The sequence below is a fragment of the Treponema sp. R8-4-B8 genome, from assembly GCF_054786175.1.
The window spans coordinates 1-52,869 of sequence record NZ_BDHE01000012.1 but is presented as its reverse complement, the minus strand read 5'-3'; the positions used below and the strand labels follow the sequence as shown (position 1 = coordinate 52,869).

The 52,869-nt window shown below is 42.4% G+C and carries 51 protein-coding genes and 1 tRNA gene; 36 read left to right on the top strand and 16 right to left on the bottom strand.

The window, feature by feature from the left end; translation table 11 throughout:
- From ACYVRA_RS03855 to ACYVRA_RS03835, 5 genes are all read right to left on the bottom strand, one after another.
- Positions 1-1,940, bottom strand: a 1,940-nt coding sequence (locus ACYVRA_RS03855; protein WP_461251431.1) for an SNF2-related protein, incomplete at its 3' end; no start/stop codon positions are given.
- Between the two features lie 314 nt (positions 1,941-2,254).
- A complete protein-coding gene (locus ACYVRA_RS03850) occupies positions 2,255-2,914 on the bottom strand; it encodes a hypothetical protein (RefSeq protein ID WP_461251430.1) in 660 nt (219 codons plus the stop codon).
- Positions 2,911-4,149: an AAA family ATPase gene (locus ACYVRA_RS03845; RefSeq protein ID WP_461251429.1), complete on the bottom strand. Its 1,239-nt coding sequence runs from the start codon at positions 4,147-4,149 to the stop codon at positions 2,911-2,913. The genes ACYVRA_RS03850 and ACYVRA_RS03845 overlap by 4 nt, the downstream gene beginning before the upstream one ends.
- 151 nt (positions 4,150-4,300) lie before the next feature.
- Positions 4,301-4,373, bottom strand: a tRNA-Met gene (locus tag ACYVRA_RS03840).
- Positions 4,374-4,386: 13 nt separating this feature from the next.
- On the bottom strand, positions 4,387-5,106 hold the full coding sequence (locus tag ACYVRA_RS03835; RefSeq protein WP_461251428.1) for a PrsW family glutamic-type intramembrane protease: 720 nt from the start codon (positions 5,104-5,106) through the stop codon (positions 4,387-4,389).
- A gap of 44 nt (positions 5,107-5,150) precedes the next feature.
- Between ACYVRA_RS03835 and ACYVRA_RS03830 the strand changes: the two genes are divergently transcribed.
- The 9 genes from ACYVRA_RS03830 (at position 5,151) to atpC (ending at position 12,004) form a co-directional block, all read left to right on the top strand.
- Positions 5,151-5,666, top strand: a complete 516-nt coding sequence (locus ACYVRA_RS03830) for a shikimate kinase (protein WP_461251427.1) — start codon at positions 5,151-5,153, stop codon at positions 5,664-5,666.
- 73 nt (positions 5,667-5,739) lie between these two features.
- Positions 5,740-6,465: a F0F1 ATP synthase subunit A gene (locus tag ACYVRA_RS03825; RefSeq protein ID WP_461251426.1), complete on the top strand. Its 726-nt coding sequence runs from the start codon at positions 5,740-5,742 to the stop codon at positions 6,463-6,465.
- A 50-nt stretch (positions 6,466-6,515) separates the two neighbouring features.
- Entirely contained in the window at positions 6,516-6,746 is a 231-nt protein-coding gene (atpE, locus tag ACYVRA_RS03820) for an ATP synthase F0 subunit C (RefSeq protein ID WP_461251425.1), read from the top strand.
- 6 nt (positions 6,747-6,752) lie between these two features.
- Positions 6,753-7,247, top strand: a complete 495-nt coding sequence (locus ACYVRA_RS03815) for an ATP synthase F0 subunit B (protein ID WP_461251424.1) — start codon at positions 6,753-6,755, stop codon at positions 7,245-7,247.
- Between the two features lies 1 nt (position 7,248).
- Complete coding sequence (gene atpH, locus ACYVRA_RS03810) at positions 7,249-7,797, top strand: ATP synthase F1 subunit delta (protein WP_461251423.1); 549 nt, start codon at positions 7,249-7,251, stop codon at positions 7,795-7,797.
- On the top strand, positions 7,790-9,292 hold the full coding sequence (gene atpA, locus ACYVRA_RS03805; protein ID WP_461251422.1) for a F0F1 ATP synthase subunit alpha: 1,503 nt from the start codon (positions 7,790-7,792) through the stop codon (positions 9,290-9,292). Before atpH ends, atpA begins: the two co-directional genes overlap by 8 nt.
- Positions 9,293-10,186 (top strand): ATP synthase F1 subunit gamma, encoded by an 894-nt coding sequence (gene atpG / locus ACYVRA_RS03800; RefSeq protein WP_461251421.1) that lies wholly within the window; start codon positions 9,293-9,295, stop codon positions 10,184-10,186.
- 13 nt (positions 10,187-10,199) lie between these two features.
- On the top strand, positions 10,200-11,594 hold the full coding sequence (gene atpD, locus ACYVRA_RS03795) for a F0F1 ATP synthase subunit beta (RefSeq protein WP_461251420.1): 1,395 nt from the start codon (positions 10,200-10,202) through the stop codon (positions 11,592-11,594).
- Positions 11,594-12,004, top strand: a complete 411-nt coding sequence (atpC, locus tag ACYVRA_RS03790) for an ATP synthase F1 subunit epsilon (RefSeq protein WP_461251419.1) — start codon at positions 11,594-11,596, stop codon at positions 12,002-12,004. The genes atpD and atpC overlap by 1 nt, the downstream gene beginning before the upstream one ends.
- A 3-nt stretch (positions 12,005-12,007) precedes the next feature.
- Here the strand turns inward: atpC and ACYVRA_RS03785 are convergent, their stop codons facing one another.
- The 4 genes from ACYVRA_RS03785 to ACYVRA_RS03770 form a co-directional block, all read right to left on the bottom strand.
- The gene (locus ACYVRA_RS03785; RefSeq protein ID WP_461251418.1) at positions 12,008-13,078 is read right to left on the bottom strand and encodes a uroporphyrinogen decarboxylase family protein; all 1,071 of its coding nucleotides are present in this window, start codon (positions 13,076-13,078) and stop codon (positions 12,008-12,010) included.
- A 160-nt stretch (positions 13,079-13,238) separates the two neighbouring features.
- Positions 13,239-13,649 (bottom strand): DUF4418 family protein, encoded by a 411-nt coding sequence (locus ACYVRA_RS03780; protein WP_461251417.1) that lies wholly within the window; start codon positions 13,647-13,649, stop codon positions 13,239-13,241.
- An 81-nt stretch (positions 13,650-13,730) separates the two neighbouring features.
- Positions 13,731-13,916, bottom strand: coding sequence for a hypothetical protein (locus ACYVRA_RS03775; RefSeq protein WP_461251416.1), 186 nt, complete (start codon positions 13,914-13,916; stop codon positions 13,731-13,733).
- Between the two features lie 93 nt (positions 13,917-14,009).
- Positions 14,010-14,168 carry a hypothetical protein gene (locus ACYVRA_RS03770; RefSeq protein ID WP_461251415.1) on the bottom strand — a complete coding sequence of 53 codons (159 nt, stop codon included), beginning with the start codon at positions 14,166-14,168 and terminating at the stop codon, positions 14,010-14,012.
- 203 nt (positions 14,169-14,371) lie between these two features.
- Between ACYVRA_RS03770 and ACYVRA_RS03765 the strand changes: the two genes are divergently transcribed.
- From ACYVRA_RS03765 to ACYVRA_RS03750, 4 genes are read left to right on the top strand one after another with little or no spacing between them, the layout of a single operon-like run.
- Entirely contained in the window at positions 14,372-14,695 is a 324-nt protein-coding gene (locus ACYVRA_RS03765; protein WP_461251414.1) for a helix-turn-helix domain-containing protein, read from the top strand.
- A 20-nt stretch (positions 14,696-14,715) separates the two neighbouring features.
- Positions 14,716-14,949 (top strand): hypothetical protein, encoded by a 234-nt coding sequence (locus tag ACYVRA_RS03760; RefSeq protein ID WP_461251413.1) that lies wholly within the window; start codon positions 14,716-14,718, stop codon positions 14,947-14,949.
- A complete protein-coding gene (locus ACYVRA_RS03755) occupies positions 14,946-15,272 on the top strand; it encodes a type II toxin-antitoxin system PemK/MazF family toxin (RefSeq protein WP_461251412.1) in 327 nt (108 codons plus the stop codon). Before ACYVRA_RS03760 ends, ACYVRA_RS03755 begins: the two co-directional genes overlap by 4 nt.
- Positions 15,273-15,332: 60 nt before the next feature.
- Positions 15,333-16,907, top strand: coding sequence for an endo-1,4-beta-xylanase (locus tag ACYVRA_RS03750; protein WP_461251411.1), 1,575 nt, complete (start codon positions 15,333-15,335; stop codon positions 16,905-16,907).
- Between the two features lie 44 nt (positions 16,908-16,951).
- Here the strand turns inward: ACYVRA_RS03750 and ACYVRA_RS03745 are convergent, their stop codons facing one another.
- Complete coding sequence (locus ACYVRA_RS03745; protein ID WP_461251410.1) at positions 16,952-18,535, bottom strand: NAD(P)H-hydrate dehydratase; 1,584 nt, start codon at positions 18,533-18,535, stop codon at positions 16,952-16,954.
- 160 nt (positions 18,536-18,695) lie between these two features.
- Here ACYVRA_RS03745 and ACYVRA_RS03740 point away from each other — a divergent pair, with 160 nt between their 5' ends.
- The 4 genes from ACYVRA_RS03740 to ACYVRA_RS03725 all read left to right on the top strand — a co-directional run bounded on the left by ACYVRA_RS03740 (position 18,696) and on the right by ACYVRA_RS03725 (position 21,950).
- Positions 18,696-20,780, top strand: a complete 2,085-nt coding sequence (locus tag ACYVRA_RS03740) for a methyl-accepting chemotaxis protein (protein ID WP_461251409.1) — start codon at positions 18,696-18,698, stop codon at positions 20,778-20,780.
- A complete protein-coding gene (locus ACYVRA_RS03735) occupies positions 20,777-20,944 on the top strand; it encodes a hypothetical protein (RefSeq protein WP_461251408.1) in 168 nt (55 codons plus the stop codon). Before ACYVRA_RS03740 ends, ACYVRA_RS03735 begins: the two co-directional genes overlap by 4 nt.
- Positions 20,945-21,414: 470 nt before the next feature.
- Complete coding sequence (locus ACYVRA_RS03730) at positions 21,415-21,717, top strand: DUF4258 domain-containing protein (protein ID WP_461251407.1); 303 nt, start codon at positions 21,415-21,417, stop codon at positions 21,715-21,717.
- Positions 21,717-21,950, top strand: coding sequence for a type II toxin-antitoxin system MqsA family antitoxin (locus ACYVRA_RS03725; protein ID WP_461251406.1), 234 nt, complete (start codon positions 21,717-21,719; stop codon positions 21,948-21,950). Before ACYVRA_RS03730 ends, ACYVRA_RS03725 begins: the two co-directional genes overlap by 1 nt.
- A 210-nt stretch (positions 21,951-22,160) precedes the next feature.
- On the opposite strand, the gene ACYVRA_RS03720 is transcribed toward ACYVRA_RS03725, so the two are convergent.
- A complete protein-coding gene (locus ACYVRA_RS03720) occupies positions 22,161-23,201 on the bottom strand; it encodes an InlB B-repeat-containing protein (RefSeq protein ID WP_461251405.1) in 1,041 nt (346 codons plus the stop codon).
- Between the two features lie 219 nt (positions 23,202-23,420).
- On the opposite strand from ACYVRA_RS03720, the gene ACYVRA_RS03715 reads away from it, so the two are divergent.
- The 9 genes from ACYVRA_RS03715 (at position 23,421) to ACYVRA_RS03675 (ending at position 36,466) form a co-directional block, all read left to right on the top strand.
- Positions 23,421-23,744, top strand: a complete 324-nt coding sequence (locus ACYVRA_RS03715; RefSeq protein ID WP_461251404.1) for a helix-turn-helix domain-containing protein — start codon at positions 23,421-23,423, stop codon at positions 23,742-23,744.
- A gap of 625 nt (positions 23,745-24,369) precedes the next feature.
- Entirely contained in the window at positions 24,370-24,624 is a 255-nt protein-coding gene (locus tag ACYVRA_RS03710) for a hypothetical protein (protein ID WP_461251403.1), read from the top strand.
- A 2-nt stretch (positions 24,625-24,626) separates the two neighbouring features.
- Complete coding sequence (locus tag ACYVRA_RS03705; RefSeq protein ID WP_461251402.1) at positions 24,627-24,860, top strand: hypothetical protein; 234 nt, start codon at positions 24,627-24,629, stop codon at positions 24,858-24,860.
- Between the two features lie 201 nt (positions 24,861-25,061).
- The gene (locus ACYVRA_RS03700) at positions 25,062-27,491 is read left to right on the top strand and encodes a [Fe-Fe] hydrogenase large subunit C-terminal domain-containing protein (RefSeq protein WP_461251401.1); all 2,430 of its coding nucleotides are present in this window, start codon (positions 25,062-25,064) and stop codon (positions 27,489-27,491) included.
- 38 nt (positions 27,492-27,529) lie between these two features.
- Positions 27,530-29,758 carry a methyl-accepting chemotaxis protein gene (locus ACYVRA_RS03695; protein WP_461251400.1) on the top strand — a complete coding sequence of 743 codons (2,229 nt, stop codon included), beginning with the start codon at positions 27,530-27,532 and terminating at the stop codon, positions 29,756-29,758.
- Positions 29,759-29,879: 121 nt separating this feature from the next.
- On the top strand, positions 29,880-30,827 hold the full coding sequence (locus ACYVRA_RS03690) for a permease (protein WP_461251399.1): 948 nt from the start codon (positions 29,880-29,882) through the stop codon (positions 30,825-30,827).
- Between the two features lie 30 nt (positions 30,828-30,857).
- A complete protein-coding gene (locus tag ACYVRA_RS03685; RefSeq protein WP_461251398.1) occupies positions 30,858-31,817 on the top strand; it encodes a sugar-binding protein in 960 nt (319 codons plus the stop codon).
- A gap of 52 nt (positions 31,818-31,869) precedes the next feature.
- Positions 31,870-33,681 (top strand): DUF362 domain-containing protein, encoded by a 1,812-nt coding sequence (locus tag ACYVRA_RS03680; protein ID WP_461251397.1) that lies wholly within the window; start codon positions 31,870-31,872, stop codon positions 33,679-33,681.
- A 253-nt stretch (positions 33,682-33,934) separates the two neighbouring features.
- On the top strand, positions 33,935-36,466 hold the full coding sequence (locus ACYVRA_RS03675; protein ID WP_461251396.1) for a methyl-accepting chemotaxis protein: 2,532 nt from the start codon (positions 33,935-33,937) through the stop codon (positions 36,464-36,466).
- Positions 36,467-36,609: 143 nt separating this feature from the next.
- Here ACYVRA_RS03675 and ACYVRA_RS03670 read toward each other — a convergent pair whose 3' ends face one another.
- On the bottom strand, positions 36,610-36,945 hold the full coding sequence (locus ACYVRA_RS03670) for a helix-turn-helix domain-containing protein (protein ID WP_461251395.1): 336 nt from the start codon (positions 36,943-36,945) through the stop codon (positions 36,610-36,612).
- 165 nt (positions 36,946-37,110) lie between these two features.
- Between ACYVRA_RS03670 and ACYVRA_RS03665 the strand changes: the two genes are divergently transcribed.
- The 7 genes from ACYVRA_RS03665 (at position 37,111) to ACYVRA_RS03635 (ending at position 46,325) form a co-directional block, all read left to right on the top strand.
- A complete protein-coding gene (locus ACYVRA_RS03665; RefSeq protein WP_461251394.1) occupies positions 37,111-38,832 on the top strand; it encodes a WD40/YVTN/BNR-like repeat-containing protein in 1,722 nt (573 codons plus the stop codon).
- A 371-nt stretch (positions 38,833-39,203) separates the two neighbouring features.
- The gene (locus tag ACYVRA_RS03660) at positions 39,204-41,291 is read left to right on the top strand and encodes a fibronectin type III domain-containing protein (RefSeq protein ID WP_461251393.1); all 2,088 of its coding nucleotides are present in this window, start codon (positions 39,204-39,206) and stop codon (positions 41,289-41,291) included.
- Between the two features lie 216 nt (positions 41,292-41,507).
- A complete protein-coding gene (gene adhE / locus ACYVRA_RS03655) occupies positions 41,508-44,102 on the top strand; it encodes a bifunctional acetaldehyde-CoA/alcohol dehydrogenase (RefSeq protein WP_461251392.1) in 2,595 nt (864 codons plus the stop codon).
- Between the two features lie 64 nt (positions 44,103-44,166).
- Positions 44,167-44,421, top strand: a complete 255-nt coding sequence (locus ACYVRA_RS03650) for a type II toxin-antitoxin system prevent-host-death family antitoxin (protein WP_461251391.1) — start codon at positions 44,167-44,169, stop codon at positions 44,419-44,421.
- A gap of 518 nt (positions 44,422-44,939) precedes the next feature.
- Positions 44,940-45,236 carry a hypothetical protein gene (locus tag ACYVRA_RS03645; RefSeq protein WP_461251390.1) on the top strand — a complete coding sequence of 99 codons (297 nt, stop codon included), beginning with the start codon at positions 44,940-44,942 and terminating at the stop codon, positions 45,234-45,236.
- Positions 45,236-45,661, top strand: a complete 426-nt coding sequence (locus tag ACYVRA_RS03640; RefSeq protein WP_461251389.1) for a PIN domain-containing protein — start codon at positions 45,236-45,238, stop codon at positions 45,659-45,661. Before ACYVRA_RS03645 ends, ACYVRA_RS03640 begins: the two co-directional genes overlap by 1 nt.
- Before the next feature lie 253 nt (positions 45,662-45,914).
- On the top strand, positions 45,915-46,325 hold the full coding sequence (locus ACYVRA_RS03635) for a hypothetical protein (protein ID WP_461251388.1): 411 nt from the start codon (positions 45,915-45,917) through the stop codon (positions 46,323-46,325).
- Between the two features lie 124 nt (positions 46,326-46,449).
- On the opposite strand, the gene ACYVRA_RS03630 is transcribed toward ACYVRA_RS03635, so the two are convergent.
- Positions 46,450-47,169 carry an SAM-dependent methyltransferase gene (locus ACYVRA_RS03630; protein WP_461251387.1) on the bottom strand — a complete coding sequence of 240 codons (720 nt, stop codon included), beginning with the start codon at positions 47,167-47,169 and terminating at the stop codon, positions 46,450-46,452.
- Between the two features lie 53 nt (positions 47,170-47,222).
- Positions 47,223-48,590, bottom strand: coding sequence for a YhjD/YihY/BrkB family envelope integrity protein (locus ACYVRA_RS03625; protein WP_461251386.1), 1,368 nt, complete (start codon positions 48,588-48,590; stop codon positions 47,223-47,225).
- Positions 48,591-49,073: 483 nt separating this feature from the next.
- Here ACYVRA_RS03625 and ACYVRA_RS03620 point away from each other — a divergent pair, with 483 nt between their 5' ends.
- Positions 49,074-49,832, top strand: a complete 759-nt coding sequence (locus ACYVRA_RS03620) for a phosphotransferase family protein (RefSeq protein WP_461251385.1) — start codon at positions 49,074-49,076, stop codon at positions 49,830-49,832.
- A 239-nt stretch (positions 49,833-50,071) separates the two neighbouring features.
- A complete protein-coding gene (gene mscL / locus ACYVRA_RS03615) occupies positions 50,072-50,482 on the top strand; it encodes a large conductance mechanosensitive channel protein MscL (RefSeq protein ID WP_461251384.1) in 411 nt (136 codons plus the stop codon).
- Positions 50,483-50,971: 489 nt separating this feature from the next.
- Here the strand turns inward: mscL and ACYVRA_RS03610 are convergent, their stop codons facing one another.
- Both ACYVRA_RS03610 and ACYVRA_RS03605 read right to left on the bottom strand, forming a co-directional pair.
- Positions 50,972-51,586, bottom strand: coding sequence for a hypothetical protein (locus tag ACYVRA_RS03610; protein WP_461251383.1), 615 nt, complete (start codon positions 51,584-51,586; stop codon positions 50,972-50,974).
- A gap of 34 nt (positions 51,587-51,620) precedes the next feature.
- Positions 51,621-51,875, bottom strand: coding sequence for a hypothetical protein (locus ACYVRA_RS03605; RefSeq protein WP_461251382.1), 255 nt, complete (start codon positions 51,873-51,875; stop codon positions 51,621-51,623).
- Between the two features lie 134 nt (positions 51,876-52,009).
- Between ACYVRA_RS03605 and ACYVRA_RS03600 the strand changes: the two genes are divergently transcribed.
- Positions 52,010-52,336 (top strand): hypothetical protein, encoded by a 327-nt coding sequence (locus ACYVRA_RS03600; protein WP_461251381.1) that lies wholly within the window; start codon positions 52,010-52,012, stop codon positions 52,334-52,336.
- Positions 52,337-52,869: the final 533 nt, after the last annotated feature.

Genomic DNA, 52,869 nt, shown 5'->3' with positions numbered 1-52,869 from the left:
GGTTCTGTATCCATATCATTAATTTCATTTAATGTTTCTTCTATTTCTGCCTCGTCCGGGTCAGGTAAATAACCTCTTTTCTTGATAGGCACATATCCTTTTTCCCACCATTTTTTCATGTTTTCATAAGATAAAAGAATATTATCAAGTGTAATCTTAAACGCCGCTTTGGAACTTTCAAAACGCATAACCAGCAATCTTTTTACGAATTTTGCAAGGTTTGCCTGAAATAGCTGAATATTTGTCTCTTCAAAAAATTCACCGTATTTGTCCATAAAAGATTTATGGTCAATCAAATATGCAGAAGGGTTATAACGTGAACAATTAAATTCCTTGCTTAATTTTTCCAATGTATCAATGTATAAATCCCTTATGTCGCCTAAATCATATTCTATAAGTTCTGGTCCTACTACTTCTGGAAATTCTATACCTTGTAATTTCAAATCCTCCGCATATTCATTAATTTCCATTAAGTCAATTCGGCTACGTCGAACAATAATAGGTTCAATTAGTTGTCTTAATTCACGGCTTAGTTTCTCCAATTCTATTTTTAACGGTTCTGTAAGATCATGTTTGCCTTCTTTTTCCAGTTTATTGTATCTGGCAATTAACTCACGGAAGCGGAAGCCTAAATTTTCAACTGTATTAATTGTTGAATGGCTTGGCGTTTGAAATAATTTTACTAGCGCGAATAAATCTTGCGGACGGTTATTATACGGCGTGGCGGTAAGCAATATAATTTTATTTTTAGCGTTAGAACGTGTTAGTTGGTGTAGATATTGGTATGTATCGGTTAACTCGTTTCTATACCTATGTGCCTCATCAATGATATACAAGATCGGATTAGGGTCGGTTGCATAATTTTTATATAATTCCTCAATTTTACCGCTACTTTCAACTTTCACGCCTCGTAGACCAAAATCCTGCTGATACCCATTCCATTGTTCTATCAAATGCGGCGGGGAAATTATTACGGTTTTTTGAATATCTAAATTGTATGCTATAGCCGAAGCAATAATTGATTTGCCAAGTCCGACTACATCGGCAATAATCACGCCGTTATTTTTATTAATACAATCAACGCCTATTTTTATTGCGTCAATTTGATATTTAAGATTAATAAACTTTCCACCTGAAATTTCACTTGGATTTTTAATCTTACTGTTATCAATCGAATCATATAACTCAAATAAGATGCGGATAAAAATATTATATGGAGAAGGCTTTGCAAAAAACCATAATTTCTTTTTTAATTCTTCTACAAACTCATTATTTCCGTTTTTTATTCTTATATCAATCGCCCTGCTGTCATTCCATAATTCTTCAAAATGGTTTTTATGTTCACCGTATTTGTCATTATCAGTTGTGCTGCCGTTCATCTCACCCTGTCCAAGAAGCCCATTATAAGTAAAATTTGACGAACCCATAAAAACAACGCCTTTTTCATTTCCAAAGTTTAATTTTTCTTGGTTGGGTTTGTTTGTAAGAATATAAACTTTTGCATGATTAGGTTCGTTTGTAAGCCTGATTTCAAGAGAGCCGTCATTCAGTTTGTCCAGAAACATTTTAAATACTATCTGGCTTTCTGTTTCATCAAATTCCTCAGCCAAAGTTGACTTGTTAAATAATCCGATAAAACTGTCTATATACAATTTCTTTTTTTGTAAGTTGCTAAGTCGTGAATATCCACGAGTGGTAAAAGGCTCTAAACTTTCATTTGGATCTTCATTAACTACATTGCATAATTCGTTTATTGTTTCCGGATCAATGGACTTGCCTACCAAAATACGAATTTTTTTATCTTTTAATTCATTTGCCAGTGCGTTAAAACCTGAGAAATAAAAAAAAGCCGTTAATATATCAACACTCTCTGCCTGTTTTAACGAATTTGTTAGGGATTCAAGCATTGTTTTGTTTCTATTGTCGATTATTGACGCCATGCTTAATTATTTACCTCAAAATTCATATAAATTCCTTTATTTTATAACATTATTATAGCATATTCATTCATTGTGGACAAGATTTGAATGATTAATTTATAAAGGGGTATCTACAAAGAATATACTATTTAGAATCCACAAATTATAAGCTACGATCTGTTGGCTTATCATTCTCTTTCTTTTTCACGTTATTTTTTATTTCAGCCTTTTTTGGAAACTTGCCGCTTTAGATAGGGAATTACGTCTGTTTCACTTGGCGGATGATTTTAAACATTACCAGAAGATTGTGCTTACTCTGATAGGGACTGCCCGAATCATGGGGGAGATTGATAAGGTGGGGATGGTGTGAGGGTGTTTGCCGTTTCAATAAAGTTTCGTATATCAGCATAAAATTGACCAAAACTAAGCGGACACCGTTGTTTCAGGACTTCGATGTTTGTATTTTCGGCAATAAGAGAATATGTATCCCGGTTATCAGACAGTTTGAATTGGGTTAATACTTTGACAAAATAGTTATACGGATGATTTGAATTTTTATCGTCTTTTTGTCCCCATATTTCTTCCGGTTTAGACGGTAATTTGGGGGTTTCAGGTATTGCCGGATAAGCGCTTTCATCAGATAAAAGCCAGCTTTCTATCATTTCTTTTGGAACTATAGCAACACATTGGAATTTTTTTAACTCATCAAATTCAGATTTTATTTCACTGTAAATTTCACTATATTTCTTATCGGCGTCATTGTGGTACGCAATAAAATGAACATTGTTTTTTTCCGCAGTTAAGGCAAGTGCTTTTATCCTTTTCCTATGGACTGATATTGAAACATTCTTTTTTCGGTGAATTATTGTTCTTTTTAAATCAGATTTTTTTATCCAATGAACATCCATTTCTACATTACCAGCCGCTTTTTTCATCAACGAAGGGATAGCCGCATAATCTGTAACGCCTTCACAACAGAGGTATATTATCATCATTGTGCCTCAGAAGGAATCCCTAATTTAGTCAATATTGCATCTTTTCCGTAATTTTCCCATATTTCTCCCGGATTAAGATAATCAAGCGAGGCACGCATTTCCTCGGTATCAAAAAATTTCCTTGAATGAACTGAACCGTTCTTATCTTTCCATAAGAAAATAATTTCTTCCTGTTTAAAGTCATTTAGTACCACCGGGCTGTGGGTAGTAACAATTACCTGTCTTTCTTGCTTTTTATTTAGCTCGCGTAATAAAGAAATTATCTTCTCAGTCAGGTATGGATTTATTCCGTCTTCAATTTCATCCAAAAGAACCATACCGTTATTAACAATATCCTTACAGGCTACTAAAAAATCACCAGATTCAGTAATTAAACGAGCACCATCTTCTGTGATTAAATAGATTACATTTTCTTTCATTGAAATAACTGCAAATGCAATAATTCGTAAAAGTCCATCGCTGATATGCAACGAATCAATAGTCATTGTATCGTCAGTGGTTTCAAAAATTATCGATAATTCTACTTTTTTACCACGATCGATTGTTTGAATAGTAATACGAGAACCCATCAAATCAGAAACTATTTTATCTAATTGTTGTCTTTCAGATTTAACCATTTTATCAATGCAATAAGCCAAGGCTTCGCCGCCCTCGCCGATATTTCGTGTGTTTGTCGGTTTATTACCACTTCGTATTTTTTCAGGGGACAATAAACCAAAACTGGAAGAGTCTGACAATAAAAAAAACAATATTTCTATCTCATCGGTGCTATTTGATGTACCAGCAACGTATTTTAAAGCAGATGACTGTATATTTAACTGGCCAAGTGAAGTGGGAATATCGCTTTGACCATCAATATGGTAAGATAAAATAGGTTTATTATTAGATAAATTTATGATTTTTTCTTTAATTAACCATCCTTTATTAACATCAATCGAAAGAGACCACTCGATTGTTTCAATGCCACCTTTCATTAACAGGTTCCATGTGGAAATAAATTCAACAGGCTTTTTAATTCCGCCATTACATTGAGATTTTATTTCTTCAAAGTTCCATTCTTTTTCCCGTAAATACTCATGTATATCGCGTGAAGAAACAGAACAAAGGAAATCCAAGGCTTGTAGGATTGTACTTTTACCGCAACTGTTTTCTCCAATCAATACGGTTAGAGGAGTAAATTCAATAGTCATGTCTTGAATTGCCTTAAAATTCCGAATAGTTAATTTTTTCAGCATTTTATTTACCTCCCTCCGTTATTTCTTTACCGACTTTTGTTTTTTTATAGATAGAAAAGGCAGACGCTTCATATCCTTAACCTTATAACATAAGGAATTAACACACTAGCAAGAGCAGAACTTGCCTTCCAACCCTCAACATCCTGTTTTTTAGCAAGGGCAGGACTCGAACCTGCGACCTCCGGGTTATGAGCCCGACGAGCTGCCAACTGCTCTACCTTGCGTCGTTCTTTAAAGTTACTGATTTTTGTCGGTCTTGTCAATACTTATGCCTACTGATTCCCAGCCGCCGCGGATGGATAGTATCGTTGTTGTTGCGGCGGAGAACGCTATTAGAATCGCCATAATTGACGGTAAGCCTGGGATTTTTACCATTAAGTCATAAACACCGTGAATTGCAACGGCGGACAAAAAACGCAAGAGCGCCTGTGCGGGATTTTTTCGGAACATTACTACGGCGCTGCCGACTCTGGAACTGCAGGCTCCATGCAATGCGGCGGTGAAAATTCGTAATAATGCAATATTGACGCTCATGTCCGAAGCGGCGTATCTTGCGCTTTCAAGGATTGCGAATCCAAGACCGGCGACAAGACCGATGGCGGTTCCTTTTTTGATAACATCGAAGGTAAGCGGTTGACTTCCATCGGTTTTCGGTCTCACGCGGAAGATGAAAAAAAATAAAATAAACAGCATAAGAAGCCGGCTTAATTCTTCGGTAAAGGCAATTCGTATGAAAAAGTTATAAAACAACGCTCCCCTGCCATGATTGAGAGAGGAAAACGTCAGCATATCTTGCAAAACAAGAGCGGGAAAAAACGCCGCAGCGCCTGCGAGAAGCGCGAATAAAAATTGAACAAGAGAGATTTGATATTTTGCGATACGAAACCAAACGTATACGGCAACCACAGGGATCGAGGAAATTAAAATTAAAACCCATAAAACCCATGAACCGGACATATATAGCATTTTATCAAATTATCAAATATTCTTGTAGAGTAAATATGAAAGATATAATTCTGATGGGGCCGAAACATTCCGGTAAAACAACGGCGGGTAAAGCGCTTGCCTCGTTGTTTTTATGCGATTTTATCGACATTGATGAGCTTATTTTGCAAAGAACTGGAAAAAGTCCCCGTCAGCTTTTTAGCGAAAACCAGGCTATTTTTCAAAAAGCCGAGGCCGAAGCACTGGCAGCTCTTGCGGACACAGGCGGGGCTAAGCGGCGCGTTATTGCCACAGGCGGAGGGTTAATTGACAATAACGAAGCTTTACTTATATTGAAGAAATCAGGCGCGGTGACGGTTTACCTCAATATTTCCGCAAAAAACGCGTGGGATAGAATCGCCGCCGGTGGGGAATTGCCGCCCTTCCTCAGAACGGAAAATCCACAGGAGACGCACCGCGCTTTACATGAACGGCGGTCGGCGGCTTATCTGCAAATTGCCAATATTGTTATTGAAGCTGGGGGGAAATCGCCGCAGGTGATAGCTGACGAGATACATACTCGTTTATTTTGACATTTTTCTTGCTTGCGTAAATTCCTCAAACTAGTGTATAATTCTATAAAATAAAGATTTCCGACTGGTATAAATGAAAGCTCTTGAGATAAAAACCGTTTTTACTCTCACTCTATTCAACACTAAAATACCCATAACTGAAACAGTTATAATTTCATGGGTAGTAATGCTCATACTAATTGCCGTATCGCTCATTCTCACGCGTAAACTCAAACAGGTTCCCACAGGGCCGCAGGCTATTTTAGAAACCGCGGTCGAGTTCCTGAACAACTTCGCGAAAAACCAATTTGGCCCATTTGCGAAATATCTTGGCCCATACATGGGTTCGCTCTTTTTGTTCCTGCTCCTTGCTAACATTCTCTCTGTTTTGTCGCCGCTTGGACTGAAAGCCTTTGGCCACGAATTTGTTCCGATGTTTGAAATCCGCCCCCCCACAAGGGACATCAATGTAACGGCGGCGCTTGCGGTCATTTCAATTTTGCTTGTTCTTGTCTGCGGATTTGCGGCGCGAGGGGTAAAAGGCTGGGTTTTAAAACTTTTTAAACCTGTTCCATTTATGTTTCCCTTCAATATTATGGAATACGGAACGAGGCTTATTTCACTTGCCCTGCGGTTATTTGGAAATATGTTAGGCGGCTATGTGCTGATGAGCATGATCGAGGGGCTGTTCCCGCTTGCGCTTCCCGTCGCTTTATCGCTCTACTTTGATTTTTTTGATGGATTGATTCAAGCGGCAATATTTGTGTTTTTGACAAGCCTGTATATCGGCGAGGCGGTAAAAATTAATGAGGAAATATAGAATTATTTTACTGATCACTTAAGGCGATCAGATATTAAAGGGGGTCAATTATGGATTTGACAGTATTGATTGCGATTGGCGCGGGTATCGCGGTAGTCACAGGACTAGGAGCCGGTATTGGCATCGGCATTGCAACATCGGGGTTTTTACAGGCGATTTCGCGCCAACCGGAGGCAACCGGAAAAATGACGCCGATGTTCTTTGTCGGCGTGGCGTTAGCTGAATCGACGGCGATTTACGGGCTGGTTATTTCGATTCTTCTGATCACAAGATTGGGATGATTAATCATGCTTGATTTTTCCGTCACATTTATAATTACCATTATCAATATCACGATTTTGTTTTTTGTACTAAAGGCGATATTGTTTAAGCCGGTAACAAAGTTCATGGCGGAGCGGGCAAAGCGTGTTCAAGACTCGATTGATCAGGCGCAGAAGGACGAAGAAGCGGCGAAGAAACTGCTTGCCGAATACGAAAGCAAACTAAAAAACGTCGAAGCGGAAGCGCATGAAATTTTAAAAATAGCGCATCAAGACGCCGAGCGTCAGTCTCAGTCGATTATTGCCGAAGGTCAGCGTTCCGTAGAGGATATGACAGCCGCCGCGCTTAAACAGATTGAGATGGAACGTCAGGCGGCGCTTACGAAGTTCAAACTTGAAGCCGCAGCTTTGATAATAGCCGTCTCCGCAAAACTTGCCGCAAAAGATTTTTCAGGCGATGATAACATGCGTTATGTGAATATGCTGCTGGACGAACTTTCGGCGCAAAAAGGAAAGGGTTAAAGTGTTTCACGCACAACGTTGGGCAAGCGCGTTTTTGACCGTTTCTGGCGCGGACGCAAACGAGGCGTTTTTATGCCTTACGGCGCTTTCCGCGCAGATTAAAACCGTACACGGCGTTTTTTTTGGGCACAACGCCTCGGCAAAACTTGAAAAAGTACTGAGAGAAAGCGCCGCGTCTATTCCACAAGTAACTCCCGCTATTGAGTACGCGATTCGCTTTCTGTGTCTGTTAGTTGAAAAAAAACGTTTCGCGCAAGTTGGTTTGGTTTTGCAAAAGATTGAACAAGGTCTGAATGAGCAAAACGGGATACTTGACGTTACTGTCGAATCCGCAACTCCCGCTGACAGCGGCTTTGAAGAAGAAATGACGCGAATGATAAAAGAGAAAACTGGCGCGTCTGGCGTTAAAATGAAAACGCGCGTCAGACCTGAGCTGCTGGGCGGTTACCTTCTGCGGATTGGCAGTCATTATATTGACGCGAGTTTAAAGGGGCAATTGGAAGATATGGCAGTTCATTTAAAAGAGAGTACAGGAGGCCGCAATGGCTAACTATGATGATTTAACTAAAGTTTTAAAAGAGCGAATTGAAAATTGGAAGGGCGTGGCTTTGTCCGGCAGTTCGGGCTTTGTTGTTCAGGTGGGCGATTCTGTCGCCACTGTCTACGGCCTTAACGACGCAGTTTACGGAGAGATGGTTGAATTTGCCTCAGGCGCTCATGGAATTGTTTTCAATCTTGAGGAAGAAAACGCGGGATGCGTAATTTTAACGGGCGAAGACTTGGTTAAAGACGGCGAAGAAGTAAAACGAACCGGCAGAGTTGTGTCTATTCCTTCAGGTAACGCTTTCTTTGGCAGGGTGATAAATCCGCTTGGCGAACCACTTGACGGCAAGGGTCCTATAACAGCCGAAGAGTTTATGCCGATGGAGGCTCCCTCCGCGCCTGTAATCGACCGGGGAAGCGTGGACACTCCGCTTCAAACAGGATGCCTTTCCATAGACGCGATGATCCCCATCGGGCGCGGACAGCGTGAGCTGATAATCGGCGACCGCCAAACGGGAAAAACCGCAATCGCTATTGATACGATAATCAATCAAAAAGGGAAAGGTGTTATTTGCGTGTATTGCGCTATCGGGCAGAAATCGTCTTCGGTAGTGGCAATTGTTGATAACCTTGAGAAACACGGCGCAATGGACTACACCTTTGTAGTGCTTGCGTCGGCTTCCGATTCGGCGGCTCTTCAATATATCGCGCCTTATTCGGCGGTCGCAATGGCGGAACATTTTTTACATCAGGGAAAAGACGTGCTTGTAATTTACGATGATCTTTCCAAACACGCCGTCGCTTACCGCGCGATCAGCCTGCTTCTGCGCCGACCCCCAGGACGCGAAGCTTTCCCTGGCGATGTATTTTATCTACATTCGCGGCTTTTGGAACGCGCCGCAAAACTGGCGCAGACAAAGGGCGGCGGCTCAATCACCGCGATGCCCATTGTCGAGACGCAGGCGGGCGACATTTCGTCTTACATTCCCACCAACGTAATTTCTATAACGGACGGGCAGATTTTTCTTGATACGGAATTGTTTAATTCGGGTTTCCGTCCTGCGATTGACGTTGGTCTTTCTGTAAGCCGTGTCGGTGGTTCGGCGCAGACAAAGACTATGCGAAAAATTTCGGGCAGACTCAGGCTCGATCTTGCCCAGTACCGTGAGATGGCGGCATTCGCGCAGTTCGGCAGCGATTTGGACAAGGCAACTCAGGACAAACTGGCGCAGGGCGAAAGGCTTATGGAAGTGCTGAAACAGCCGCAGTATTCGCCGCATCCGTTAGAAATACAGATTGTCGTTCTTTTTCTTGCGGTGGAAGGTTTTCTTCTTGATATTAAAACTGAAAATGTTGCTTCGTTTGCAAAAGATTTTTTGTTATTCCTTAAAGACCAGAAGGCGGATTTAATGAAGAGCATCGCTGAAACGGGAGTTGTTTCAGATCAGCAGGAAGAAGAATTGCGCGTAACGGTAAAATCATTTAAAGCGGAGAGAAAATAAATGGCGAGCCTAAGGGACGTGCGCCTGCGGATGCGGGCTATCGAACAGACATTAAAAGTAACCAAGGCGATGAATCTTATCTCTACCGCGAAATTGCGTAAAGGGCGAAAAATGCTCGCGGATACTATGCCGTATTTCAACAGGATTCAAAAATCCATGTACGATATTCTTTCAAGTGAGAATCATATCGAGAGCAAATTCTTTAAAAAATCGGATGATTCAAAATCCAATCGTACTGCGATAATTGTAATAACCAGCAACAAGGGGCTTGCCGGCGGTTATAACGCGAATGTTTTTCGTCTTGTAAACGAACTTTGCGCGAAAGTGCAAAATCCTGTTCTGATACTTATCGGCGGCGCGATCGCTTATCGTTATTTTTCCCATACTCATTATACAATTCTGGAAAATTTTTCTTTCCATTCGCAGTTACCTACTTTGGAACACGCCGGAGAAGTTACCGAGTATGTGATTTCGCAGTACCTTTGGGGAATGTTCGACTCGATTCATATTGTGTATACCCACATGTACAGCATGGTAAAACTTCTGCCGACAGAGCGTCAAATTATTCCTCTTGTTAAAGAAAAAATTCAACATGATATTTTTGAAATCGGCGGCGAAAAAAGAGTGGACCTAAAATTTGAATTTCTGCCGTCTACGGGAGCGGTGTTTGACACGCTGGTTCCTCAGTATATTAAGGGCGTTATTTACGGGGCGATGGTAGAGTCTCACGCGAGTGAGCAAAGCGCCCGCATGAACGCGATGGACGAGGCTTCCAAAAGCGCCGAAGACATGCTCGGTTCACTGAAAATAAGTTACAACCGGGCGCGTCAGGCGGGCATTACGCAGGAAATGGCGGAGATTACCGGCGGTTCTACGGCATTGGCGGATCATTAATAAGGAGAGAAAGATGGCTAATAAGGGTTATATTACACAGATAATAGGTCCCGTTGTGGATGTGCGTTTTGAGCAGGGGCAAGTTCCGCTTATTTTGAACGCGCTAAAAGTGAAAACCGGCGGCGAGGGGTTTAACCGAGTCGTTACTCTTGAAGTCCTTCAGCATATCGGCGATAACCGCGTGCGTTGTGTCGCGATGTCCGCCGCTGAAGGATTGTCCAGAGCGCTTGAGGTTGAGGATACAGGCCGCCCCATCAGCGTGCCGGTCGGCAAAGAAGTTTTGGGACGGATGTTCAGCGTAACAGGCGAACCAATTGACGATAAGGGCGCGTTCAGCGCGGCGCAGTACGATTCTATTCACCGAAATGCCCCTGATTTTAACGAACTGCGTCCGGCTACCGCGCTGCTTGAGACAGGAATAAAAGTAATTGATTTAATCGCGCCTTACGCTAAAGGCGGCAAAATTGGCCTGTTCGGAGGCGCGGGTGTAGGGAAAACAGTCGTTATTATGGAACTAATCCGCAATATAGCGACAGAACATTCAGGCTACTCGGTGTTTGCCGGGGTTGGCGAACGCTCAAGGGAAGGAGCCGACCTTTGGAAAGAAATGACTGAGAGCGGCGTTATTGAAAAAACAGCGCTTGTTTTCGGTCAGATGAATGAGCCGCCTGGAGCGAGAATGAGGGTCGCGCTTGCCGGTCTTACAATGGCGGAACATTTCCGCGATCAGGACAAGCAGGACGTGCTTCTCTTTGTCGATAACATTTTCCGCTTCATTCAAGCGGGCGCTGAAGTTTCCGCTCTTCTTGGACGTATCCCAAGCGCGGTCGGTTATCAGCCAACACTCGCCAACGAGATGGGCAGTCTTCAAGAGAGGATTGCAAGCACATCAAAAGGATCGATCACCAGTATTCAAGCGGTTTATGTCCCCGCTGACGATCTTACCGATCCCGCGCCTGCGACAACCTTCGCCCACCTTGACGCGACCACCACGCTGTCGCGCAAAATCGTAGAGTTGGGAATTTATCCCTCTGTCGATCCGCTCGCTTCAAGCTCTCGCATTCTCGACGCGGCAGTTGTAGGCGATGAGCACTACAAAACCGCCCGACGCACCCAACAGATTTTACAGCGTTACAAAGAGTTACAGGACATAATCGCCATTTTGGGCATGGACGAACTTTCTGAGGAAGACAAACTCACCGTCTCCAGGGCCAGAAAGATTCAGCGTTTTTTCAGCCAGCCTTTCTTTGTCGGGGAAAAATTTACCGGTATTCCGGGGCGTTATGTGCCAGTCAAGGAAACCGTCCGTGGCTTCAAAATGATACTTGACGGCGAATGTGATTCAATCCCCGAACAGTCCTTTTACATGGCAGGCGGCATAGATGACGTTATGGGAAGGCCAAAATAATGCCCGCTCTTTTTAACTTCGAGGTTCATACTCCTCGGCGGCTCTTTTATTCCGGCAAAGTGGAGGCGATCGCCCTCGGTCTTGAAGACGGCGAAATCGGAATATACGCAAACCATTCCCCCTTTACCGCGCTCTCCGTTACTGGCATACTCCGCATTAAAGACGAAAACGGCAACTGGCGCGCCGCCTTTGTCAGCGGCGGCGTTTTGGAAGTGAAAGAACACAAAAACGTTCTGATGACAGATAACGCCGAATGGCCGGAAGAAATTGACAAAGAGCGCGCCCTTGAATCAAAACAGCAGGCAGAAGAAGCGCTAAAAAACGTAAAATTAAAATTTAATGTTGGCAAAGCAAAAGCAAAATTGCGCCGTGCGGAATGTAGGTTGAAAGTCTTAGAGGAACAAAAATAGTATTTACACCGACATCAACTTATGCATTTTTTCACCTAACGCAACGGCTTCTTCCGGGGTTTTTGTTGATGTTTGAATAAATACGCCCTTGCGCCCGAAAAAGTCAATCAGTTTTTTTGAATAGGCGGCTAAATCGTCTACGCTTGAAAGTCCGTCGTCAAGATGATCCCAGTAAAAGTGACGCAAACAGAGGGGAGTTTTTCCCGATACCGCGTCGCGGACTTTTTCCCAATTTTGCACTTGCGGGATAGTGAAATCAAGGCCGCGCAGTCCGGGGATTTCCATCATCGCTTCCGCGACATTGGATACGTCGCCGCAGGAGTGTACTACAATGCCGTTAAATTCTTTCGCTATCATTGAGTTGTACTTTACTCCAAATTCACGGTACAGGTTTGGGGAAAGAAGGGCGGCAGTATCGTCGCTCACGCGGATACCCATCTCTTTTGGCACATACCAAAACTCGTGGCTCACTCCGTAGAGATTTGTTATCCGTTTAAACATTTCTTTAATATAGCCGATAGTCGCTTCCGTGATTTTATCCATAAGCGCGTGAACTTCGTCAGGATAGACAAGCGTTGCTTCTATAAAAGAAGTATATTCCCAAATGAGGGACGCTGTAACAAGCGGAGAGGGAACATTGACAACCCGCAACGGAATTTTCGACTTGCTTTGCAACGCCTCAACGTGTTTCCATGCCTGTTCAAAATAGGGATTGTTTACAGGGTCGGGGACTTTCAACTTGAAAACGTCATCGACATTTTCCTCGCGTATAATGCAGTCAACCCAGGGGTCGGCTTCATCGTTGACTTTGCAATTACAGCCAAACGCTCCCGCCACGATGTTGATCCCTTGATTGGGCTTAATGTTGGGGAAGCCGTAATCGTAAACGCCTTCCCTCTTTTTGGCGTGATCTTCCGCCCATTCAATTTCCGCGTCCGGGTTATTGTAATATTTTTTGGTTCCCATGTGCATAGGACCAACTTCGATGATATATGGCGTCTCGTTCAAGCTCTCCATGCGCCAGTTCGCTTCTATCAATTTTTTCTTTGTTTCGATATTTAGTATTTCTGACATTATTTTCTCCTATTAAGAGTATAGCATATATCTCTCACAAAGAACACTAAGGAAGAGAAGATCACGAAGAGGGAATAGAGGTTATTGTCCGAAGACTATACATGAGCTTCACGATAAGATAACGGACAAAAATTCCTGATTTCTTTGTGTTCTTTGTACCTTAGTGATCTTTGTGTGAAATCTCTCGTTCACTTAAAACTATAAGAATTATCGAATATACCAATAAAACAATACCGACGACGGTAAGTGCCGGAAAAGCAACTCTGCGGCAAGCCATCTCACTTGATTTGCATCCGCCGATAAGTGCGTGCGGCAAGCCAATAACCAATATACTTGCAAATAATATTCCTATTGTCAGTCCAATCTGCGTTTTTGAATCGGTAAAAACGATAAGACAGATGCCCAATGCGGCGATTAACATTCCCATGCCTAATTCAGCCTGCGCTGTCCAGTGGCACAATGGAAATGCGCCACCATGCGGTGTACAAACTTTGAATATGAACTGAGGGCCAATGGCAATTAGTAAGCCAAGTACAACTACAACTCCGCAGGTGAAAATGCTTTTTTTCATTTTTCCCTTATTAGGTTACATACCGCAAACTCTGTTCTGCGTTTATTACACCAAAAGTGTTGGGTATGTAACCTACATCTTTTATCCACAATCACAATTCCGCGTTGATTGCCAGCCTTTAGCCGGACAATAATCCTCTAAACTACTATCTTTTTTACAATCTCCGCCTTTATAACACTCACATGGAGAGCTACATGCTACAACAACCAATCCGCTCGCCATCAGTAAGCTCACCAGGGCTAAAACCAAAATTTTGTTTTTCTTCATACAGAAGCTCCTTCGCCTGCTCTGGAGGCGCACGGTCTTTCCCGCCGTCAAATTTATTTGTTTACCCTTTACAGGGATTAAACACTATATTTGTTATTTGCAAGTACAAGTATTTTCATCCTCGCAACATGAACCGTCCTCGGCACATTCGCTGTCCATTGAATTTGTTGGTTTTGCAGACACATTAAGAACAATCGCCGTAGTTAATAACAGGGCGGCTATCCCGGCAATAAGCCATTTGTATTTTTTCATTACGTTATTTCCTTTGCGGTTCTTTCATACCGTTTTCAACATTCTAAGAATGTCCTTATCCATTTTTAACAGGCTCAAATTTGCCTATCTTTTTGGATATTTGTTCTAAATATGCTCTACCATTCAAAATAATAGCGCAATATTGCTCTATATGTCAAGTCAAATAAGCCAAATTTGACCTTTTTTTGGAATAAAATAGCGATATGGATTTCTGGATAAGGCTAAAAAACGAGATAAGAGCTAAAAATACGACACAAGAATGGGTTGCCGGTAAAATTAGTGTCCCTTTTGGCACATTCAGAAAGTGGATGACTCGGAAAACTTATCCAAACATCAAAGAAGGAGTTGAAATAGCGAAACTGCTTGAAACATCGGCGGAATACCTTGTGACGGGAATTGAGCCGGAAGGCTTAAACGATATTGAAAGAAAACTGGTGACTATGTACCGGAAACTCAGTTCTGCGGATCAGGAAAATGTCTTGATTGCGGTAAATGCTTGGGCAGGGAAAAACTTGACATTGAAATAAAAAAGTAGTATTTTAGTAGTATGATAACAAAGGTAAAAAAATCTGTTTCGCTGTCTAATTCTCTGTTGAAGGAACTTGCCCTGTTCAACAAGGACATGAATATTTCTCAATTTATTGAAACTGCTCTTGCCTATTACATCAATGAGCTAAAAAAACATGAACGCAGACAACGGGATATTGAAATAATAAATGCTAACGCAAAACGATTTAACAAAGAAGCTGAAGAAAACTTGAAATTTCAGGCAATATTATGAAACGGGGAGAACTTTATCGAGTTTCTCTTGGTTCAAAAACAGACACCAAAAAACAAAGGGTGTATGTAATTGTTTCAAGGCAAGAACTTATCGACAGTACCTATTCTACTCTTATTTGCGCGCCAGTATACACCAATTATGAGGGGCTTAGCACTCAGGTTCAGGTCGGCGTTGAAGAAGGACTAAAACACTCTAGCGCAATACGCTGCGATGAGCTTATCAGTATCTTAAAAACACGATTAACCGATTATGTGGGAAATCTTTCTGAAGAAAAACTTATCGAATTGTGGCAAGCGTTATCCATAGCAATAGGAATTGATTAAAAACTTGACAATAAAAGCTTGATTATTTAACGAAAAAAATCGTATCTTAAAAAAGATAAAATGAAAAATTTAATTATTAGCCGCAGGGCGCGTCTATTACTGGTGTTTTTAATTCTTTTGATTTTTGGCTGTACGCATACAGATTCCGGTACAAAACAGAGACAGGATAATGTAAACGGATTTTTTGCCGATACCCGTTCTTTTGAGATTAAAAATTATGAAGGCCGAGAAAATGTTATAAAGGTTTATGGAGTTGATACCCAGTGGGCAATAGTAAAATATTCACTGTTGGATTTTATTGGGAAAGAGATAACTATTCAATTTTCGGCTTATGTAAAACGGACAGGAGCGGCAGGTGACTTGAACTGGCAGGTGAATAACGCGCCGTATTACCCTTCAGTGGCTTATATTGAAAATGCCGCGCCGGGAGTTTGGCATAACATGAAGGGGAGGCTTTTTGTAACTCCCACAAATGACGAACCTTATTTATATTTGACTAATTGGGAAAATAACGCTCAAAAAACAATTTATTATATCGCCGAGCCTGTTGTAACTATTCAGGTGGGGAACAGCGTTAATCCCGATCTTACTTTGACACCGCTTAAATCAATATATGAAAAAGATTTTTTAATTGGCAATATCACCGATGGAACATATATGTCAGGAAAACATTTTGATCTTTTAAAGCGCCATTACAACGCGGTAACTTTATTAACTACATATCCTTCTGTTCTTGCGCCCGTTAAAAATGATTATCGGTGGGAATTGGCGGATCAGCAGATTGATCTTATGTTGAATAACAATATGTATGTGCATGGCCATTGCCTTGCATGGCATGAAAGCGCTCCAAAATGGATGACAACCGGAACAAGAGCGGAAGTTGAAAAAAACTTAAATAATTATATTGCCACAGTGCTGGCGCATTTTAAAGGGAAAATAGCGTCATGGGATGTGGTAAACGAGGCGATGAGGGACGGTCTTTCCGCCGCTGATGCCGCGGGAGATTGGAAAAAATGCGTGAGGAATTCTAAAAATGAGTGGAATAGAAATCCTTGGTATGACAAATTAGGCTCAGATTATATTGAACTTGCATTTCGCGCCGCCCGCGCTGCCGATCCGAATATTACTCTCTATTACAATGATTACGGCATGGAGGATTTAAACAAGGCGGAAGCGGTAAGGAAGATGATCAAAGATATTAATGAACGTTATAAAAACGAAACAGGCGGAGAGCGAAACCTTATTGAAGGCGTAGGTTCGCAATCCCACATGTTTGAATTTAAAAAACTCAATTTGAACAATGTGCGCTCATCATTGGAAAAGCTTACAAGTCTTGGGATTGAAATTGCCATAAGCGAACTTGATTTGTCAGTTATCAGTTATGAGCGCGGCAGTGGAAGGGACACGATTATGTCACAGGCTGATGAAGTAGCGCAGGCAAAGTATTATGCGGAACTCTTTAAACTGTACAAGGAGTATTCCAAGTATATAAAACGGGTAACCATGTGGGGTATGGATGACGGAACCAGTTGGATCTCCGCCGGAAATCCCTGTCTATTTGATTGGAAGTTAAACGCCAAAAAAGCCTTTTATGCCGTCAGCGCCCCGGACGCTTTCCTTGCAACAACGCCTTGATGATGTATGGATGCTTTGGCATTACAACAATAAAATTGATTATGTTATTTGTTTATTACGCTTTTTATCACTTTTGGGATATAACGTATCAAATCACTCGCCAGTACCGAATATTCAGTAAGGGCTAAACCGGCGAACCATCCCGCTTCTCCGTGCAGATATGCGCCTAGGATTGCCGCCTCGAAGCATGTGCAGCCCTGAGCGATAAGGGAGACAATGATGCCGCTGAGCACGTCTCCTGTTCCGGCTTTCGCAAGGGAGGAATTTCCAAAAGGAAGAATGACTGCGGTTCCTTTCGCGTTGACTGCCAAAGAAGGGCTTCCTTTCAATAAAATATTTATATTGTATTGCGCCGCATATTCCCTAATCTTGTTTATTCTATCGAGCGGCTCATCAGGCAGATCGCCAAAAAGCCTTTTCCACTCTCCCATGTGCGGAGTGATGACAATCTCTCCCTTGTGTTTTGCTAACTCCGGTAAAGCCCCGACAAACGCATTCAATCCGTCCGCGTCAAGTACGGCGGGTTTATCTGTAATACCGATAAGTTCCCGCACAAGAGACGCGCTCTGCGGGTCTCTCGATAACCCGGAACCAACACAAAGAGCGTTCATACGCTCGCAGAGAGACAGAACATCATTCAGCGCTGACGCAGAGCAAGCGCCAGATGCAGTTTCAGCTAAAGGATGCAAAACCGGTTCAGTAACCTTAACGGACAATGTATCAATAAGTGATTCAGGGACAGCCAAATGAACCATTCCGCATCCGCTTCGTAACGCCGCCACAGACGCAAGCGCTGCGGAGCCGGTCATTCCGCGCGAACCGCACACAAGAAGAGCAAGCCCGTGATCAATTTTTGAGCCAGTTTCTTTACGCGCGGGTAGAATGTGATTGAAAAAATCAATATCAGGCAAAAAAATTCCTAGCGACTGCTCTTCAACAATATTTTGCGGATAACCTAAATCGGCGACATGTAATTCTCCTACATTTGCCCTGCCGGGGTAAAAAAATTGTCCCAATTTAAGAAATCCGGCGGCCATAGTATAATCGGCTTTTATGCATGAAGAAGCGCGTTTTCCGTTGTCGCAATCAAGCCCCGATGGAGTATCAACCGCCAAGACAGAAGTCTTGCAAGAGTTTACAGCCTTAATCACATCAGCGTACAATCCGCGAGGTTCTCCACTCGCTCCTATTCCAAGCATTGCGTCAATTATCAAACCGTAATTGTTAAAATCGGGTAATTTATCATTACTTGTAAGTATGCGGACGGCGCTTTTTTTAAAACTGGCGTAATCCTTAAAAGCCAATGCCGCTTCGCCGCTCAATTCTTTAGTATCGCAAACGGAAAAGCAATCAACGTTTATTCCCGCCTCTTGCAGCAGCCGCGCCGCGACATAACCGTCTCCGCCGTTATTACCCTTGCCGCATATTACGGCTATATTTTTATTTGCGTCCTTCGCGGCTGTCTTATCCAGCATAGCCAATGCTGTTTGATAAATATGCTTTCCGGCGGAGCACATATAAGAGTACCCGGTCTCGGTATTGCCGGCTATCGCCAGTTGGTCAACGAGCTTCATTTGAGCGGTGGTGAGAACATTGTTTATATTTCTAAATTGAGCCGACTCTGCCATAAAATACTCCACGTCAAGGACATTCGGATTCTTTTACTGTTTACCATAAATTTGCCTAAAATTTCAAGAAGGTGATTGCCCTTTATTCCCTATTTAATTCTTATTTCCTTTCTATTTATTACATGTTATAATATTGCTAATTCATCTAAGAGGAAATTTTATGAAATTAAGCGTCCGTGTACCACTATTAATCATGGCGGTTGTATTGATAACAGCCGCCGCCATTATTGTTACAGTTGACTTGCTCGTTACCAAAAACATGGAAGAGTCTGTTCTTGCCGCAATGATCAGTAACGGAAGGTCAAACGCCGACTTGCTCCAGGTCAAACTGGATGCCCTGCTCAACCAACTCTGGGAAATCGCCAACCGCGCCAGAACCAGGACTATGAACTGGGAAGGAGTAGTCAAGGCAAATTTCGCACCTGATGTGGATCGTATTGCCAGTCTTGACATAGGGCTGGTATTTCCAGACGGTACGACCTACTATGTTAGGGATGACGCTTCCACCAACCTTGGCGACAGGGCTTATATCAAAGAAGCCTTTACCGGAAAAAACGTGGTTTCGGATGTGCTTATCAGCCGCGCTACTGGCAAGCCGGTTGTGATGCTCGCCGCTCCTGTTTTCAGGGATGAATCCAAGGACGCTCCTGTTTTAGGCGTAGTGGTTGCCCGTAAAGACGGTCCTACCTTCCTTTCCGGTATGGTAAACGATATACGAACCGATTATAAAACCGGATATGGATTTTTAATAAATAGTGAAGGGACAATGATAGCCCACCCTGACGCTGAAATGGTAAACAAACAATTTAACCCTATTAAAGAAGCGGAAAAAGATCCTTCCCTAAAGCCATTTGCTGATGTGATAGCGCAAATTATTAAAGATAAGACCGGCGACATAGAATATGTTTATGAAGGTAAAGCAATGGCCTGCGCCTTTATGCCTCTTCCGAAACAGCCGTGGATATTCGTTCAAAATGTAGAAAGAAGCGAAGTGCTTGCCCCAGTAGTCCACATTCGCAAAAATATGTTGACCATCGGTTTTATCTGCGCGGCGTTGGGCGTTATTGTCGCCATTATCGCCGGACGTTCTATTACCGGCCCTCTTACCCAGATGACCAAAATTGTAGCACATACCGGCAGCGGCGACTTAACCATGCGCGCAAATGTCAAATCAAAAGACGAGATTGGCGAATTGGCAAAAGGCTTTAACGCCATGCTTGATAATATTAAAAACCTAATCACTACTATAAAAAAAGAATCCGAGCGCCTGTCGAATATAGGTGAAGCCCTTTCTAACAGTTCGGCAAAAACTACGGCGGCAGTCGAAAAAATAAACGACAACATTCAAACAATTCAAAAGCTGGCTGTCAATCAGTCAGCTTCTGTAACAGAGACAAACGCCACAATGGGGCAAATAAATGGCAACATTGAAAAACTCAATGATCAAGTGGAACATCAAACAGAGAGCGTTTCCCGCTCGTCTTCCGCTGTCGAAGAAATGCTGGCCAATATACAGACCGTTACTAAAACTCTTTTTAAAAACGCCGACAAGGTGAAGGAGTTGACGGAAGCCTCCGGCGTAGGCCGTGGCGGATTGCAGACTGTAGCTTCAGACGTTCAGGAAATAGCCAAAGAATCTGAAGGTCTGTTGGAGATTAACGCTGTAATGGAAAACATCGCAAGCCAGACAAATCTGCTTTCTATGAATGCGGCTATTGAAGCCGCCCATGCCGGAGAAGCGGGCAAGGGTTTTGCCGTTGTAGCGGGAGAAATCCGCAAACTGGCGGAAGGCTCCAGCGCACAGTCAAAAACTATTGTTTCAGTGCTTAAAAAAATTAAAAGCTCTATCGAAAAAATTTCCGGTTCCACCGGCAACGTACTGGAAAAATTTGAGGCTATTGAAGGCGGTATCAATACGGTATCTGGTCAGGAAGAAAATATCCGTGGTGCTATGGAAGAACAGGGCGCCGGAAGCAAGCAGATTTTGGAAGCTATCGGCCAACTCAATGAGATTACTCAGCAAGTCAAAAACAGTTCTGTAGAGATGCTTGAAGGTGCAAAGGAAATTATCGGCGAGGGCAAACATCTGGAAAAAGCCACCGGAGAAATCACAGGCGGGATGAACGAAATGGCGGCAAGCGCGGAACAGATCAATACTGCTGTGAATGATGTACACAGTATTAGTGAGCAAAATAAACAGATTATTGACAATCTCGTGGTGGCGATATCGAAGTTTAAGGTTTGATGGCTTGTGTTTGGCAAAACTCCAAGCTTTTATTTGATGTTTTGCGTTTTCAGTCAATTTCTGGTATAATAAATGGCAGGGGAATAGAGCATGAAAAAGCAGTATGCTTTACGCTCGGTATTCTGTGGACTTCAAAAAAGCCTGAAAAAAAGGGCAAGGAGTAGTTTATGTGGTTAGTTATTTTCATGGTTGCAATCGTTCTTCCTCTTATAATTTGGGGGTTTGTTGCCAGTTGGCGTGAAAAACAGTTTGACAAGAAGAACGATAAAGTAGTCTTGGCAGATTAAATCAAAATTATTTCAATATGTATGCCCTGACTGTACTCAAGGAATTTATTCGGCATACATCTTATAGGGCTAATGGGCATTTTACAGTGTGATCTATTAGCAATGAATAATTAGCAATAGACACCATCGATAGCGTATAAATGTCGCATAACGGCACTAGGAAAAAGCGGTGTCAGTCACTCCTGCGCTACCATAGCGGTAATAAGTATTTTATCAATGTGACCAACCCATTATGATGTACAATACAAAGCAGAGTACACGGATTTCGGTAGTTGCTACCATTGCGCTTGTTCAGGATATGTTTTTTGATCTATAGACATAAAAAAGTAATCTCAATATAATTAATTATGTTGCGTATTGAAGATGTCAGGGCTTGTTGTAAAGATGATGCCATTGTTTTAACTGAACATCTATTAACAAGGATGAGGCAGCGTCATATACGGCTTGATGACATCAAATACGCGATAGCAAAAGGGGAAATAATTGAACAATACCCTGCCGACTATCCATTTCCAAGTTGTTTGATTAACGCGGAAAATATACATATAGTTTGTAGTATCGGCGAAGGGCGTTTGTATATTATTACTGCTTACCGGCCATCACAGGAAAAGTGGGAAGACGGGGGCAAAAAACGGAAGGGAGGCAAATAATGAAATGCGGAATTTGCAAGGCAGAAATGGATGAAACAACCGTCACCTATACTGAAGATATTGATCAGGGGGTTGTTGTTATTCGCCATGTTCCAGCTCATGTTTGTACAGAATGTGGTAATACATGGTACAATGGAACAGTAGCCGCACAACTTGAGAATATGATTGACCGATTTGCATCATCGGCGGGAACTGAAGTCTCTGTAATAAATTTTGAAAAATCAGTGGCATAAATATCAGATTATTTCTTGCTGCTTAAACACCTCTTGAAAAAAATTACTCGTAAAGAGTTCACACCAAGATCACAAAGGTACAAAGAACACAAAGGAAGAAAGAGGAATGAGCAATTAGCAATAGACACCATTGATAGCGTTTAAATGTCGCATAACGGCACTAGGAAAAAGCGGTGTCAGTCACTCTTGTGTTACCAGTCGGCTACTCCGTTACTCTTGATTAACGTAAAGAAACCGATAATTTGATCCTTGGTAAATCCATTCAGCATAACCTTTTTGATTATTTGTCTGCAATGCTGCCGTCAAATCGGGAGTAATAGTAGCAATTAAACTACTACCCATTCCTATACTATTATACACACTGTTAAATACTGAAATTACATCTGAAAATGCCTGATTAGTATATGTGTTAGCTACGGTATGACCTCTGGAAATTACAGCGGCTCTTACAACATCCCAAGAAGTTTTACCGCCGTAAGTATTTGAAAGGTAAGTGTAAGTTGCAGAGTTGATATTATACACTTCAACTGTATAAATACCTGTACTTGTTCTATTAACGTAAAGAAACCGATAATTTGATCCTTGGTAAATCCATTCAGCATAACCGCTTCGATTATTTGTCTGCAATGCTGCCGTCAAATCGGGAGTAATAGTAGCAATTAAACTACTACCCATTCCTATACTATTATACACACTGTTAAATACTGAAATCACGTCTGAAAATGCTTGATTAGTATACGTATTAATAGGCGTAGTATGCCCTCTGGAAATTACATCGGCTTTTACGACATCTTGGTAAGTTTTATCGGCATATGTATTAGTAAGGTAAGTATTAGTTGCAGAGCTGATATTATAAACTTCCACCCGATACCTTCTATTTTCAGTAGTTCCAGTGCCTATGTCGGGGTTTGTACCGCTTGTGTTGTTGTCACTGCCGCCTGTAAAGTTTGCCGTAACGGTAACCGCATTTGCGGGCATGGTGAATGTGGTGCTTGCGCTGTTTGCGTTTGCCAATACTGCGCCGCTTGAATTGACTGTCCAGCTTGTGAACGTCTGTCCCGATGGCACTGTTGCGCTAATGCTTACGGTCGCACCTGCCGTATAACTGCCGCTTCCGCTTCCGCCGTTGACGGTTACGGGGTAGGTCGTTGTGGTAGTGGTGCTGTCGCTTCCGTCACTGCAAGCCGCCATTGAAAACCCGATTACCGCTACAAGTGCGATAATGCCGAAAAGTTTTGTTAGGTTTTTCATAAAAACACTCCTCTATTTGGGAAAAATTCTCAAAAAAATGGCATTTTTTGGGCTTTTCCCATAAAATTTATATGTCTAACTGACAAGTTTGCCTTGCCATACCATTTTTAAGCGATTTTCAATCACTAAATGGCAGTAGCATAACGCTAATTATATATTATTTTTACAGTAGCGTCTAGTTACTTTTTGGAAACAGGCAGTAGCTATTAGAGTAGGTTTATGGGTCTTAAACAGATATTTATGGCTAACATGAGACATCGGCGAAAACAATTAGGGCTTACTCAAGAGAAATTAGCGGAAATTTGCAATACTGATGCTTGCTATATAAGGCAAATAGAAATTGGAAATAGATTTCCTTCATTAGAATACATTGAAAGGATTGCAAAAGGGCTTAATATTGAACCGTACCTCCTTTTTTATAATGAAACAAATCAAGAGATAGAAAAATATTTACAACAGTCTAAAGAGCAAAAACAAAAATTTAAAAATATACTTACTGAAAATTTTAATAAATTATGCACGATAATTGATGAACAGTTATAATTATACAATTATTTTCTTCTATATATGAGAGAGAATTCGTCACGGCTTAACTGCCGAAAGCGCTTTACCGTATAAATTGCATGAGCCTCCAAAAAAGACAAAAAAGTGACTGTCACTATTGCGTTACCACTAGAAGATGTATGCCCAATAAAATCCTTGAGTACAGGCGGGCAGGCTGCGTGCGATGTAAAAACATCTTTCGGGCGTTCCCCGCCGGAGAGACTTTGGAATAAAACAAAGAAAATTCAGAGAATAAAAGTTCGGCGACATACCCTAGATAAAGCTTTCTACCCACCGTTATTTAGTCGCCGAAAGGCTCACAGCCAAATAAACGCACGGCGTAGCCGTGTGGATAATTAATGCCGCACGCTGAGAGCACCAAAAAATGCCGCAGTCCCCAATAAAAGCAAGGCCGCCTTTAGGTGGCCGCCAGTGCGAGGCGGACTCTTACGAAGTTTTTACAGCGTGCGCAGCCTGCCCGCCTGTACTGAATAAATTCTTTGGGCATACATCGTGTGAAGGAGAGGGGAGAGAGGTTTTGAACGGAAAGCGTAAAGAACATCGTTGTCAAATCTGACAATTTTTATTATAATAAATAAGTGGCATAAATGGGTATGGAGCCAGCATGATACATACTATCATTGAATTTACTCGATCAGCCTTCAAGCATAATATAAGCGAGGAAGATATACGACATGCCTTGCTTCACCCGATATATGATGAAATGCAGGATTCAGACGATGATAAACATTTGCTATTGGGATTTGACCGCAGTATGAATATGTTGGAAATAGCGTATAATGTTATTGATGAGCAGACATTTAAGGTATTTCATGCCATGAAATGTCAAAATTTTTACTATAAATTATTAAGGAGATAATAATGCCCGATATGACCGAAGAAGAATACGACGCGCTTGACGAATTGTGGACAAAAAATCCACCAAAAGTATCAGGCGATGGTAAAAGCGGCTTTTTTATGAAGCACAAAAATGAAATTGTTATTTTGGACGATGTTTCATCTACATGGCTTCGCCTAAAATCCGAAACAACCCAAAAAACAACAACAGAAATCATCGGCGAAATGGTACGTGAACGTATTGCCGCCGCAGTATAAAACTCATTCATTTTGTCCCTTTTCAATGTGTTTTAGTGATCAGAATGTATGCCGAATAAAATCCTTGAGTACTATGCAATTCGGCTGCGCCAGATTTCAGTATTGAATAAACATCATTTTATGTCGATAATTAACATAACTAGTTTTTTTGACGGGCAATTATTGTAAATCAACCAAAAACTAGTAACGGGGGTCGAAAAAATGGGAAAAACCGCACTTGCTCCGGTCATACGGATTGATGAAGAAAAGTGCATTAACTGCTATGCCTGCATTGTAATTTGCCCGGTTAAATACTGCATGGACGGTTCAGGGAAAAAACTGCTGATAAATCACGACATCTGTATCGGTTGCGGAAACTGCATTCATGCCTGTACCCATAAGGCAAGAACCTTTATAGACGACACAAGCCGTTTTATGGACGACTTAAAACAGAATAAAAAAATCATTGCCGTGGTTGCGCCGGCTGTCGCTTCGTTCTTTACCGATCAATATCTCAACTTAAACGGCTACCTTAAAACTCTGGGCGTTGAAGCTATTTTTGACGTGAGCTTGGGCGCGGAACTTACTGTCTTGTCTTATATCAACTATATCAGAGAAAAAAATCCACGCATGATTATTTCACAGCCATGCCCTGCGATTGTCACCTTTATCGAAATTTACTATCCCAAATTAATTCCCTATCTTGCTCCGGCGGACAGCCCTATTCTGCATACCATAAAAATGATCAAAGAGTATTATCCTCAATATAAAGATCATAAAATTGCGGTTATTTCCCCTTGCATTGCCAAACGGCGGGAATATGACGCGACCGGCATGGGAGACTACAATGTTACAATGCTTTCACTAAAAAAACTTCTGGAGGATGAGGGGAAAAATCTTTCCTCTTTTCCGTCGGTAGCATATACCGGATTAAGCGCGGAACGGGCTGCGGGGTTTCCAATTCCCGGTGGGTTGTTGGATACCGCGGAACGTTTTGAACCGGGGATTAGGCGGCGTACCCTCAAAATTGAGGGAGTATATTCCATCTATCCTTATTTGGAGGAACTCCCCAAAGTATTGGACACCAATGTCAAACTGCCGTTGTTGATTGACTGCCTGAATTGCGAAAAAGGCTGTAATGGCGGACCCGGTACGGGGAACGCAGAAAAACCGCTGGCTATGCTTGAAGACCCAGTGCGAAAACGCGTGGCTAAACTGGAAGAAGATCAACATTACCCACCAAAAGGAAAAGACCCATACAAAAAATACAACGATGTTTTGAACAAATACTGGAAGAAAGGCCTGTATAACCGTAGCTACGTTGATCTTTCCCAGAACAATACAATTAAGCATCCAAGCGAGGATGAAATAACTAAAATTTTCCATACCATGAAGAAATTCGACCAGAAAGATATATACAACTGTACTTGTTGCGGTTACGGAAATTGCAAATCAATGGCGACGGCAATTTACAACAAACTTAACAAACCGGAAAATTGCGCCCATTATATTCTTGCCTTGCTCACGGAAAAAACAAATACCGAAGAACTTAACCGTCAGCTTGAGGAACACATTAGAAGCGCGTCAGAGATTATTGAGGGAATAAACAGATTAATAAATAAATTGAACGCCGCTATCAGTACGCAAGCGGAAACAATCGCTGAATCTACAGTGGCAACCGAAAAAATGATCACTTCGCTCAAGGATACTTCGGAAATGTCCCGAAAAAAACAGGAGTCCATAAAAGGGTTGATAGAAGACGCTACCAAAGGCCAGGAGTCTATGCGGAGTACAATTCAATCGGTTGAGGACATTTCCAAATCGGTGGACGGCATAGCGCAGGCGATTAAAATAATCAGCGCGATAGCGGCTAACACTAACCTGCTCTCCATGAACGCGGCAATTGAATCCGCTCATGCCGGTGAAGCGGGCAGGGGCTTTGGCGTGGTTGCCGGCGAGATACGCCGCCTTTCCGACAGCACTCGGGAAAATTCGCGTAACATTTCCCAGACGCTGAAAAGCATCATTGACGGAATAGACGTTACCGAAAAACAATCCGACGACACAGGCAACAGAATTACCGGAATGGCAAAAGAAATCGGCAGTTTTGCTGAAACAATTTCCGGTTTGATCAATACCTTTGGCGAATTGTCGGCGCATAGCGGTGAAATTACAACAGCGTTGGACAGTCTTCAAAGCCAAAGCGACATGGTAAAAACCGATTATGCCGAAATACTGTCAATGACGGAAAGACTACGCACGGCAATGTATAACTTGACTATGCTGTCGAAGAAAAAGATTCTTGTAGTTGATGATGATGAAACCGTCCTTACCATGACGGAAAGCGAGCTGAAAAGTGATTACAATGTTACCGCAGTCAAATCCAGCAAGGCGGCTTTGGACTTGTTCTTACAGGGGTATATTCCTAGTTTGGTTTTATTGGATTTGGGTATGCCCGGAATGGGAGGTTGGGACGCCTTTACCAGAATACGTAACATCACCAGCTTACACCAAACCCCGATAGCGATATACACGTCATCAAGTGACCAGAAGGACAAGGACAAAGCGAATGAACTTGGCGCGGTTGATTACTTGCAAAAGCCTCTCAGCAAAGACCAACTGCTTGAAAGGGTTGCAAGATTGGTAAATTAATTTTTTGAATGGTAATACATTAAAATAAGGAGTATTTTATGAGTTTGAGAATTAGATTAACAACGATTATTTTAGCGATGATCTTAGTATCCATCGCTGTTTTGTCCGTGTTCACCCTTTCCCGGTCTGCAAGTTTGCAAGTTAGCACAATCCACCAGTACGCTGGCGGGTTGGCAAAACTCAACTCAAAGGAAATACAGCGGCAAATGGAAGTCTTTACGGATTACGGAAACGTACTCGTCCAGATATTCAACAGCTATGAAGATATGGAACCGAATAGGCGGCGGGATACTTATGACGATGTTATGCGTAGCCTTATCGCAACAGTCGATTCCATAGCCGGTATCTGGACGGCATGGTTTCCCGGAATCATAGATGATCGGGACGCCCAACTGGGGCAGTATCATACCTATTTCAATAGAATGAACGGTTCTGTGGTTAAAGACCCCGCCGGCTATGAAGGATGGCAAGGTCATCTGGCGAGAGTAACCGACAAAGGACTTACTTCTACAACGGGGGCCGAACCAGCTTTCCAAGAACTTGCAGACCCCTATTGGGCGAATGTAACCGGCAAGGGGAATGTTCCCATCGTTGCCGCTATTTTTACCGTTAAAAACAGTTCGGGCAAAATTGTATGTCTGGTTGGAATCAACTTTATCAGCACATTTCAGAGTATAGTAGATGATTTGGTAAAAGAAGTTTACAACGGCGCGGGAATGGCCGCGATATACAGCGATAATGGTACGATTATGGCCCACTGGGACAAGGATAGGGTTAAGGATAATATCAAAACCAACTCTAAGGAAAAAACGCTTTTTGGAAATGACATTGACCGTTTAGCCAGCGCGATCTTACATGGCGGCGAGAACGGCAGAAATGCCGTTATACTGGAAAAGTATTCCCCCGTCTTGAAAACAGACGTATACTTTATTTTTGAACCTATTCTCGTTTCGGGCTTTGAAAATACTCCCTGGTCTCTGCAATTAGGCATCCCAACGGCGGAAATAAATAAGCCTGTTGATAATATGGTAACTTTTGCAATTATTTTTGCCGTTGCCCTTCTAATATTGGCGGCGGTTGTTACCTTGTTTCTCGTCGGCAGTATTGTTAAACCGATTATCAATGTAACCGTTACCTTAAAAGACATATCCGAAGGTGAAGGCGATCTGACGCGAAGCATAACCGTCAATTCCAAAGACGAGATAGGCGATCTTGCCAAATACTTTAATAAAACACTTCAAAAAATCAAAGACCTTGTTCTTCTTATTAAAAAGCAATCAAGCTTGTTGAAAGATATAGGCAATAACCTTGCCAGTAATATGACCGAAACCGCCGCGGCGATAAATCAAATTACCGCCAATATCCAGAGCGTTAAAGGCCGTGTGATCAACCAGTCCGCCAGCGTAACCGAAACCAATGCCACTATGGAACAGGTTATCGTCAACATCAACAAACTCAATGGTCATGTGGAAAAACAGAGCCAAAATGTTTCGCAGGCGTCATCCGCCATTGAGGAAATGGTAGCCAATATCAGTTCGGTAACCAATACGCTTGTCAGCAATGCAACTAACGTAAATGCTTTAAAAGAAGCTTCCGAAGTTGGCCGCAATGGATTGCAGGAAGTGGCGACTGACATTCAGGAAATATCCCGCGAGTCGGAAGGTTTGCTGGAAATTAACTCTGTAATGGAAAACATCGCCAGCCAGACCAACCTGCTTTCGATGAACGCGGCTATTGAAGCGGCCCATGCCGGAGAAGCGGGAAAAGGTTTTGCCGTAGTCGCCGATGAAATCCGCAAACTGGCGGAAAGCTCCAGTGAGCAATCCAAAACGATTGGCACGGTACTGAAAAAAATAGCGGAATCAATCAAGAAAATTACAAGCTCCACAGATAACGTGCTTAAAAGGTTCGAGGCGATTGACACGGGCGTAAAGACTGTTTCGCAGCAGGAAGAAAATGTCCGCAACGCTATGGAAGAACAGGGACAGGGAAGCAAGCAGGTTTTGCAAAGCGTCGGCGGTTTAAATGACCTTACACGGCAGGTGAAAAGCGGTTCTGAGGAAATGCTTAATGGCAGTCAGGAAGTAATTAAGGAAAGCCATAACCTTGAAAAAGTAACGCAGGAAATAACCGGCGGCATGAATGAAATGGCTACTGGCGCGGAGCAGATAAATGTGTCGGTACACAATGTCAATGATATGACTCAAAAGAACCGTGAAGCCATTGATACTTTGATAAAGGAAGTTTCACGCTTTAAAGTGGAGTGATTAAAACACGCAAACGTTTTAGTCTTGACAGTTTTGAGTCTCATATTTGATCAAATATACACCATTAAAATAGCGTTTATCTCCAATTAAACGACACTGATGCCTGTATTTATATCAACAATTGTGTTATACTATTGCTATTATTGAAACAGACAAGACTATCTTATCAAATTTATCATGGATTCTAGCGGAATCCCCCTTGCTCTTTTATAAGTGCTGGAAAACATTACTTAGCCTTCTTCCGTATCTGGTCGGCGGAGTAATGGTCGGCGAACTTTTAAAATTTACTTCGTGGACAAAAATTATTTATAAATGGGTATCCAAGTCGCCGGTTGTATCGGTAATATCAGCGTCAATCATCGGCATTATATCGCCGCTTTGCACTTACGGAACAATTCCCGTAGTGATTGAACTGTACAAAAGCAAGGTACATATCGCGCCGCTCATAGCTTTCCTTGCCGCCTCATCACTGATGAACCCGCAGCTTTTTATCATGACTGCCGGCGGCATCGGCATGGAAATGGCGATTACCCGCACGCTCGCCGTATTTTTATTCAGTTTTTCCGTGGGAATGTTGTCGTATTTTATTCCCGAAAAATTCATGGTTAGAAAAAGCATAAATTTTTATGATGACGGCTGTGAAAGAATCGCAAATCGAGGGAAAAAATTATTCATCGTTAAGCAATACTTTATCAACTGTTTGATGAATTTAAAACATTTAGGGGTTTATCTGCTCATCGGCATATTCTTGGGCGTGGTTGTGGAGATGTATATACCAAAAAATTTGATATATGCCGCTTTTCGGGCAGGGCATATACAGTCTATACTTGCCGGTGCATTATTGGGCATACCCTTGTCTCCCTGCGGCGGAGCGGCGATACCGCTTGTCAGCGCTATGGTAATTAACGGTATGGGCAAAGGAACCGCGCTTGCCTTTTTTATTGTCGGCCCCGCCACACGCCCTACTCCTCTTATCGCTATGGCAACATTGTTTACCCCCTTGTTCCTAGTTGGGTATTGCCTGTTCCTTATCGTTTCAGCGGTTTTAATGGGGTTGGTTTATGTGTAAATTAGCATTGCTATATAGAAGGATAATGTAATGAAAAAGATTTTGTTTCTTCTAGCCATTATTATTGCGGTGTGTTTTGCCGCATGCGAAGACAAGAACAATCCGAAAAACCCGAATAATCCTGATAACACGGATAATTCTGGCAATACGAATAATCAAGGCAACACGGACAGTCAAGATAATACGAACAATCAGGATACCGAGGATGAAAACATCATCTTGGGGCAGGACGATTTTATAGCTTATTTTGTTGATACTCCGCCAGTAATAGACGGAGACGGCAGCGATTCTGCATGGGTAAAAGCACAGTGGCAGGATATTAAGTATGCATGGATGTATCAACCGCCGAAGAGTCTTCCCACTGGAGCTGCGGTTGACTCAAATGGCGCAATACCAAAAACCGCTGATTTTTCAGGAAGGTTTAAGGTGGTATGGACTGCGGACAGGCTGTATATTTTAGCGGAAATCATAGACGACATAATTTACACGCCCGCTACTAACCCGACTCAAAGCCCAGAAAAAAATGACTGCCTGGAATTGTTTATTGATGAGAACGCTTCCGGCGGCGTCCGTACCTCTGACGGAGGGAATAACTTTTTTACCTACCACATGAATTTTGACGGCATCAATGTCGCGGACTGGATTGGAAACCGGAATGAATTACGAAATTCACATTTAAGATATGTAATAGATAAAAATGACGCTGCCCATACGTATACATGGGAAATAGAAATGAAGGTATACGATGGTTCGTATCCTCTGGATAGCACCCCTGATACTACGCCACTCACATTAACCGTTGGCAAAAAAATGGGCTTTGCGGTTGCCTACTGCGATAACGATAACAATGCCCACAGCAGCAATCCGACCCAAATAGGCGACCGCGATCATTTTATTGGCAGTATGTTTGTAACAGGCAATACTGATAATGAAAGAAATGTAGCGTATCAGAATTCAAATCAATATGCTAAAATGTATTTGAAGAAGTAGCCGGTATGGGAAACGTCGGATACCGGATAATAGAAGTTAAGGAAAAAACGTTATGAAAAAGTTGATATTTTTAGCCCTCGTTATTGCTGCGGGCTTTACCACCTGCGAAAACAAGGATAACCAGACGACCCCAAATGAAAAAGAGACCTGTGTTATCAGCTTTAACAACACAGGCGGTACAGGCGGGCAGACCGCAACGGTAACTGCAACTTTTGGCCAACCCATGCCGGAGATTACCGCAGTTCCGACTCCCAATGCGACTGGAGATACGTTTACCGGGTACTGGGACGCGAGCAACAGCGGGAAAAAATACTATAATGCCGATAAATCTTCCGCATCAAATTGGGATAAGGACGGAATTTCCTCATGTACGCTATATGCCCAATTTGCATCTGCACCAGTAGAACCTACGCCAGTAGAACCCACGCCGGTAGAACCATCAATGGTTTCATTGGTACAGTCAACAACGGTAACGCAGGCGGCAGACTTTACTTATGACGAAATAAAAGCCTTAGTTACCGAGGCAGTCACTCTTGCGGGTGGGCTTGACGGTATTATAAAAACCGGCGATGTGGTCGTACTCAAGCCGAATGTACTAACCACTTATTATGGTTGGGCAAGCAGCGGAACTAATACTATTCCTGAAAAAGTGAACGGCGTTTGCACCGACTGGCGGGTTGTACAGGCAACTGCCGAACTTGTTAGAGCAATTATCGGTCCATATGATTCTGCCACAGGTAAAGGTAAAATCATGCTCATTGAAGGTTCGTGTAACGGAAATATGGCTTCACAATTTGCCAATATAGGCTATACCACGACAAACCTGACTGAGGTAAACGAGATTATCGGACTTGATACCGAAGGGGGCGCATATTCCCCAGGAGATGGAACAAGCCTTACTGCCTATGTTACCCAAGTCACGCTAAGTGACTATAAATATAAAACAGTTCCTAACGGTTCTTATCAAGGCGCTTCACCTTACAAGACATATTATAAAGGCGACGGTAAATATTGGGTGAGCAAAAAAATGTACGAGGCGGATGCGCTTATTTCAATTCCGGTTGTAAAAAATCATTGGGATGCGGCTGTTACCGGCTCCATTAAAAACATATCGATAGGCTCCGCTCCGCCAAAAATTTACGGAATTGCCAACGGCAGTATCGGGCGTAACGGCATGGTAAACCATTCTTCGATTAATTTGCATGAGTGGATTGCCGACTTTTTCTCCTGCCTCCCCGCCGACTTTGTTGTAATGGACGGATTGCAGGGACTTGATAACGGTCCTGGCACAGGTAATAGCCTGACAGCTTTACAAGCCAAACAGAAAAACTTGCGTAGCATACTCGCGTCAAAAGACCCGCTTGCTATAGACATTGTTGAAGCAAATTTAATGAATTGGAATTACACCACAGTGCCCTACATGACATATTTAGCCGCTAAAGGCCAAGTTGGAGGAAAACCAAACGGGCGGGTAATACTGTTGCGCGGAGATACAAAAGACATTGTTGTGTTGGGGAACAAAAAAGTTGACGAAGTAAGAACAAATTATGAAGGTGTTTTACCGCCGCCGGGAGGCGACAAGCTCACAATGGCGCAGTTGACAAAGCCGACGGTAACGATCAACTCCGCGGCATTTTCCGGGGCAAATCTTAATCTGGCGCTGACTCTTTCGTCCGGCGCTAACGATAGCGTTGTTAAGATCGATGTTTATATCGACGGGGCATATAAAAAAAGTTTTAATACCGGTATGACCAATGTTTCGCTTGACGTTTCAAGCATTGCTGTGGGTTCTCACAGCATAGAGGTATGCGCGTATACAAAGTTTATGTCCAGCAAAACGGCAACAACTACTGCGATTAAGTAAAAGGAGTTGCAGTTATAAATACCGATGTTAGACAACACGAATGAGTTCCACGAAAATTTAAACAAACTGGACAATGTGCTCACAAGAAAACTTAAAAAGAAATGTAAAATTACCACTTAAAAAAACCTATTTTTTCCTTGAAAATTTAACGATCTAGTAGTAAAATAACCCCAATAAGGTGAGATTTTGTGCATTTTATACAAAATATATGATTTGTATTGTTAAAATGCACATATATTAAAAGGAGTAAACAATGAAAACACTATTCGGCAAACTGTTAATATCGTTTGGCATCATAATTCTTTTAATGATCGTTTCGGTACTGGCAAGTTTTTATCTGGTCTATTCAAAAAGCTATGAAGAACAGATAATTTATGAAAATTCAGAACAGACGCTGTATGTGGCTCGATCCCTGCAATCATTCATCAATACCGCTTACAAGGAAATTGAAGACCTTGCTTTTGAAAGCGACATTGTTTCAATGAATACGGAACATCAAACGCCGGTGTTAGTATCCGCCATAAAGAGAAATGATTATTTTGAACTCCTGTATGCCCAGGGAATGGACGGAATGCAAACCGGACGCTCGTCGGGCAATTTGGGCAACCGGAAAGAACGCTGGTGGTTCGTACAAATGGAGCAAATAAAAAAACCCTTTGTCTCGGAATCTTATTATTCGGTGGGAACCAATATGCCATGCACATCGGTCTTTTATCCCATAATGAATGAACAGCAAATGATAGGCATCATGGCTGGGGATATAAAACTTTCCTCACTTCACGATTTGGTTGTCGAAACCGCCACTGAAGGTTCTTATTCTTTTATTTTGGACGGCAAAGGCGTAGTCGTAGCCCACCCGGACAGCACCTATCAGGAAGAATTATATAATTACGCGAAACTCACCAAAACCGTAACCTCAAAAGACGCGTCTGGAAAACCTTTGCAAAACGCGCAGGGTAATGTTATTACCGAAGAACAGCCTTTGGATATTTCGAAAGAATACAAGGCCGCCATAGCCGACATGATGAGCGGAAATACCAATCACGCAAAATTCAAAGAGAACGGTAAAGCAATTTACCTTGACTACCGTCCAGCTCCCATGAACGGCGCTTCCGATCCGTGGTACGTGCTTACAGTCAGGGACAAGGACATTGCCATGCGGGCAAGAAATACGGTAATCATGGCGATTTTAGGAAGTTCCTTAGTCATTATTTTAATTGCTCTAGTCGTTGTTTTCTTCATTGCCAGGACTATCAGTTCGCCGGTAAAAGAGATCCATTCATTTTTGGAAAAAGTAAAGGAAGGAGATTTAAGCAAAAAAGTAGCCGTAAGAACACGCGATGAAATAGGAAATTTGGCGGATTACCTCAACCTTACAATAGAAAACATAAGGAACCTTATAGGGACAATAAAACACAAAATTAACGCGCTAACCAATACCGGCCATGAGTTGTCCTCAAACATGGAAAAAACTTCCAATTCGGTAGATCAGATTTCGACAAATTTTGACGGCATGAAGAAAAAAATGGGCAAGCAGGAAGAAAGCGCCGCCGAAGCGGATAAAGCGGTAAAGAACATTAAATCCAACATTGACAACCTGAACAAGCTGATAGAAGAACAGTCTGAGGGTATCAATACTTCGTCCTCCGCAATTGAGGAAATGACAGCTAACATTAATTCAGTAACAAAAACCCTGATAGAAAACAGCAAGAATGTCAGTAACCTAACCGAAGCTTCTGAGAACGGCAAAACCGGGCTTCATACGGTAGCGGAGAAGATACAGGAAATCGCTAAAGACTCCGAAGGGCTTTTGGAGATCAATGCGGTAATGAACAATATCGCCAGCCAGACAAATCTGCTTTCGATGAACGCGGCAATTGAGGCGGCCCACGCCGGAGAAGCGGGGAAAGGTTTTGCGGTCGTTGCCGATGAAATCCGCAAACTTGCCGAATCGTCAAGCACTCAATCAAAGACAACCGCGACGATGTTAAAAAAAATAAAAGCGTCAATAGACAGCATTATGGCCTCTTCAAACGAAGTTATTTCCCGCTTTGAGGTTATTGACTCAGGCGTAAAAATTGTTTCACATCATGAGCTTAACATTAGAAACGCGATGGAAGAACAGGAAGTAGGCGGAAAACAAATTCTGGAATCCATAGGCCGCCTTAAAGAGATAAGCGTATCGGTGAAAAAAGGCGCGCAGGAAATGTTGGAATCGGGCGATAACCTGAACCGGCAGACATCTGCTTTTATTCAAATTAGCAATGAGTCGATGAACGGCATGAACGACATAGTGAACGGGGCAATGAAAGAGATAAAAAGCGCCGTAATCGTAGTAGATGAAATGAGCGCCGAGAACAACCGGAATTTTGAGGACCTTAAAGCAGAATCAACAAAATTCAATGTAGAAACAGGCGACGAGAAGAAAAAAATCATCGTAGTTGACGACGAAGAAGCCGTTCTTACCCTGACAAAAAGTTCGCTAGAAAAAGATTATGACGTTACCACAGTCAGTTCGGGCAAGGCCGCTTTGGATTTGTTCTTCAAAGGTTATGTCCCACATTTAGTGTTATTGGATTTGATGATGCCCGAAATGGGCGGCTGGGATGTCTTTATCAGGATACGCGACATCAGCAAATTACATAAAATCCCGATAGCGATATACACGACATCGGACGACCCAAAAGACAAAGCCAAAGCGCAGGAATTGGGAGCGGTTGAATATATACATAAACCTGTTAAAAAGACCGAATTGCTGGCTACAGTGGCAAAACTGATAAAGTAATTTCTTTTAGAAGTTTTTGTACGAAAATCTTTTCTTCCTCCATGTTCTCTGCGTACTCCGTGGTTATTTTTTACTTCTTGGACATATCCTTGCTTTTATTTGGGACTGCGTCATTTATTGGTACTCACTTATTTATATTTTATTCATTCATCAGATAAAGTTTGTTTTATAGTCTTTACAACTTCGCCGATAATTTCTTGCTTAAAAGTTTGTTTTATGTCTTGCCTAATGTCTTGCCTTATCTTTTCCAATTCCTCTTGTGGCGTTGGGGGTACTGTAAAAAGTTCATGAGGTTCAACATCTAATGATTTTGCAAGACGTTCCAACATTTCAGGCTTGGGAAATTTACTGCACATTTCAATCATAGCAATATATTGGGCAGTAACATCGGCTTTTTCCGCTAGTTTTACCTGTGAATACCCATGTTTTTGACGGTATTTCCTCATATTATCAGCTAGAATTTGTCTTATTTTTCCCATAAAACCATGCCACTAATCATTAAAGCAATAATATACGCTTTCTAGGCATAGACAACAAACTTAATGTTTAGTATCATAAACGAGACGGCAAGTTTCTTGCATTATCTTGCGTTTCCACAGAGTTAATTCAGTAAATTGCCAAAATTAGGTTAAAAGGAGTTTTCAATGAAAAACAAAAAATCAAATTTGGGGAGTTTTGCGAAAACAAAACTCAAAGATAAAATCAGTATTAGCTTGCTAATAATGATTTTAGCAGTAATCGGGTTTTCATTCGCCGCTTGCGGAGACGGTGGCGGAGGCGATGATCCTAAAACGGCGAAATATACTGGCACAAATGGCAGTAAAACCTACACGTTGAAAATCACCAAAGCCGCCAGTACCGAAACGACGCCAGCCGGAACGAAAAACCCGTTTGTCGGCACATGGAATGGCACGGACGTGGACGGTGACGCCATTACGCTTGTTTTTACAGAGACAGGTTGGACATGGTCATACGCAGGCGGCACAAATCCAGCGACAGGAACCTATACCTATAGCGGCAGTACGGCGACTTTATCTTATGATGGCGTTGTTATCGCGACCGGCGTTATTACAGGAAGCACATTAAAGGTTACCGGAAGCGAATCTTCTATTTACACTCCCTGGAATCTTACCAAAGGCCGGTCGGTATTGAATATGGGTTTCGACCGCGCTATAACGCCGGCGGCAAAGGACGCCTATGAATTAACAGTAGGCGCAAAAAAAAGCACGGGTACGGTGCAATCAGTCAGCGGCAATACGCTCACCTTGAAACCAAAAGACCCGGCGGCTAGTGCATTTGATGCGGCAGTAGATGATAACAAGCTGACTAAAGTGATAGGGCTTATCACTTTTGACGACGGCTCAACAGAACAGGGTCCTGGCGAATTAACTCCCAGCACGCCAAGCACTGGCGGTGGTGGTGGTGGCATTACAAAATGGACAGAGGCTACGAACCACCCATTCAAAGACGGCGGAAGCATCAACGTCATAATCTATGGTAATGGCACGTTTGTAGCAGGGGGCGATAACGGAAAAATGGCGACATCTCCTGACGGTAAAACATGGACAGCCGTAGCGGACAGTAAATTTGGCGATGTAGACATCGATGCCATCGCTTATGGCAACAACAAATTTGTCGCCGTAGGCTATGACAAAACAGCGACTTCGACTGATGGCAAAATCTGGACAGCCGTACCGAAAAGCGTATTCAGCGGTAAATTTTACAAAGAAATCAAAGCCATCGCCTTTGGCAACGGTACATTTGTAGCCGGGGGCTATAATTGCTATATGGCAACATCGACTGATGGTGTAGTATGGACAGACGTATCTGACCGTAAATTAGGCGGTTCATTTGACCACATCTATAGTATCGCCTATGGAAACGGTAAATGGGTCGCCGTTGGATCCGTAGGCATTGCATATTCTACAAACGGTAATAACTGGGAAATAGTAACTCCAAAACCCGATCTTAGTGTATACGGCGTTGCTTACGGCAACAACAAGTTTGTCGCCGTTGGGCAATACGGTACAGCATATTCAACAGACGGAATAAACAACTGGACTGGCGGCGGCATATCATCCGGAACCGCCAGCACATTCGGAAGTGCCGCAATCAATGGCATTGCTTACGGAGGCAATAAGTTTGTAATTGTTGGCTCCACGGCTGAAGCCAAAATGGCGTATTCGGCTGATGGTATAAAATGGACAAGCATAAACATAGGCGGTATATTCGGCAGCGGAAGTTTTGGTAGCATTAACGCCATCGTTTATGGCAACGGCACGTTTGTAGCCGTGGGTGGAAAATCCATCGATGGAAGTATGTATAGCAATTGGCCAGGGATAATAGCGTATTCAACGGGCAATTAAGAAAACCAAAGGGAACTGCTGATAAGCGGTTCCCTCAAACAACCGCCGTCCGTAACAGCGTTGTTGACGGCGGCAGTTGAGGGGTGACTCCACTTTTTGGTAGCGTACATTGCCTTGCAATGTATGCTATTGGTAGTGTGGGGCTGTCCGAGAAGAATTTTAAAACCATGGAGAACACGGAGTTTTTATACGAATATCATTTCTTCCTCCGTGTTCTCTGTGTACTCCGTGGTATGCGAACCGCAGGTTCGACGTGACCTCCGTGGTTATATTCTTCTTAAGTTTACGAAGTTGTGCTTGTCATCGTTACGCCGTTTTTATTAACAATCCGTCCGTATGGGCAGGAGATATAAAAAAGGAAGGTGTTTTTTATGAAAAAAACAAACGCGCTAAAAATCAATATTAGTTTGCTAATACTGATTTTAGGGGTAATCGGCTTTTCAATGCTGGCCTGTTCCGACGGCGGCGATGATGACGATGTCTGGGTACCGGTGTACGGCATTATCGGGAAAACGGCAGAGGGAAACAACGTTATTGTAATGGACACCGATACGGCCGTTTCAAAACTAAAGAGCTTAAGCGAAGACGGAACGCTGGTATTCGATAACCTTGAAGGAAAATATATACCAAAAGAAGGCGATATTATTGGCTCATGGGTTTCAAAGGCCGCCCCTTACGGCTTTATTTATAAGGTAAAAACAGTTACCACAGACGGCGTGGAAACCGTAATTACCACCGAAATGGCAGCCCTTGAAGAAGCCGTGGAGAAAATGAGAGTTAAAGGGGCTATTGATCTGGCATCGGACGTTGATGAAGGCAGGAAGGTAGCGGACGGAGTCAGGCTTGTACGAAAGTATGCAGATTCCGACGCGCGGGCCGGTTTGTCGTCTGATGCCCTAACACTGGAATATGAGTTTGAAAAAACAATAAAAGGAGTAACTATTCAAGGTTTTTTTGAGATCAGCGCGACACTTGAATACGATATAGATATCGATGAGCGTAAAATAAACCGTTTTGAACTTTCCACACAGCCGAGGCTAAGGTCAGAAATTACGGCATCCATTGGCGGCAAGATAGAAAAAGAGATAAGTTATGATATTATAACAATGGAATTTTTCCCTATAAATATTCCTGCGCCATTTCCTATTATAATTACGCCGGAGATTTCCATAGTGGTTGTTATCACGGCGGAAGGCAAGGCAGAATTGTCGGCAAAGCTTGTCGAATGGGATTATTCATACGTCTTTGGCGTCCGGTATACGGAAGGCAGTAAGTTGCAAGGCTTCAGCATGAACACGTCACAGCCGGCAAAATACCTTGAGAATATTGAACTTACTCTTAGCGGCGAAGTGAAAGTAAAACCAAAAGTAGAATTTATGTTTGGCTTGTATCACATAGGTTATGTCGGCATCTCCGCAGGCCTTTACTCCAAGCTTGCCGGAGAGGCCGTCATTGGCGTTGGCGGCGGAGTTCAAACGGACGCGAACCTTGCTTTTTCCTGCGGCATGGAGTTTGACGCGGAGGCGGATTTGAGAGTTATATTTAAAAAGCTTACGATTGCAAAAATGGACCCTTACACTTTTTACAATGTTGAATGGAACATCTGGGAAAAAAACTGGACGACCATAAGAAGCGTAACCGCGAACGGCTCCGCTTCGCAAAATACAACGCAGCTGACACTGACCTTTAGCAAGCCTGTCCCCGGCCTTTCCTCGGACAACATCATTTTGAGCGGCGTGTCAGGCATGATGATCAAGGGCGCTCTTAGCGGTACGGCGCCTGTCTACACGTTGCCAATCAGCGGATTTAACGCAAGCGGAACAATGACAGTGACGATTAATAAAACGGGTTATACTTTTATCGGTTCGCCAAAAACAGTGCCTGTTTATTATGTCCCTATCCCAGTTACATTTAACAGCATATCCGCTAACGGCTCCGCTTCGCAAACTACAACGTATTTGGAACTGAACTTTAGCGCGGTAATTAACGGGCTTTCCGCTGAAGACATCACTTTGAACGGCGGGCCTGGCGGCGTGATCAAGGGATCTCTCATCAGGACAGGGACGAATTACATATTGCCAATCAGCGGAATTAGAGCTAGCGGAACATTGAGCGTAGCGGTAGCGAAAACAGGCTATACTATCAGCGGCTCGCCAAAAACTGTAACAATTTATAAAAGCGTCGACTTACCAGCGGCGCCTGCAAATGTGAGAGTAGTCGGCTCAACCTCAACCTCCATCTCGTTAATGTGGGATCAGGTACTAGGAGCGGACGGATATTATATATATCAAAGAAATGATGCAGGTAGTTATCAACGGATAGGGACATCTTATGACGTAGGCGCATACATTGACGGCCTGGTGCCAAAAGTAACGGGAAGATTCAAGATATCCGCTTTTAACATCGCCGGTGAAGGGCCCCAGTCTGAGGAAGTAGTTGGGAAGACCAGCGACAGTTGAGGGTAACGCAAGGTGTCTGAGATAAAAAAAGGCCATTGCCGACCATAAAACACCCGCAGAAATAATCAGCGAAATGGTACAAGAACGAATCGCCGCATCAGCATAAATTTTCTTCTTCCTTAGTGTCCTTTGTGTGTAATCTTCTCCAATTCCTCCCCTTCCATAATAAAAAATAATCTGTTACTCTTATACATAATTTGAATAGGAGTATCAGTTATGATTACTGATCTGGAAAGTTTAGAAAAAGCCCTCACCCTTATCCGCAAGGCACAGGCGGTTTACGCCACCTTTACCCAAGAGCAAGTTGACCGAATATTTTTCGCCGCCGCACGAGCCGCCTCAAAAGAACGTATCCCCCTGGCAAAAATGGCAGTAGCCGAAACAGGCATGGGCGTCGTCGAGGACAAAGTGATCAAAAACCACTACGCCTCCGAATACATCTACAACGCCTACAAAGACGCCAAAACCTGCGGCATCATCGAGGACGACCCCGTATACGGCATCACCCGCATAGCCGAGCCTATCGGCCTCGTGGCGGCGGTCATACCGACAACCAACCCAACCTCCACCGCCATCTTCAAATCCCTCATCTGCCTGAAAACCCGCAACGGCATCATCATCTCGCCGCACCCACGTGCAAAAGCCAGCACCTGCGCGGCGGCGAAAATCGTGCTAGACGCCGCAGTACAGGCGGGCGCTCCCGAGGGCATCATCGGCTGGATAGACGAGCCGAGCCTTGAAATGACCAACATGGTGATGAAAGAAGCCGACATCATCCTTGCCACGGGCGGGCCGGGCATGGTCAAGTCCGCCTACTCTTCCGGCAAGCCCGCCATCGGCGTAGGATCGGGCAACGTGCCGGCCATCATCGACGACAGCGCCGACATCCTCCTCGCCGTCAACTCAATCATCCACTCAAAAACTTTTGACAACGGCATGATATGCGCCTCCGAGCAGTCCGTCATCGCCCTGCACGCCGTCTACGATAAAGTGAAAGCGGAATTCGCCCGCCGGGGCTGTCACTTCCTCACCCCCGAAGAAACCGAAAAAGTACGCAAGACGATTCTTGTTAATGGGGCGCTTAACGCGAAAATCGTCGGGCAGAAAGCCGCGAAAATCGCCGAGCTTGCCGGAGTACAAGTCGCCGGGACGACAAAGATACTCATCGGCGAAGTTGAAAGCGTCGAGCTTTCCGAAGAATTCGCCCACGAAAAACTGTCCCCCGTGCTGGCCATGTACTGCGCGAAAGATTTTGACGACGCTCTGGACAAGGCCGACCATCTGATAAGGGATGGAGGCTACGGCCACACCGCCAGTATCTACCTTAACCCTCAAACAAGCGCGGACAAACTCGCCGTCTTCAGCGAGCGCATGAAGACCTGCCGCATACTCCTGAACACCCCGTCCGCGCACGGCGGCATCGGCGACCTGTACAACTTCCGCCTCACCCCCTCGCTCACCCTCGGCTGCGGCAGTTGGGGCGGCAATTCAGTTTCGGAAAACGTCGGCGTCAAACACCTGTTAAATATAAAAACACTCGCTGCAAGGAGGGAAAATATGCTGTGGTTCCGCACACCCGAAAAAGTCTATATCAAGAGGGGATGCCTCCCCGTAGCTCTCGACGAGCTGAAAACCGTTATGGGAAAAAAACGCGCGTTCATCGTAACCGACACCTTCCTCTACCAAAACGGCTACACCAAAACGATAACCGACAAACTGGACAGCCTCGGCATCGTCCACGAAACTTTTTTTGACGTCGCCCCCGACCCGACCCTCGGCTGCGCGAAAAAAGGCGCCGCCATTATGAGCGCCTTCAAGCCCGACGTGATCATCGCCCTCGGCGGCGGCTCGGCGATGGACGCCGGCAAAATCATGTGGGTGCTCTACGAACACCCGCAGGTTGATTTTGAAGACATGGCGATGCGCTTTGCCGACATCCGCAAGCGCGTCTACACCTTCCCCAAAATGGGGGAGAAAGCCTACTTCATCGCGATACCCACCTCCGCCGGAACCGGCAGCGAGGTAACGCCCTTCGCCGTCATCACCGACGAGACCAAAGGCATGAAGTACCCGCTGGCGGATTACGAACTGTTAGCCGACATGGCGATAGTGGACGCAAACGTGCAAGACAACGCGCCCAAGGGCCTGACCAGCGCCAGCGGCATTGACGCGGTAACGCACTGCCTGGAAGCCTACGCCTCGGTCATGGCGACCGACTACACCGACGGCCTTGCGATACAGGCGCTAAAAGTGATTTTTGAATGGCTGCCCGCCGCCTACAACGAAGGCGCGGCGAACCCAACAGCCCGCGAAAAAATGGCAAATGCCGCCACGATGGCTGGCATGGCCTTCGCCAACGCCTTTCTCGGCGTGTGCCACTCGATGGCGCACAAACTCGGCGCGTTTCATCATCTGCCCCACGGCATCGCCAACGCCCTGATGATCAGCGAAGTGCTCCGCTACAACGCCGTCGAAGTCCCCCCGAAGATGGGAACCTTCCCCCAATACGACCACCCCAAGACGCTTTCACGCTACGCGCAAATCGCCGACGCTCTGAATCTCGGCGGCTCAAGCGATGAGGAAAAACTGGAAAACCTCATCGCCGCCATTGAAAAGCTGAAAGACCAGATCGGCATCAAGAAGACGATCAAAGATTACGGCATAGACGAAAAAGACTTCCTCGCCCGCCTCGACGACATGAGCGAGAAAGCCTTTGACGACCAATGCACCGGCGCAAATCCGCGGTATCCGCTGATTGAGGAGATTAAACAGATGTTTTTGACTTGTTATTACGGGAAGAAGGAGAAATGACGCTTGATTTAATATCGAAATATTGATATTATACAGTTACAGATTACATTTTTGGGGAATTTATATGCCGGTAATAAGGAAAAGCGCTGATTTAGGAAATTCATATTCTGAAACTTCTGATTTTTGTCATAAATATAGAGAACCTATATTTATCACCAAGAATGGAGAGGGTGATCTTGCCATAATGAGTATTGAGACTTATGAAGCTATTACCGGAAAACAACGACTGTACAATTTATTAGAGGAAGCTGATAACGATGTAGAAAACGGTAATTTTTTAACTGAAGAAGAAATGGAAAAAGAAATTGATTTAATGTAGGCAGTCAATGTACACATTAAAATATTCTTACTTTTACCGTGATGAATTGAAGTCCGCAATAAAAATTATATGTTATTTTATAAAGTTAAAGAAAAACAAATAAATATAGATCGTTTTTTATATGGACACAGAGACTGGATGAATCTTTTAGATAATGGGGAGTAAAACGGCGTGTTAATAACTATGCCTGTTACCATTTAGCTTAAAGGTTCTTGCCGCTCCCCTTTACCAATCCCAATATATGGTGTATTATAAAAGGCAGGGGTACGTTATAGAATTTCGGTAGTTGCTACTGTTGCGTAACAAGCTGGGTTTTATAATCTCACGATAAGATAACGGCCCCCTGATTCCTCTTTGTGTCCTTCTCTTTCTTTGTGTTCTTTGTGTGAAATCTTCTGGATGTAATTTATGTAAAGTATTAGTTGTTACAAAGTACTTAGAATTCCGGTAGCTACTACCATTTTGTATCCTTGCTTTTTACTGTTTTTCATGCTATGCTCTCCTTATGGAGGCTGCCCATGACCATTACACAAACTGTTGAGATTCCGGCAGATCGGAAGTTGCATTTGGATTTTGAAGTTCCTCGTGAAGTGCCGACCGGGCGTACAAGTATAATATTACAGTTCCCTAACAAAGAAGAGGAGCAACCTTTAAAACCTGTTCCTAAAGACAGCAACGGCAAAATTCGGCTTACCAGAAAAGAACTGGACGAAATGATAAAAGACTCACCAATTTTACAGGAACTTTCCGGTATTTTGCATACTGATATGACAATTGATGAAATCCGCATGGAAAGGCTGGCGAAACACCTGTAATGAAAGTCCTTATCGACACTAATGTCGCTCTCGACATTCTGTTGCACCGTAAAGATTATGCTAATGCCAATGGTGTTTTTTCGATGGCGGAGCACAATCTCATTATCTGTTATATTTCCGCTTCTGCAATTACCGACATTTTTTATCTCTCCAAAAAAGACCTTGGTAAAAAGCCAGCGAAAGAAGCTCTTAAAAACCTTTTGAAAGTTTTCAAACCGGCAACGGTAACTGACAGCAATATCTACGAGGCGTTGGATCTTGACTGGAGCGACTTTGAGGACTCCGTTCAATATGTCGTGGGAGAAAGTTTCGATATTGATTACATAGTTACACGCAATGTTAAGGATTATGTCTCTGGCACCATTCCTGCCGTAACGCCTGAACAGTTTATACAAACTATTTCCGATGATAACGAAAACGAATAAACTATCCCGATGTCATATTTTACAATTATTGTTTTCCATCTAATTAAAAGCTGTTGATAACTATGCCTATCACCATTGAGTTTACCTAATCATACCATTTTGCTTCATACTTTTCGGTTTTTGGGTACTTATTCATAAAAATTCACCCCTAATTAAGCTCACGACAGACAAAAAATTTTCTCAAATGCGGCAATACCTACTTGACAGAAAACGCCGTATATAGTAATTTTATAACTAAGAGGAGATGGAGATTATGAATATTGAAGATATTAAAATAGAAGATGCTACGGATGCAAATTATGTTATCAAAAAATTCTTTAATAATAATTTTAAAAACATGAAAATGGAACAGTTGGAACAACTTGTGCTGGCTGTTTATAATATGGGCAAAAAAAGCGGCGGATCGACCGATGGCGCAACCGATGAAAGTGAACCGAAAACTGCCGATAAAGCGCCAGAAAAAGTAAACCCCTTTAAGATTACCGACAGGGTAAAAATCCTTGAAGACATTGAAGTAGGCCACAGCGGAGAGGTTATTCAAGCGGGGACCGTAGGTTCGGTAACTTATAGCAAAGGAGACGCCATAACCGTTTTATTTGAAGAGGGTGAAGACGGAGAAATGGTTGAGGTCAGCGTCTCGCCTGATAAAATAGAAAAAGTGTAATAAAAGCAGATAGCGTCGGCACTACTGCGTGTACTATCCTTACAAAACGAATAAAATTATTATAATCACATATAATGATTATGAATAGGGATAATTTACGATTTATTTCTTGCTTTGCTCTTAATCATAATTTTTTTACAGCAGTAATCGCAAATAAGGTTATTTGATTTTCCGTATCCGCTTCCAAAAATTCAACATCATTAAATTTAAGATGTTCTTTTGCCCAACGGGCCCAGGGATACCATATTTCTTTGGGAGCGGGGATATTGTAACTGGAAATAATATCAACAATACCGGTTTTTTCCCATAAATGACGCCACCAATCAAGACTATGAAAAGAAAACATATCTTCATGCCAAAATGATTTAAGAGTCTGTGGATAACCGGTTTTAAATTCCTGGATTAGACCGGGGCAGACAATTCCAAATTGACCGCCGGGTTTCACTAACTTGGCGAAAGTACACGGGAAATACATCTCATCCGCGCCATAATAATGATAACTGTCAATTGAGATTGCAGCGTCAAAAAAATTTTGGGCGAATGGGAGGGCATGAGCCTCCGCGTGTATTGGAAATACCCTGTCAGCCACACCTGCCGCTTCAAACCTTCTCAAATTTTCAGTCGCGTCAATCCATAGATCATTGGCAAATACGGTTACGCCAAACTCTTTCGCGAGAAAAATAGAAGTCAGGCCTTTTCCGCAGCCCATGTCTAAAACTTTCATGCCTGGCGACAGTTTCATATTGTTGCACAATTCCTCCAACAATTGAAGCGGGTTTGGCCCCAACCAATTTTCTTCAATCCATTTTGCTTCATACTTTTCGGTTTTTGGGTACTTATTCATAAAAATATGCTCCTAAGTATTTTTAATTTTTATTGCTATATTTAACTTATCCCCTATTGCTTAACCAGCGCGTCAAACTGTTCATTCCTAGTTTTTAACCGCTGAGACATAAGCTCCATGATCGCTCTATCCATGGAAGTATCGTATTTTAGCATTTCATCAAACAGAGGGGGCGGCAAGACAAGCGCCTTAACCGCTGTTTTTGCCTTGGCGGTCGCGGTGCGGTTTTCGGAGAGAAGGTGGCCCATTTCTCCGAAAAAGGCGCCCTGTTGCAGGGTGGCAGGTTTTTCACCTAAATTTTCATCTGATATAAATATGTTTACTTCACCTTCAAGCAAATAAAAAATATCGTTTCCTTCGTCGCCTTTTGAAAAAATAACCGTGTTTTTAGGATATGTATGCAAGTATTTTTGCAATTTTCCTTTTTCTGAAAAAAACAAAAAATGATCAAATCCCTGACGGTCGGCATTCATTCTAGCTTGCCGGAAACGCAAAAAAAGAAGCGTGTCAAAGGAGTCAAGCACTTTTGTTAGCTGGGCGCAAGAAAAGAAAAACATAAAAAAGAAAAACACATTCACCAGTAAAAAGATAAGGCTGCCCAGCGCCCCGTAAAGAAAATTATATTTGGTCTGATCAAGAAACATGGTCATAATTCGGGAAAAAACAGTATATGAAAACGCAAAACATAAACTCCCCCAAAAGGCGGAAATGCGGCTGGGGCCGTTGGCTATAATGAAGCGGCAGACAAAATAAAAAATAAAAAACAGAAGAAAAAACGAAACACCCCAGATATTAATAAAGGAATGTATGTTAGAGAAAAAAGCCGTGTTGGTAAAAAGGCTGAAAAATTCATAAATTTTACGGGCGGTCGTAGAAAAGAAAATCATCAGTATTGCGCCGATTAACACCGCCAATTCCACAATAAGGACAATCAGCATTTCATATATGGGATTACGTTTTTGCGTACCTGTAAAAATGACTTTTAAGCCCCGTTGTAAGGAAAGGATAAAAATTCTGCCTGCCCAGAAAATTCCGATTGCCGAAACTAGGCCGGCAATTCCGCGAAGCCGCATACCGCTTTCAGCAATTGCAGAAAGTTCTTTTGCAAGCCATGTTTCGTCCAATACGCCGTTTAAGAAGGGAACATTTGAAACTAACTGCGCCAGAACCGCTTCTCCCCGCGCATAATTGGCGCCGCCTATCAATGAGTGAAATGTGGAAAAAAGAATAAATGACAGCAACATCAGTACCGGAGCGGCTGAAAGCAGAAAACCGTAGGCGCAGGCAGAGGCATGGTTTCCCAGACTGTTTTCACCAAAGAATTGCATGGTAATAACCAAACGCTGCAACAGGGTTTTACCTGATAATAATAGAGAGGAAAGAAACTTTTTCCAGTGTTTATCTAAAAAGATTTGTTTCACCAAATTTATAATACAGGATCAATCCAACTATGAAAAGTCCGGCATCGGCAACAGCATACGCCCAACGGTGAAGTTTTTCAATCAGGTATGTGTTATTTTTTTATAACTGAAATAATTTTGTATTTAATTTTTTTATTATCGACATGACTGCATTTGAAAACATACTTTGCTTTAGCAACACTTGACGCTAAAATAATAGTCCCGCTGGTACCGGACAGTAATTTTGATTTTTTATTAATTATTTGATATTTAACTGAATAAAGAGTCATATGTACCAATCACCTCTTTTATATTCTAACAGATTTATTAAATATAGAAAAGAGGTCATTTCGGTAACATTTCTATTTGAGGCAAATTTTGAGAATACACCCCATTTGACTAATAATGTCATTATTTTTATACTTAATTAATGGGTTTTTCAATCAAATTTTACAAAATCAGGAAATTAAAATACCCAGTAACAGAGTTAAGGAGAAGGTGTAAATGAGCAGTTACAAGCTTGATACTTTACTTGCCGACAGCGGGTCGAAGAAAATATACCGAGACGGGGACAAGGTGATAAAGCTCAGGGATGAGGGTTATCCCGCGCCTGACGTTCTTTCCGAAGCGCATAACCTTGCCGTGGTTGGAGAGACCGCACTTAAAGTTCCGCGTTTAGTAGAGGTAACGAAAATCGACGGCAAGTGGGCGGTAGTATGGGAATATGTTGAGGGAACTTCCCTTGACAAACTGATGGAAAAAAACAAAGACAAGGAACAGCAGTACCTTGAACGCTTTGTTGACATTCAGCTTGACATGCACCGCCATAGCGCGACAAGGCTTCCCCTGCTTATCGAAAAAATGGAACGCAAGATAAAAGCCTCCGAACTTGACTCTACCGCCCGCTACGAAATTTTAGGAAGACTGGCGAGTATGCCCAAACACACCAAACTCTGCCACGGCGATTTTAATCCTGCCAATGTCGTCATCACCGACAAAGACGAGGCATACATCATCGACTGGTGCCACGCCACCCAGGGCAACGCCTCAGCGGACGCGGCGCACACCTACCTGCTGTTCCGTCTTACGGGCAACAACGCGCTTGCGGACAAATACCTCGCGTTGTTTTGCAAAAAGAGCGACACGGCGAAACAGTATGTAGAAAAGTGGCTGTCTATTGTGGCAGCGTCTCAACTTTCAAAGGGAAAGCCAGAAGAGAGAGATTTGTTACTACATTGGGCGAATGTGGTGGAGTACGCGTAATAAATAATGAAGGAAGAGTAAACAGTTAGTGCAAATTTTGCACATACTGCCGCTGACGGCGAGTTAAAGGAAAATCAAGTTATTTCCAAAATGGAAATAACTGCCGCCGATGGGAAAAATTATAATACCGCTGATTAATAACCATAAAATAAATCTTTAAATATTATTTTTCTCCAAACAATTCAAATTTTAAATTGCTATATTTTATTATGCAGTCTTGATCAAGGAGATACAAAAGAATGAAAAAATTTTTGAACGAATTTAAAGATTTCGCTCTTAAAGGAAATGTGCTGAATCTGGCGGTTGGCGTAATTATCGGCGCCGCTTTTCAAGGCGTGGTTAGCTCTCTGACAGAGAATATTCTGTCGCCGATTATCGGTTTATTAACGAGACAAAATTTCGATTCTCTAATGTTGAATGTGTTGGGCATAACTCTCAAATACGGTGCTTTCATTACCAGCGTTATAAATTTCTTTATTATGGCTTTTGTGGTTTTTCTGATTGTCCGAATAATGAATAAAATCTTGACTATCGGTCAGGAAAAACCAAAACCTCCTGTACCGGTGAAAAAGAAGTGCGTCTATTGTTTCAGCGAAATTGATATTAAAGCTACGCGGTGTCCTGCGTGTACTTCTCTGTTGGAAAGTTGACAGTGCGATAACTACACATTTTACCTCGTGTAGTTATCGTTACACGAAATACCCCTTTCCACTACACGATGTATGCCCAAAGAATTTAATAGTGAAAAATATTATCACTCTATACAAAAGCCGTGCATACGCAAAGCCCTTCCGGTGATTAGTGGCGTGGCGTTTATTTACGCACGCTTTGGCGTGGCTTGGTAGGCGATCCACGCCAAGATCACCGGCAGAGCTTTGCGTATGCACGGCTTTTACCTAGCGAAGAATTTTTTCAATATTTTTGGTTTGGGCATACATCTTCTAGCGGTAAATATAAGCATTTATCTCCAAATCCCACTAAACCCCATTTATAAAAAATACTTGTAATGTATACAAAAAAGTGGTATTTTACTCACTATGAGCTTTACAAATACTCACTATTGCGATATATTGTTTCACAATTATATACTTACGTATACAAGACTCTCAAACTGAATATTTATACAGTTTTGTATAAAATTAAAAATTTAAAATTTCTTCTGGTGTTTCACCAGTTCTTTCTGATATAATTTTCACAATTTCAAAAATAATTTCATTTTTATCATTCTCAGTCACATCATCAAAAGCAGGATCATTACTAAAGAAGGATATTAAAAGATCAGTTGGAGTTACAAACTCTTCATACCATTGTTTATTGACATTAGAGTATTGTTCCTCTTTTAATCTTTTAGAAACTCTATCAATTACTCTTTGTTGAGAGCCGGTTTTTGTACCACCACTCTTAGAATGTGATCCATCTTCTAAAGAAATTAGAGGTTCATCAACACTAAAATAAATTCTTAATTGATCATCAAAAAAAATTTCATATAATCCAGGACATAAATCAAAAAGAACATGAGTTTTTTTCCCATAAAGTCCACATTGATGAATAAACATCATTCTTTTTATTACACGAGTACGTTGAGTATGATCTATCGATTTTAACCAGACTTCAAATTCTGGTTGCATTTTTGTTTTTCGAGGCGTTCCTTCTAATGAAATTATAGTTTCTCTTAGTTTTATAACTTTACCAATCCTTAAACGAGGCACTCCATTATAATATAAGAAAACTTTCTTTGAGTCAATCAAATACATGAGTTTCAAGGAGCTCATTGCGAAGCATGAATATTTAGTCATCTAATTTAGGACTATCGTATTTTTTTATTGCTTCTTCTATCCATTTCACAATAGGCTTAAACTCTTCACTTCGTGTAATCCGATCATAATTATCACCCGACTCACTGAGATTCTCAATAAGTGTTATCACTATTTGTTGAGCCCTCTTTAAAAGAGGAATTACTTCCTCTAAAGCATCAGTTGTCCATATATCAATTTCTTCACCTTCCTTCAAAACCTCTTCAAAAAGCCTATTCAAATCATCCATATAAATCTCCTTTTCAAATTAGTGGGAGTCGACCAACGTATACGTGAGGGTATTATTGTGATAATTTTTAAGGAAAGCGACTTGACTTTTGGGATTTTATTAGGTTAATCTGATATAATTAATGAGGGTAAGAAATGAAGCAGATTGTTGCTTGGACTAATAAAAAGATACAAAAAAGACTAGAAAAACTTAACCAAGATTATAATATGCTTATTTTGTTTGTAGATAGTTATGATGAATTTATTAAACATCTCAATAAAGATGAAATATTACTTATCTCAATGAGAAAAATTTATATGAATCATAATAAATTGATGAATCTAGTTTTGGAAAATCCAAAACGTTTATTTTTTATTCTTAGGGATTTAAATATAAATTTACCGCCGAATAGAATTGATTCTTTTTTGGGACAAATTAATGTTATTACTCGTTATGAATCTGATTTTTATAAATTATTTTAGTCCTTGTAATACTTTATATTTATCAATAATTGCGAATATCCTCTCAAGCGTTCTTCATTATTATCTTTGAAAATAAGAAGCGAGCCTTGCTGATTAACAATAACATATAGGATTAGTAAACACAATGTATCTGACACCACTTTTCCCTAGTGCCGTTATGCGACATTTATACGCTATTAATGGTGTTTATTGCTAATTGTTCATTGCTAATAGATCAGTAAAATGTTTATGAGTGCTAGAAGATGTATGCCGAATAAAATTCTTGAGTACAGGCGGGCAGGCTGCGTGCGATGTAAAAACATCTTTCGGGCGTTCCCCGCCGGAGAGACTTTGGAATAAAACAAAGAAAATTCAGAGAAAAAACGTTCGGCGACGTACCATAGATAAAGCTTTCTAACCACCGCTGTTTAGTCGCCGAAAGGCTCGTAGGCGGACTCTTACGAAGTTTTTACAGCGTGCGCAGCCTGCCCGCCTGTACTAAATAAATTCCTTGGGCATACATCGTGTAACAGTTACGCACTGTAACTTTCAAT

Bases quoted from the DNA above. Each gene is read 5' to 3' on its own strand.
- ACYVRA_RS03850 (WP_461251430.1), bottom strand. From the start codon at position 2,914: ATGATGATAATATACCTCTGTTGTGAAGGCGTTACAGATTATGCGGCT.
- ACYVRA_RS03845 (WP_461251429.1), bottom strand. From the start codon at position 4,149: ATGCTGAAAAAATTAACTATTCGGAATTTTAAGGCAATTCAAGACATG.
- ACYVRA_RS03835 (WP_461251428.1), bottom strand. From the start codon at position 5,106: ATGTCCGGTTCATGGGTTTTATGGGTTTTAATTTTAATTTCCTCGATC.
- ACYVRA_RS03830 (WP_461251427.1), top strand. From the start codon at position 5,151: ATGAAAGATATAATTCTGATGGGGCCGAAACATTCCGGTAAAACAACG.
- ACYVRA_RS03825 (WP_461251426.1), top strand. From the start codon at position 5,740: ATGAAAGCTCTTGAGATAAAAACCGTTTTTACTCTCACTCTATTCAAC.
- atpE (WP_461251425.1), top strand. From the start codon at position 6,516: ATGGATTTGACAGTATTGATTGCGATTGGCGCGGGTATCGCGGTAGTC.
- ACYVRA_RS03815 (WP_461251424.1), top strand. From the start codon at position 6,753: ATGCTTGATTTTTCCGTCACATTTATAATTACCATTATCAATATCACG.
- atpA (WP_461251422.1), top strand. From the start codon at position 7,790: ATGGCTAACTATGATGATTTAACTAAAGTTTTAAAAGAGCGAATTGAA.
- atpG (WP_461251421.1), top strand. From the start codon at position 9,293: ATGGCGAGCCTAAGGGACGTGCGCCTGCGGATGCGGGCTATCGAACAG.
- atpD (WP_461251420.1), top strand. From the start codon at position 10,200: ATGGCTAATAAGGGTTATATTACACAGATAATAGGTCCCGTTGTGGAT.
- atpC (WP_461251419.1), top strand. From the start codon at position 11,594: ATGCCCGCTCTTTTTAACTTCGAGGTTCATACTCCTCGGCGGCTCTTT.
- ACYVRA_RS03785 (WP_461251418.1), bottom strand. From the start codon at position 13,078: ATGTCAGAAATACTAAATATCGAAACAAAGAAAAAATTGATAGAAGCG.
- ACYVRA_RS03780 (WP_461251417.1), bottom strand. From the start codon at position 13,649: ATGAAAAAAAGCATTTTCACCTGCGGAGTTGTAGTTGTACTTGGCTTA.
- ACYVRA_RS03775 (WP_461251416.1), bottom strand. From the start codon at position 13,916: ATGAAGAAAAACAAAATTTTGGTTTTAGCCCTGGTGAGCTTACTGATG.
- ACYVRA_RS03770 (WP_461251415.1), bottom strand. From the start codon at position 14,168: ATGAAAAAATACAAATGGCTTATTGCCGGGATAGCCGCCCTGTTATTA.
- ACYVRA_RS03765 (WP_461251414.1), top strand. From the start codon at position 14,372: ATGGATTTCTGGATAAGGCTAAAAAACGAGATAAGAGCTAAAAATACG.
- ACYVRA_RS03760 (WP_461251413.1), top strand. From the start codon at position 14,716: ATGATAACAAAGGTAAAAAAATCTGTTTCGCTGTCTAATTCTCTGTTG.
- ACYVRA_RS03755 (WP_461251412.1), top strand. From the start codon at position 14,946: ATGAAACGGGGAGAACTTTATCGAGTTTCTCTTGGTTCAAAAACAGAC.
- ACYVRA_RS03750 (WP_461251411.1), top strand. From the start codon at position 15,333: ATGAAAAATTTAATTATTAGCCGCAGGGCGCGTCTATTACTGGTGTTT.
- ACYVRA_RS03745 (WP_461251410.1), bottom strand. From the start codon at position 18,535: ATGGCAGAGTCGGCTCAATTTAGAAATATAAACAATGTTCTCACCACC.
- ACYVRA_RS03740 (WP_461251409.1), top strand. From the start codon at position 18,696: ATGAAATTAAGCGTCCGTGTACCACTATTAATCATGGCGGTTGTATTG.
- ACYVRA_RS03730 (WP_461251407.1), top strand. From the start codon at position 21,415: ATGTTGCGTATTGAAGATGTCAGGGCTTGTTGTAAAGATGATGCCATT.
- ACYVRA_RS03725 (WP_461251406.1), top strand. From the start codon at position 21,717: ATGAAATGCGGAATTTGCAAGGCAGAAATGGATGAAACAACCGTCACC.
- ACYVRA_RS03720 (WP_461251405.1), bottom strand. From the start codon at position 23,201: ATGAAAAACCTAACAAAACTTTTCGGCATTATCGCACTTGTAGCGGTA.
- ACYVRA_RS03715 (WP_461251404.1), top strand. From the start codon at position 23,421: ATGGGTCTTAAACAGATATTTATGGCTAACATGAGACATCGGCGAAAA.
- ACYVRA_RS03710 (WP_461251403.1), top strand. From the start codon at position 24,370: ATGATACATACTATCATTGAATTTACTCGATCAGCCTTCAAGCATAAT.
- ACYVRA_RS03705 (WP_461251402.1), top strand. From the start codon at position 24,627: ATGCCCGATATGACCGAAGAAGAATACGACGCGCTTGACGAATTGTGG.
- ACYVRA_RS03700 (WP_461251401.1), top strand. From the start codon at position 25,062: ATGGGAAAAACCGCACTTGCTCCGGTCATACGGATTGATGAAGAAAAG.
- ACYVRA_RS03695 (WP_461251400.1), top strand. From the start codon at position 27,530: ATGAGTTTGAGAATTAGATTAACAACGATTATTTTAGCGATGATCTTA.
- ACYVRA_RS03685 (WP_461251398.1), top strand. From the start codon at position 30,858: ATGAAAAAGATTTTGTTTCTTCTAGCCATTATTATTGCGGTGTGTTTT.
- ACYVRA_RS03680 (WP_461251397.1), top strand. From the start codon at position 31,870: ATGAAAAAGTTGATATTTTTAGCCCTCGTTATTGCTGCGGGCTTTACC.
- ACYVRA_RS03675 (WP_461251396.1), top strand. From the start codon at position 33,935: ATGAAAACACTATTCGGCAAACTGTTAATATCGTTTGGCATCATAATT.
- ACYVRA_RS03670 (WP_461251395.1), bottom strand. From the start codon at position 36,945: ATGGGAAAAATAAGACAAATTCTAGCTGATAATATGAGGAAATACCGT.
- ACYVRA_RS03665 (WP_461251394.1), top strand. From the start codon at position 37,111: ATGAAAAACAAAAAATCAAATTTGGGGAGTTTTGCGAAAACAAAACTC.
- ACYVRA_RS03660 (WP_461251393.1), top strand. From the start codon at position 39,204: ATGAAAAAAACAAACGCGCTAAAAATCAATATTAGTTTGCTAATACTG.
- adhE (WP_461251392.1), top strand. From the start codon at position 41,508: ATGATTACTGATCTGGAAAGTTTAGAAAAAGCCCTCACCCTTATCCGC.
- ACYVRA_RS03650 (WP_461251391.1), top strand. From the start codon at position 44,167: ATGCCGGTAATAAGGAAAAGCGCTGATTTAGGAAATTCATATTCTGAA.
- ACYVRA_RS03645 (WP_461251390.1), top strand. From the start codon at position 44,940: ATGACCATTACACAAACTGTTGAGATTCCGGCAGATCGGAAGTTGCAT.
- ACYVRA_RS03640 (WP_461251389.1), top strand. From the start codon at position 45,236: ATGAAAGTCCTTATCGACACTAATGTCGCTCTCGACATTCTGTTGCAC.
- ACYVRA_RS03635 (WP_461251388.1), top strand. From the start codon at position 45,915: ATGAATATTGAAGATATTAAAATAGAAGATGCTACGGATGCAAATTAT.
- ACYVRA_RS03630 (WP_461251387.1), bottom strand. From the start codon at position 47,169: ATGAATAAGTACCCAAAAACCGAAAAGTATGAAGCAAAATGGATTGAA.
- ACYVRA_RS03620 (WP_461251385.1), top strand. From the start codon at position 49,074: ATGAGCAGTTACAAGCTTGATACTTTACTTGCCGACAGCGGGTCGAAG.
- mscL (WP_461251384.1), top strand. From the start codon at position 50,072: ATGAAAAAATTTTTGAACGAATTTAAAGATTTCGCTCTTAAAGGAAAT.
- ACYVRA_RS03610 (WP_461251383.1), bottom strand. From the start codon at position 51,586: ATGTATTTGATTGACTCAAAGAAAGTTTTCTTATATTATAATGGAGTG.
- ACYVRA_RS03605 (WP_461251382.1), bottom strand. From the start codon at position 51,875: ATGGATGATTTGAATAGGCTTTTTGAAGAGGTTTTGAAGGAAGGTGAA.
- ACYVRA_RS03600 (WP_461251381.1), top strand. From the start codon at position 52,010: ATGAAGCAGATTGTTGCTTGGACTAATAAAAAGATACAAAAAAGACTA.